Annotated in this window: 46 protein-coding genes and 2 pseudogenes (1 of these 48 running past the window's edge); 40 read left to right on the top strand and 8 right to left on the bottom strand. The window is 40.2% G+C overall.

Annotation, left to right across the window (positions count from 1 at the left end):
* From FC90_RS09155 to FC90_RS00690, 3 genes and pseudogenes are all read left to right on the top strand, one after another.
* Positions 1-227, top strand: a pseudogene (locus FC90_RS09155) (hypothetical protein); the annotation flags it as partial.
* Positions 228-1,201: 974 nt separating this feature from the next.
* Positions 1,202-2,137, top strand: coding sequence for a uridine-preferring nucleoside hydrolase UriH (gene uriH, locus FC90_RS00685; protein ID WP_057907386.1), 936 nt, complete (start codon positions 1,202-1,204; stop codon positions 2,135-2,137).
* A gap of 32 nt (positions 2,138-2,169) precedes the next feature.
* The gene (locus tag FC90_RS00690) at positions 2,170-3,156 is read left to right on the top strand and encodes an aldo/keto reductase (protein ID WP_057907387.1); all 987 of its coding nucleotides are present in this window, start codon (positions 2,170-2,172) and stop codon (positions 3,154-3,156) included.
* Between the two features lie 70 nt (positions 3,157-3,226).
* On the opposite strand, the gene FC90_RS00695 is transcribed toward FC90_RS00690, so the two are convergent.
* Positions 3,227-4,765, bottom strand: coding sequence for a BCCT family transporter (locus FC90_RS00695; protein WP_264289591.1), 1,539 nt, complete (start codon positions 4,763-4,765; stop codon positions 3,227-3,229).
* 215 nt (positions 4,766-4,980) lie between these two features.
* Complete coding sequence (locus FC90_RS00700; protein WP_057907389.1) at positions 4,981-5,514, bottom strand: PadR family transcriptional regulator; 534 nt, start codon at positions 5,512-5,514, stop codon at positions 4,981-4,983.
* 199 nt (positions 5,515-5,713) lie between these two features.
* Between FC90_RS00700 and rpsN the strand changes: the two genes are divergently transcribed.
* Together rpsN and FC90_RS00710 are read left to right on the top strand one after the other, a co-directional pair.
* Positions 5,714-5,983, top strand: coding sequence for a 30S ribosomal protein S14 (gene rpsN / locus FC90_RS00705; RefSeq protein ID WP_057907390.1), 270 nt, complete (start codon positions 5,714-5,716; stop codon positions 5,981-5,983).
* Positions 5,984-6,285: 302 nt separating this feature from the next.
* Complete coding sequence (locus FC90_RS00710; protein ID WP_057907391.1) at positions 6,286-7,458, top strand: multidrug effflux MFS transporter; 1,173 nt, start codon at positions 6,286-6,288, stop codon at positions 7,456-7,458.
* Between the two features lie 109 nt (positions 7,459-7,567).
* Here FC90_RS00710 and FC90_RS00715 read toward each other — a convergent pair whose 3' ends face one another.
* Positions 7,568-8,449 carry a nucleoside hydrolase gene (locus tag FC90_RS00715; protein WP_057907392.1) on the bottom strand — a complete coding sequence of 294 codons (882 nt, stop codon included), beginning with the start codon at positions 8,447-8,449 and terminating at the stop codon, positions 7,568-7,570.
* Here FC90_RS00715 and FC90_RS00720 point away from each other — a divergent pair.
* Positions 8,403-8,690: pseudogene (locus FC90_RS00720) on the top strand (ABC transporter permease); the annotation flags it as partial. The gene FC90_RS00715 and the pseudogene FC90_RS00720 overlap by 47 nt on opposite strands.
* A gap of 178 nt (positions 8,691-8,868) precedes the next feature.
* Here FC90_RS00720 and FC90_RS00725 read toward each other — a convergent pair.
* Positions 8,869-9,666, bottom strand: coding sequence for a tyrosine-protein phosphatase (locus FC90_RS00725; protein WP_057907394.1), 798 nt, complete (start codon positions 9,664-9,666; stop codon positions 8,869-8,871).
* Between the two features lie 248 nt (positions 9,667-9,914).
* Between FC90_RS00725 and guaB the strand changes: the two genes are divergently transcribed.
* The 9 genes from guaB (at position 9,915) to FC90_RS00770 (ending at position 19,665) form a co-directional block, all read left to right on the top strand.
* Positions 9,915-11,396 carry an IMP dehydrogenase gene (guaB, locus tag FC90_RS00730; RefSeq protein ID WP_057907395.1) on the top strand — a complete coding sequence of 494 codons (1,482 nt, stop codon included), beginning with the start codon at positions 9,915-9,917 and terminating at the stop codon, positions 11,394-11,396.
* A 176-nt stretch (positions 11,397-11,572) separates the two neighbouring features.
* Complete coding sequence (gene croR, locus FC90_RS00735; RefSeq protein WP_057907396.1) at positions 11,573-12,259, top strand: response regulator transcription factor CroR; 687 nt, start codon at positions 11,573-11,575, stop codon at positions 12,257-12,259.
* Positions 12,259-13,464: a sensor histidine kinase gene (locus tag FC90_RS00740; protein WP_057907397.1), complete on the top strand. Its 1,206-nt coding sequence runs from the start codon at positions 12,259-12,261 to the stop codon at positions 13,462-13,464. Before croR ends, FC90_RS00740 begins: the two co-directional genes overlap by 1 nt.
* A 4-nt stretch (positions 13,465-13,468) precedes the next feature.
* Entirely contained in the window at positions 13,469-14,785 is a 1,317-nt protein-coding gene (locus tag FC90_RS00745) for a serine hydrolase (protein WP_083481977.1), read from the top strand.
* A gap of 128 nt (positions 14,786-14,913) precedes the next feature.
* Positions 14,914-16,458 (top strand): UDP-N-acetylmuramoyl-L-alanyl-D-glutamate--2,6-diaminopimelate ligase, encoded by a 1,545-nt coding sequence (locus FC90_RS00750; RefSeq protein ID WP_057907398.1) that lies wholly within the window; start codon positions 14,914-14,916, stop codon positions 16,456-16,458.
* 90 nt (positions 16,459-16,548) lie between these two features.
* Complete coding sequence (locus tag FC90_RS00755) at positions 16,549-17,130, top strand: hypothetical protein (RefSeq protein WP_057907399.1); 582 nt, start codon at positions 16,549-16,551, stop codon at positions 17,128-17,130.
* A gap of 159 nt (positions 17,131-17,289) precedes the next feature.
* On the top strand, positions 17,290-18,177 hold the full coding sequence (locus tag FC90_RS00760; protein WP_057907400.1) for a metal ABC transporter solute-binding protein, Zn/Mn family: 888 nt from the start codon (positions 17,290-17,292) through the stop codon (positions 18,175-18,177).
* Positions 18,174-18,854: a metal ABC transporter ATP-binding protein gene (locus FC90_RS00765; RefSeq protein ID WP_057907401.1), complete on the top strand. Its 681-nt coding sequence runs from the start codon at positions 18,174-18,176 to the stop codon at positions 18,852-18,854. Before FC90_RS00760 ends, FC90_RS00765 begins: the two co-directional genes overlap by 4 nt.
* A gap of 34 nt (positions 18,855-18,888) precedes the next feature.
* Entirely contained in the window at positions 18,889-19,665 is a 777-nt protein-coding gene (locus FC90_RS00770; RefSeq protein ID WP_057907508.1) for a metal ABC transporter permease, read from the top strand.
* A 408-nt stretch (positions 19,666-20,073) separates the two neighbouring features.
* Here FC90_RS00770 and pepF read toward each other — a convergent pair whose 3' ends face one another.
* Positions 20,074-21,882 (bottom strand): oligoendopeptidase F, encoded by a 1,809-nt coding sequence (gene pepF / locus FC90_RS00775; RefSeq protein ID WP_057907402.1) that lies wholly within the window; start codon positions 21,880-21,882, stop codon positions 20,074-20,076.
* Between the two features lie 197 nt (positions 21,883-22,079).
* Between pepF and FC90_RS00780 the strand changes: the two genes are divergently transcribed.
* From FC90_RS00780 to gltX, 10 genes are all read left to right on the top strand, one after another.
* A complete protein-coding gene (locus tag FC90_RS00780) occupies positions 22,080-23,282 on the top strand; it encodes an LCP family glycopolymer transferase (protein ID WP_057907403.1) in 1,203 nt (400 codons plus the stop codon).
* A 222-nt stretch (positions 23,283-23,504) separates the two neighbouring features.
* On the top strand, positions 23,505-24,743 hold the full coding sequence (locus FC90_RS00785) for a NupC/NupG family nucleoside CNT transporter (RefSeq protein WP_192937875.1): 1,239 nt from the start codon (positions 23,505-23,507) through the stop codon (positions 24,741-24,743).
* 386 nt (positions 24,744-25,129) lie between these two features.
* A complete protein-coding gene (gene aspS, locus FC90_RS00790) occupies positions 25,130-26,902 on the top strand; it encodes an aspartate--tRNA ligase (protein WP_057907405.1) in 1,773 nt (590 codons plus the stop codon).
* Positions 26,903-26,947: 45 nt separating this feature from the next.
* Positions 26,948-27,646, top strand: a complete 699-nt coding sequence (locus tag FC90_RS00795) for an aspartate/glutamate racemase family protein (RefSeq protein WP_057907406.1) — start codon at positions 26,948-26,950, stop codon at positions 27,644-27,646.
* Between the two features lie 143 nt (positions 27,647-27,789).
* Entirely contained in the window at positions 27,790-29,043 is a 1,254-nt protein-coding gene (locus FC90_RS00800; RefSeq protein ID WP_057907407.1) for a carboxylate--amine ligase, read from the top strand.
* Positions 29,044-29,293: 250 nt separating this feature from the next.
* Positions 29,294-30,892, top strand: coding sequence for a bifunctional aspartate transaminase/aspartate 4-decarboxylase (locus tag FC90_RS00805; protein WP_057907408.1), 1,599 nt, complete (start codon positions 29,294-29,296; stop codon positions 30,890-30,892).
* Between the two features lie 32 nt (positions 30,893-30,924).
* On the top strand, positions 30,925-32,559 hold the full coding sequence (gene aspT, locus FC90_RS00810) for an aspartate-alanine antiporter (RefSeq protein WP_057907409.1): 1,635 nt from the start codon (positions 30,925-30,927) through the stop codon (positions 32,557-32,559).
* A 155-nt stretch (positions 32,560-32,714) separates the two neighbouring features.
* Positions 32,715-33,446, top strand: a complete 732-nt coding sequence (locus tag FC90_RS00815; protein ID WP_057907410.1) for a GntR family transcriptional regulator — start codon at positions 32,715-32,717, stop codon at positions 33,444-33,446.
* Positions 33,447-33,623: 177 nt separating this feature from the next.
* A complete protein-coding gene (locus tag FC90_RS00820) occupies positions 33,624-35,987 on the top strand; it encodes a phosphoketolase family protein (protein WP_057907411.1) in 2,364 nt (787 codons plus the stop codon).
* Between the two features lie 131 nt (positions 35,988-36,118).
* A complete protein-coding gene (gene gltX / locus FC90_RS00825; RefSeq protein WP_057907412.1) occupies positions 36,119-37,606 on the top strand; it encodes a glutamate--tRNA ligase in 1,488 nt (495 codons plus the stop codon).
* Between the two features lie 609 nt (positions 37,607-38,215).
* Here the strand turns inward: gltX and FC90_RS00830 are convergent.
* Positions 38,216-39,076 (bottom strand): MurR/RpiR family transcriptional regulator, encoded by an 861-nt coding sequence (locus tag FC90_RS00830; protein ID WP_057907413.1) that lies wholly within the window; start codon positions 39,074-39,076, stop codon positions 38,216-38,218.
* Positions 39,077-39,226: 150 nt separating this feature from the next.
* On the opposite strand from FC90_RS00830, the gene gnd reads away from it, so the two are divergent.
* The 5 genes from gnd to FC90_RS00855 all read left to right on the top strand — a co-directional run bounded on the left by gnd (position 39,227) and on the right by FC90_RS00855 (position 45,613).
* Complete coding sequence (gene gnd, locus FC90_RS00835) at positions 39,227-40,126, top strand: phosphogluconate dehydrogenase (NAD(+)-dependent, decarboxylating) (RefSeq protein WP_057907414.1); 900 nt, start codon at positions 39,227-39,229, stop codon at positions 40,124-40,126.
* A 52-nt stretch (positions 40,127-40,178) separates the two neighbouring features.
* Complete coding sequence (gntK, locus tag FC90_RS00840) at positions 40,179-41,720, top strand: gluconokinase (protein ID WP_057907415.1); 1,542 nt, start codon at positions 40,179-40,181, stop codon at positions 41,718-41,720.
* Between the two features lie 85 nt (positions 41,721-41,805).
* Positions 41,806-43,158 carry a gluconate:H+ symporter gene (locus tag FC90_RS00845; RefSeq protein WP_057907416.1) on the top strand — a complete coding sequence of 451 codons (1,353 nt, stop codon included), beginning with the start codon at positions 41,806-41,808 and terminating at the stop codon, positions 43,156-43,158.
* 258 nt (positions 43,159-43,416) lie between these two features.
* Entirely contained in the window at positions 43,417-44,814 is a 1,398-nt protein-coding gene (locus FC90_RS00850) for an Nramp family divalent metal transporter (protein ID WP_057907417.1), read from the top strand.
* A gap of 97 nt (positions 44,815-44,911) precedes the next feature.
* The gene (locus FC90_RS00855) at positions 44,912-45,613 is read left to right on the top strand and encodes an MgtC/SapB family protein (protein ID WP_057907418.1); all 702 of its coding nucleotides are present in this window, start codon (positions 44,912-44,914) and stop codon (positions 45,611-45,613) included.
* A gap of 42 nt (positions 45,614-45,655) precedes the next feature.
* Here FC90_RS00855 and FC90_RS00860 read toward each other — a convergent pair whose 3' ends face one another.
* Positions 45,656-46,990, bottom strand: a complete 1,335-nt coding sequence (locus FC90_RS00860) for a uracil-xanthine permease family protein (RefSeq protein WP_057907419.1) — start codon at positions 46,988-46,990, stop codon at positions 45,656-45,658.
* Entirely contained in the window at positions 46,983-48,323 is a 1,341-nt protein-coding gene (guaD, locus tag FC90_RS00865; RefSeq protein ID WP_057907509.1) for a guanine deaminase, read from the bottom strand. Before guaD ends, FC90_RS00860 begins: the two co-directional genes overlap by 8 nt.
* Before the next feature lie 199 nt (positions 48,324-48,522).
* Here guaD and FC90_RS00870 point away from each other — a divergent pair, with 199 nt between their 5' ends.
* The 10 genes from FC90_RS00870 to FC90_RS00915 all read left to right on the top strand — a co-directional run.
* The gene (locus FC90_RS00870) at positions 48,523-48,777 is read left to right on the top strand and encodes a hypothetical protein (RefSeq protein ID WP_057907420.1); all 255 of its coding nucleotides are present in this window, start codon (positions 48,523-48,525) and stop codon (positions 48,775-48,777) included.
* 172 nt (positions 48,778-48,949) lie between these two features.
* Positions 48,950-50,440 carry a glutamate/gamma-aminobutyrate family transporter YjeM gene (gene yjeM, locus FC90_RS00875; RefSeq protein WP_057907421.1) on the top strand — a complete coding sequence of 497 codons (1,491 nt, stop codon included), beginning with the start codon at positions 48,950-48,952 and terminating at the stop codon, positions 50,438-50,440.
* A gap of 321 nt (positions 50,441-50,761) precedes the next feature.
* On the top strand, positions 50,762-51,961 hold the full coding sequence (locus FC90_RS00880; protein WP_057907422.1) for a quaternary amine ABC transporter ATP-binding protein: 1,200 nt from the start codon (positions 50,762-50,764) through the stop codon (positions 51,959-51,961).
* A gap of 4 nt (positions 51,962-51,965) precedes the next feature.
* The gene (locus FC90_RS00885) at positions 51,966-52,808 is read left to right on the top strand and encodes an ABC transporter permease (protein ID WP_057907510.1); all 843 of its coding nucleotides are present in this window, start codon (positions 51,966-51,968) and stop codon (positions 52,806-52,808) included.
* Between the two features lie 50 nt (positions 52,809-52,858).
* On the top strand, positions 52,859-53,725 hold the full coding sequence (locus tag FC90_RS00890) for a glycine betaine ABC transporter substrate-binding protein (protein ID WP_192937885.1): 867 nt from the start codon (positions 52,859-52,861) through the stop codon (positions 53,723-53,725).
* 100 nt (positions 53,726-53,825) lie between these two features.
* The gene (locus FC90_RS00895; protein WP_057907424.1) at positions 53,826-54,764 is read left to right on the top strand and encodes a UbiA family prenyltransferase; all 939 of its coding nucleotides are present in this window, start codon (positions 53,826-53,828) and stop codon (positions 54,762-54,764) included.
* A 107-nt stretch (positions 54,765-54,871) separates the two neighbouring features.
* Positions 54,872-55,825, top strand: coding sequence for a glycosylasparaginase (locus tag FC90_RS00900; protein WP_057907425.1), 954 nt, complete (start codon positions 54,872-54,874; stop codon positions 55,823-55,825).
* A gap of 13 nt (positions 55,826-55,838) precedes the next feature.
* Positions 55,839-56,555 carry a GntR family transcriptional regulator, LSA1692 subfamily gene (locus FC90_RS00905; RefSeq protein ID WP_057907426.1) on the top strand — a complete coding sequence of 239 codons (717 nt, stop codon included), beginning with the start codon at positions 55,839-55,841 and terminating at the stop codon, positions 56,553-56,555.
* 14 nt (positions 56,556-56,569) lie between these two features.
* On the top strand, positions 56,570-57,094 hold the full coding sequence (locus FC90_RS00910) for a GrdB-related putative oxidoreductase (protein ID WP_057907427.1): 525 nt from the start codon (positions 56,570-56,572) through the stop codon (positions 57,092-57,094).
* Positions 57,095-57,109: 15 nt separating this feature from the next.
* Positions 57,110-57,671, top strand: partial view of a PTS sugar transporter subunit IIC gene (locus FC90_RS00915; protein WP_057907428.1) — the start only. Its footprint extends 755 nt past the window's final position; the window shows 562 of its 1,317 coding nt (coding positions 1-562); the start codon lies at positions 57,110-57,112; its stop codon lies off the right edge, out of view.

The following is a 57,671-nucleotide window of genomic DNA, read 5'->3' on the forward strand; positions in this document are numbered from 1 at the left end:
CGTGGGTTCTTAAAGCACAACAAGGTGGTTATGAAACACTCGTTGATAATCGCGGTTCAGCATATACATCAAAAATGTTTAGCCGCTATCTTGATCAATGTGAGGTGACTAGAAGTATGTCCCGACCAGGGACACCGTATGACAACGCCCGATGGAGCGTTGGTGAAATGAATTTAAGCATCGATGGATGGCACGACATCCAATGCCAAAGACCTATCAAGAACTAATGAAATTGGTTGAAGCAGGAATCGAATATTTTAATCACTATAATCGTTCAACACAAAGAAACGGCCTTACTCCAGATGAATACTGGAATAAAGCCGTTTAGAAACATATTAAATTTTATATTATTTCATCCGTCAACTTGACAGGGCCTAGTACAATATGACAACTTGCATTAAAATTTTTTTATTTTTATTCTTCTTCTTTGGTGTAAAATTTACATCTAGCTATATTAACTATACCCCCCTACATGACTTCTTTTTACCTCCAGAGATGCCGATATATTCACCATTAAGTATGATAAGCAGTGGATTTCAATTTCTAGTGATATTAGTATATTTAACGTTTGATTCTGTTTTTACAAAGCCTTAGAATTAAAAGGGTTATTCTTAAAAAATGGTTTAAGGTAAACTGTTTTTTTAGCTAATACAGCCGCTGCAATATAAGGGAGAAGAGCAGCTAATATTGCAAAAAAAGCTCCAATCTCGACCCAAAAGTCAACCAATATAAACCAATTAATACACCCAGTCGAATCTTTTCTGCATCAGTTTCTAAGACTTTTAGAGCATCATTACCGGAAAAGTGGCCATTATAAATTAAAATTTTATAGGTTACTGTACAATCAAACGGTAAATTATCATACTCTTTATGCTTTCCTCCATTGTAATCAAAAGACCACTCGTCGTCATTGTAGCACTATTCTTAACGCCGCCGTTAGCGATTTTGGTGCCAATTAAATATTCTTTACCAAGCTCGAAATCAATGACATCATGATTTGTCCACCTATGTTTGACGGTCTATTTTTAGGATTTAGCTGATGTTCAGTCGGCATACTTACTTCACCGACTAATGTAAATTCGATAAGTGAGTAAAAGGCGATTCTTAAAGGTGAATCGCGCTAAGTTAATGGTTGACTTGAAATCGCTTAAATTCTATAGTGATAGTACGCACGAAGTGAAAGAGAGTGGAGGTTTTACCAATGGCAAAGAAAATGATTCTTGATTGTGATCCAGGCCATGACGATGCCATTGCCATGATGTTAGCGTATGGCAATCCCGAAATCGATTTAATGGCAGTGACAACAGTGGCTGCCAATCAAACGTTAACGAAAGTGACACGTAATGCCCTCGCAGTCGCGACAATGATTGGCATGCACGATGTACCGATTGCTGCCGGTTGTTCGCGACCATTAATTGAAGAAATTAAAGTGGCAGCTGATATTCACGGTGAATCTGGCCTTGATGGGGTTGTTTTACCCAAACCAACTGTCGAACTTGAAAAAATACATGCAGTTGATTTAATCATTGATTTAATTATGAATCATCCAGCTAAAACAATCACATTGGTGCCAACAGGTGCGTTGACCAACATTGCAATGGCGGTGCGCAAGGAACCGAAGATTGTGGAGCGGGTTAAAGAAGTTGTTCTCATGGGTGGCGGTTATCACGAGGCTAATGCGAGTGCTGTGGCCGAATTTAACATTAAATTTGATCCAGAGGCGGCTAAGATTGTCTTCAATGCAGGCTGGGACGTCACGATGGTCGGCTTGGATTTAACGCATCAAGCGTTGGCAACGCCAGATATTGTTGCAGCAATTGAAGGGATTCATACTGAAACGGCTAAGTTTGTGGTTGATTTGTTAACCTTTTTCCGCGATATGTACAAGAAGGGGCAAAATTTTGATGCGCCGCCCGTTCATGATCCATGTGCGGTGGCCTATGTGATTGATCCGACGGTAATGACGACTAAGAAGGTTCCAGTTGACATTGAACTCAACGGGACACTAACTAGAGGGATGACGGTTGTAGATTTCCGGTATCCAATTCCTGAGAATTGTCACACATCAGTAGCGGTTAAACTGAATCACGATAAGTTCTGGAGACTGGTGGAAGACGCCATTCAAGCGCTCGGTTAAGACACTAAATATCAGTAAAGAAGGCGGTATAAATGTATCAAGCATTAGAAAATCGGTATCAAGAGATGCAATATAATCGGGTAGGCCATTCCGGCTTGAAATTGCCAGCCATCTCATTGGGATTATGGCATAATTTTGGTGAAACAGATAAAATGGCGACCCAAAAGGAAACTATTTTTGGCGCTTTTGATATGGGAATTACCCATTTTGACTTAGCTAATAACTACGGGCCACCAGCAGGCAGTGCCGAAGAAAATTTCGGCCGTATCTTGCATGATGATCTGTGGCGCTATCGTGACGAGATGATTATTTCATCGAAGGCTGGCTACTATATGTGGCCCGGTCCTTATGGTGAATGGGGTTCTAAGAAAAATATTATCGCTAGCTGTAATCAGTCGTTAAAACGACTTCAGTTAGATTACGTCGATATTTTCTATCATCATCGTCCAGATCCAGAGACACCAATTGAAGAAACGGCGCAAGCCTTAGATTTATTGGTCCACCAAGGTAAGGCGTTATATATTGGCATTTCGAATTATTCGGCGGCACAAACCAAGGCAATTACTAAGGTTTTTAGAGCACTCGGGACACCATTTATTATTCATCAACCACGGTACAATATGCTTGATCGATGGATTGAAGATGGCCTAACGGATGTATTGGCAGATGAAGGATTAGGTGCGATTACGTTTAGTCCGTTGGCACAAGGCTTGTTGACCAATCGGTATCTTAATGGCATTCCGGTTGATTCACGAGCAGCACGTCCGGACAGTCCATTCTTATCGCCAGACCGGGTTGACCAAACAATTGACACTGTTCAAAAATTGAATCAGATTGCAAAACAACGAGGTCAATCACTGGCTGAAATGGCCCTTGCGTGGAACTTACAACAACCAACCGTTGCAAGTGTGCTAGTGGGTGCATCACGTTTGAGTCAACTTGAAGATAGTGTACACGCGCTCGATAATTTAACGTTTTCAGCTGAAGAACTAGCTGCGATTCAAAAAATAGTATCATAATCAAAAAGGGACTAAGACAAATTACTTTGTCGTAGTCCCTTTTTGATAGATTTGGGAAACTATCGGTGAATTACAAGAAAAACTTAGGAATCAGCTTACTTTTTAAGGCTTTATCAGGTGCTGTTTTTTTAATTGTGACGGGGAGTATTCCACTGTGGACGTTATGGAAAATTGAAATCAGTAATAAGGCGCAGACGAAAATTAATGGGAAGCCAGCAATCACACAAACCGCTTGAATTGTTTTAAAACTACCAACGAGAACAATGCCCAGTGAGAATAGAATAAAAATGACAACCCAAGCCATCCGGTTCCAGCGGTTTGGTTGCTCACCGAGTTTGAGTTCCAAGCTAGTGAAAGATGATACGATGAAAGCAGACGAGGAAATTGTGGTAGCAAGGAAAATGAAACACGAAAGACAAAAGATGGCTAACATAATAATTTTAAAAGGCAAGGTGGTGATGACTGCAGCAATCACAGTCGCCTGACCTTGGGTGTTTAATAGATGGACAAGATCAATTTGCCCAGAACGCTGTAAGAAAAGTGCGTAGCCACCAAGAATGGCATAAAAACTCATACAACTAATGGCACCATAAGTTGCCATGCCAAGTAGTACCTGACGAATGGTTCGGCCGCGCGAAATTCGCGCGATGAACAAGCCCATAACAGGCATATAAGCCAACCACCAACCCCAATAAAAAAGCGTTTGATGTTGTGCGAACGCGCTGTGTGTTCCAGTTTGGTTTAAACTTAAACGACCAAAATTACTAAATAAATGAAAGATATCGTGCCCTTCAGCACCAATTAACTTTAGCGTTGGGCCGATAAATAAAACGAGTAGTAAAAAGCCGATTGCGGTGTAAATATGCCAAGCGCTTAATTTTTTAATTCCTTTGTTTAAACCGGCATAAACCGTGAAGGTAAATAAAATCAGTAAAATACCAAAAAGGGCTAATTTCAGCCAGATAGTATCATCGAGGCCGGTCATGGTACTAAGGACTTTAGAAATCACCGGGATTTCCATACCGATGGATGAACCAATGCCGCCCATAATCCCAAAAACGACGGTGAAATCGATTAATTCACGGAGAATTTTTTTATAAGGTTGTGGACCCTCTAATAAGTCAATGGCAGCACTTAAACGTTGGACCCGGATTTTTTTAACATAGATGGCATACCCGATTGCAATTGTTGCTGTTGCAAAAATCATCCAAGCCATCGGGCCCCAATTAAACTGACCACAAACGTTGGCATAGCGATATGCTGCAGCAGAAAAGGGCTTTGCACCAAATGGGGGATTTTGTAAGTATTGCAAGGGATCAGTCGTACTAAGCATTAGGATGCTGGCATCAATCCCAGTTGCAAAAACCATACTTCCCCATTGAAAATCATTATATTCTGGGCGTTCGTTTACTCGGCCAAGTCGAATTCGGCCATAGCGACTAAATCCTAACCAAATTAGGAAAATAAAATTAATGATATAAATGCCAATATAAAGCCATTTAGAATGAGTCGTCATCACATCGAGTAATTGTGAAATCGACTGTTGAAGCGTGTCACCCCCCAACATTAGTAATGCGGAGACAATCCCGAACAGTAACATCGTGGGGATGAAGACGACTTTATCAACATTCTTGTGCTTTAAAATAATAATCCTCCTGAATTTGTTAAAGTCTGGGCTGCATCAAACAAAAAACGCCTATCCAATTGGTCAACTGACCACCTGTACAAGCGCGTAATTATAACGTATACAAATGAAGAAACAGCCTAACTTAATTTACTTCTTACTAACAGGATAGCACTTATCGCGAATTTGTTAAGGGGGGATTACGGCTGGGCCAAAGTTAACCAGTTGAGATAGTCCTGTTCGCGGTTGATTGCGTGCTCTAAAATGAGATAGTGACCATAGTGATTGTCGATTTCTGTTGATTGGCTGAAAAGTGTTTGCCGTCGAGCAAGTAAGTGGTTTAGCTTGGCTTGATGTAAACTTGTTTGTTCAGCGAACATGGCATCGAGATGGTTGTCTTTTTTTGATTCGATGAAATATAATTTCAAAATGAATTCGTCTTTACTAGCGAGGATTTCACTGGTTGGGGAGTAACGCCATTCGTCAAAAAAATCAATGCCACTTGCGGTGATTGAATACTGCTTCTTTTTTAATTTTTTTCCGGCAATCAATTCAACGTGAGTGATTCGATCAGCCTGTTCGAGCCGTTTGAGTTCAGGATAGATTTGGCTGTGTTGGGCTTGCCAGAATTCACCGATGTCGTCTTCGAAGACGCGTTTTAAATCATAACCGGTTTTGGGCGACTGGTTTAACAGCCCGAGAATTAAGTATTGGAGAATATTTTTTTGGGCCATAATAAAGTGCCCCTTTCTGTGAAATCAACTTATATTCAGTATAGCATAGGCCGGTCTCGAAAAATGGTTACTTTTTATAAGTCTTTTTAATTGCATTTCATAGATAGTTGGCGTAGGCTATTTCAATCGGGTATCTAATCAGATAGAAGTGCGTTAAGAAAAACAGTGCATTCAAGCACATGAAGAAGGGGTTTTAACAATGGCAAAAAAATCAAAAATTGCAAAATTAGCAAAACAACGCGCACTTGTCGCAAAATACGCTGACTTGCGGGCAGAATTAAAGGCAAAGGGCGATTACATGGCCCTTTCTCAATTGCCTAAGGACTCTAGCCCAGTGCGTTTACGTAATCGGGATGCGATTGACGGTCGTCCAAGAAGTTTCATGCGGCAATTCGGCATGAGTCGTATCAATTTCCGCGAATTGGCCCATAAAGGCCAAATTCCCGGCGTTAAAAAAGCGAGCTGGTAAGCCGACCGACTGCTAAGAAAAGGCGGCTATTTTCCGCGGATTAGCTAAACTGTCTATGTGGCTAACGAAATAAAGCGCAGAACGTTGCGAATTAAAACGGACGTTAAAGAGGTCGACTTGCGGCCTCTTTTTGTCTGTCTTGAAGCAAGTCTGATTATTTGATATATTGTTAGGAATTGTTTAACAAGTTGACGATGAAATCAATGGAGGTGATTAGATGAATTATTCACAGTTTATCCAAAGCGCAACTGTAAGTGGCTAAAGACGTTTTTCAGCAGATTAAATTAAGTAGGAGTTTTAAAATGAAAAACGTCTCAAAAAAAAGCCCATCGATGCTATTGATGGTTGTATTGGTGGGATTTCCCCAAATTAGTGAATCAATTTTTACCCCTGTATTACCGCAATTAAGCCGAGCATTACAGGTCAGTGCCCAAACTGCACAATTAACGATGAGTATTTATTTCATCGCCTTTGCGGCCGGTGTTTTATTCTGGGGCTGGTTATCCGACCAAATTGGGCGGCGCCAGGCGATGTTACTGGGAATTGGGGTCTATTTAATTGGTAATTGTGGGCTATTGCTTGCGCCACAATTTTGCTGGTTAATCCTTGCACGCCTCGTTCAAGCCTTTGGTGCGAGCGTTGGTTCAGTCGTGACGCAAACGATTATGCGTGAATCCTTTAGTGGTGTTCGTGGGGCGCAAGTCTTTGCTAAAGTGGGGGCAGCAATGGCCTTGGCACCAGCTTTAGGACCGCTAATTGGCGGATTGGTGCAAACATATTTTGGTTATCGGAATGTCTTTTCAGTATTAATCATGATGGCAGTAGCTGCACTTTTATATGCAGGTGCTAGTTTACCGGAAACACGCGTTGTGACAACGGGACAAGTCAATGGGTGGCACGTGATAAAGCGTTTATTGACTGATCGAACGGTTTGGATCTACGGTTTAGTAATTAGTGGCATCAATGGGATTTTGTTCAGTTATTATGCTGAGGCGCCGTTTATTTTTATCAGTCACTTCCAAATGAGCACGGTGCAGTATGGTTGGCTCGGGATGGTGTTGGCGGCCGCTAGCATCATTGGGGCAATGACGACAAATTACGGCGCGCCCAAGTTTGGGGCAATCACAACCGCTAAAGCCGGTTTGGTTGGCGCGTTAATCGGTGGGATTGGCCTAGTGGTTGCGAGTGCTGCGAACCAATTGTGGTGGATGGTTGGTTTAATCTTCATTGTCTTTTGGGGGTTGAACACGACTTTGCCAGTCGTCTTGAATTTAGCGTTAGTTGGTTATGAAGATGTGATTGGCACGGCAAGCGGTTTGTTTAGTTTCGGCTACTACCTAGCAATCAGCGCTTTGACGTATGGCATGAGTCTATTGCACACGGGATCGATTAGTCGATTACCGCTGTATATAGTCATGATTGGCGGCGTGATGGCCCTGATTTATGGTTTAGGAATTCGTTCAAAAACAGTTTAAAAATAAAAGAGCTAGGCCAAAAGTAATCTTTGGCCTAGCTCTTTTTTTAGTTGTACATTTAACTTTAGTTAAAATTAATCGGCATATAATCAGTCGCTACTTTTTTATGTTAAACAACTTTAGCAATTGTTTCAATCAAATCGAAGAAGCTATCGGCATCAATATCGTAAACAAGTTTAGCAAGACGTCCGTTTTCAGTTAAGAAAGTGCGCCCACCGGCAATTCCGTTTGGAATGACATCACAACGAATGGTTTTTGTTTTGCCGATGGTCAGATTGAGTAGGTAGCAAGTGGTTAAGACGTCCCATAGGTAATAAGTCGAGTTCGTTTTAAAGTGGACGAGTTGTGGCACAAAGGTGTAACACGTTCCAAGGAAATCAATTAGGGGATTAGCGCGCTTGCTAGCCCAACGTTGGCGAATTGCTGGAGTGAGAGGTACGTTATTGGTACTTTCAAGACTGACTAATTCAATTGGAATTTGCGTGTCAAAAACCACTTTAACTGCTTCGGGATCCCAGAAGGCGTTCCATTCAGCAGTGCCATCAGAATCGGGTTCTGCGACGTTGCCGTGTTCAAGGAAAGAGCCACCCATCCAGAGTAGTTTTTCGATTTTATGCTCAATACTTGAGTCAATCGCCAATGCCCGTGCTAAATCGGTTAGTGGGCCGGTAAAAACTAGCGTAACTGGTTTGGTAGCCTGAGTGAGTTTGGTGATTAAATCACAATGCGCCACTTCTTTACTGAGAGAGGTCTTAATCTGACCGGATTCATTCAAAATTGGTAATGCATCGACTGAATAGGCATCGCTTCGCCATTCCTTAGGAAATGGATGAACAGCCCGTGAATTTGAAGCAGCCACTGTTAACCGGTCTGATTGTTCTGAAAAGGTATCAATAATTTTGCGACTGGCGCTAACGGCTGGTTTAATATACGAATCGGCACCGATTACGTTAAACTTCAGTGCAGCGACAATTTCAGGCCAAGGTTTCATGGCGTTAGCCGCAATGATTTTTGGTAAGTGGCATCCAATTGGTACTACTGGCGCGGCAATTTTCTTTGGCTTAGCGCAAAGCTTACCAATAATCGGAGGCTATATTCCGGTTTTAGCCAATGTGGATAGTGTTTGGTTCCAGATTGCGCCATACGCAATTACGATTATTATTCTAGTGATTTTTCTCGGTAAAGCGGTGGCTCCAACAGCAGATGGGGGAAATTATATTAAGAGTCATTAAAAAGCAATTTAAAAAGGCCAACACGAATTCAGTTGTGTTAGCCTTTTAGATGCGACAATGAACTTAATTTTAAATACAATTTATTTGAGTGCCCTTGATTTGAAATTGTTGCTTATGATTAATCAAATTTCTTAAATTGATGGTGCTAACATCAAGCACAGTTAATACTAAACATAAGCTATTCTAAATAATCTGTTTTTAATTGCTTGATTTCTGTAGGCCTGAGAGCCATTACTTGGGTCAGGTAGTTATCAATATTACCGTATGCTTGATTAATGGTATCGCGGACGATTGCTAAATTGGCCGGTGTAATACGCTTAGCATTCATAGCAGCGACTTGGCTATCGTTACTTGAAATCCGGGTTGGCGTGGTTGAGTCGAGACCTAAGACCGCATTTGAGAGGGTATAGTCAGCTAAGATTGTATCCCAACCGACGCCAAGTGCGCTTAGAATTAAGTATGTTGCGACGCCGGTTCGATCTTTACCGGCTGAGCAGTGATAAAGCACGGCACCATTGGTATCATGGTTATTTAAAAGGACGGTGAATAAATCGCGATACGCGGCCTGGGCATGCGAGTCAGTGACTAATTGCTGGTACATCCGCTCCATACTTGATTGTTCGGGAGTAGCAGGCCTTTTTTTACTAAAAAGGTGGATTAATCCTTTTTTGGATGGCTTTTTAGGGGTATCATCGTGGTCGGTGAATGGAAATACCGAAAGACGATGATAAATTAGTTGACTGTCATCAAATGGATCGGGTGCGACCTTAATTTCGTGGCGTGAACGGAAATCGACATCGTAAGCAACACCATAGTTCAAGAGATTTTCAATATCAGTTGCAGTTAGTGCGTTTAGACTACCAGAACGTAATAATTTATGCCATTTAACAGTCTGGCCGTCGACAGTCCGGTAACCACCTAATTCACGCAGGTTATAACTTCGCGTTAAATCTAAAACCCGTTGTTGTTCTCGCATGACAATCCATCCTTTGTAATAAGTTATTTCTATTGTATAACGAAGTCACGCGACATGCATCTTTATTTTAATGTTCGGAATTAAATTAAATGTAATAATGAATAAAATAATTTTTTAATAAGAGCTTATTGACGTTTATGGAAAAATCTGCTAGTATTTTAACAAATTTTAAACTGGTTATCGATTGGATATAATGCGAACAATTGGTAGGCTGGCGGTTGATTTAGTTCATAAATTGGAGGAAGATTATGTCTGCATGGGAATCAAAGTTTACAAAAAAAGGGTTTACGTTTGATGACGTCTTATTAATACCTGCGGAGAGTCATGTACTCCCCAACGAGGTCGATTTAGGTGTGCAGCTTGCTAAGAACATTAAGTTAAACACACCGATTATGAGTGCTAGCATGGATACCGTTACAGAAGCACCCATGGCAATCGCTATGGCGCGTCAAGGTGGGTTAGGCGTGATTCATAAGAACATGAGTATTGAACGCCAAGCAGATGAAGTTTTGAAAGTTAAACGTTCAGAAAATGGAGTCATCATTGATCCGTTTTATTTAACGGCAGATAAACCAGTTAGTGCAGCTGAAGAATTGATGGGAACCTACCGGATTAGTGGGGTTCCAATTGTTTCTAACCTGGAAGATTTAAAACTAGTCGGAATTATTACCAATCGTGATTTACGCTTTATTGCTGATTTTTCAGTTGAAATCGGTACGGTTATGACGCGTGAAAATTTAATCACAGCACCAGTCGGGACGTCATTAGTCGAAGCTGAACAAATCCTCCAACAGCATCGCATCGAAAAATTACCATTAGTTGGTGAAGATGGACGCTTAGCAGGCTTAATCACGATTAAAGACATTGAAAGAGTGCAAGAATTTCCACATGCTGCTAAAGATCAATATGGGCGTTTATTAGTGGCGGCAGCCGTTGGTGTTACCAGTGATACTTTTGAACGGGCTGCTGCGTTGCTAAAGGCGGGTGCAGATGCGATTATTATCGATACAGCACACGGTCATTCAGCTGGTGTTCTACGCAAAATTAGTGAAATTCGGGAACGCTTCCCAGCGGCAACCTTGATTGCTGGGAACGTTGCTACCGCTGAGGGAACCAAGGCTTTGTATGAGGCTGGCGTCGATGTGGTTAAAGTTGGAATTGGTCCGGGTTCAATTTGCACGACGCGAATTGTAGCTGGCGTTGGTGTGCCACAATTAACCGCTATTTATGACGCTGCAGGTGTAGCGCGCGAATATGGTAAGACAATTATTGCCGACGGTGGCATTAAGTATTCTGGCGATATCGTGAAAGCTTTAGCAGCTGGGGGGAACGCCGTGATGCTTGGGAGTATGCTAGCTGGTACTGATGAAGCACCAGGTGAATTTGAAATTTATCAAGGTCGGCGTTTCAAAACTTACCGTGGTATGGGGAGTTTAGCGGCTATGGCCCATGGTTCATCAGACCGTTATTTCCAAAGTGGTGTTAACGAAGCCAATAAATTGGTACCAGAAGGCATTGAAGGCCGTGTCGCAGCTAAGGGCGCTTTAAGTGATGTCATCTACCAATTACTAGGTGGTTTACGTTCAGGTATGGGTTACGTTGGGGCAGCTAACTTACGTGATTTACAAGATAACGCACAATTTGTGCAAATTTCAAATGCGGGGTTAACTGAGTCACATCCGCATGATGTTCAAATTACTAAAGAAGCACCGAACTATTCAGCACGCTAAAACGGATCGTTCAATCTAGATTTAAGGCAAGCATGATATCCGCCTTAAATCTTTTTTTATGGTTAAATAGTCAGAATGGATTTAAAGAATTCTTTAACCCTAAGTAGGAAATTGTTTGTTACAATGAAAGCGAATCAGACAAAATGATGTTAGTTAAATTAAATGAGGTAACGATTATGAAAATTTTAATTGTCGACGACGATAAAGAAATTGTTGAATTATTAAGTATTTATGTTAAAAACGAAGGATATGAACCCATTCAAGCATTTACGGGTAAAGAAGCGCTGACTAAAATTGCCACAAATCCGGATATTGATTTGATGATATTAGACATTATGATGCCTAATATGAGTGGGATTGAAGTTATCAAGGCGGTTCGTAAGGATTCGCAAGTCCCGATAATTGTGGTTTCGGCGAAGACCACCGATATGGATAAAATCCAAGGCCTGTTAACTGGTGCAGATGATTATGTGTCAAAACCTTTTAACCCACTTGAAGTGATGGCCCGAGTGAAGTCATTGCTCCGGCGAAGTCAACAACAAGTTGCAAATGAAGTCCCTGATGTATTGGAAGTTGGACCTTTAGTGATTAAACGAGATTCACATGAAGTAACGACCATCAATCATAAGCAAATTCAATTGACAGCCCTTGAATTTGGCATTTTATACCTACTCGCTAGCCATCCGAACCGTGTTTTTTCAGCAGATGATATTTTTGAACGGGTTTGGAAACAAGAAAGTATTGTGTCAGCTAAAACAGTCATGGTACATGTGAGTCATTTGCGCGATAAAATTGAAGAAGCAACCGATGGGGAAAAAGTGATTGAAACCGTCTGGGGTGTAGGGTATAAGGTAGAAGTTTAATGGCTGACTATCAAGAAGAAAAGAATCTGCAAAAAATTGAATTGACCGCCAAAGAAAAGAGTGAACTTTTTGCTGAGGGGATTATTACAGTTATCTTATTGTTGCTATTGAACCTGTCTATCATGGTGTTACTACAACAAGCAATTGTGAATAATCCGCAACTAAGGGGCGGCGTGTGGATGATTAAAAATGCCATTACAATCGGCCCTAACGAATGGCATATTTGGAGTTGGCAAAATTGGTTTGTGATCTTAATGGGAGTCGCCGACTTATTGGTTGTCTATTGGCGGCTTATTCGGCGTTATCATCAAATGCAGATGTGGCATGTTATTGACGAGTTACATTACATCGCAGATGGTCATTTAGAACATCGAATTAATTTGCGGGTGAATCGGGATTTACAACGGGTGATTGACAGTGTTAATACGCTCGTTGATAGTACGGTCCGATCGATGGAAGAAGAACGTAAAATTGAAAAAAGTAAAGATGAGCTGATTACCAATGTTAGCCATGATTTGCGGACGCCATTGACGTCAATTATTGGTTATCTGGGTTTGATTGAAGATAATCAATATCAAACGAAAATAGAATTAACAAAATATGCCCATACTGCTTTTGTGAAGGCACAACAAATGAAGGTACTGGTTGAGGATTTATTTGAATATACAAAAGTTCGGCAGACATCAACGCCGCTTACTAAGACCACGTTTGATATGGAGCAGATGTTAGAACAATTGGCCGCCAGTTTTGAACTGGAAGCCAATAAAAAGGGCATGCAAATTAGCGTTGTTTGTGATCCTGTACCGCTAATGATGGAGGCAGATACTGAAAAATTAGGTCGTGTGTTCAATAATTTAATTGCCAATGCCTTGAAATACGGCAAAGGTGGTAAACAGATTACATTAGCTGCTGAAAAAATTGGTCAAGAAGCAATTATCAAAGTTTCAAACGATGGTCAGCCGATTCCAAGTGATTCATTGAATCAACTCTTCGATCGGTTTTATCGAGTTGAAGCTTCACGCTCGCAAGAAACGGGTGGGACTGGGTTAGGTTTAGCGATTACTCAAAGTATTGTGGCATTACACGGTGGCTATATTTATGCCGATTCAACGCCAGAATTAACCAGTTTTGTGATACACTTACCATTAAAGCTAGGTCGGCGGATTGATTCTCAAACTGCTGCCGTAAAATCACTTAAGGAGTAATATTGTGTTTAAAAAGTTAGTACAATATGTAATGGTTAGCCTGTTAGCCCTTGCCCCAGCTAGTGGCCTATTAAACGTTCGGTCGACCAAAGTAGTAGCCGCGACTACCACCATGGCTGCGCCGCAAATCAATGCCAGTGCAGCAATTGCACTAGACCCAGCAACGGGCCAAGTATTATATGAACAAAATGCAGAACAAGTTTTGCCGATTGCTTCGATGACGAAGATGATTACTGCCTACATTATTTTAGAGCAAATTAAGCAAGGAAAACTAACTTGGACACAGACTGTTAAACCAGATGGGCTGATTTATCAGCTTAGTCAAAATCGGGATTTAACAAATGTGCCCTTACAGGCGGATGGGCAGTATACTGTCAAGGCGCTCTTTCAAGCGATGATGGTAGCATCGGCGAATGATGCTGCGATGATGTTGGCTAATCAAGTGGCCGGTTCGCAGCAGAATTTTGTCAATTTGATGCGCCAAAAAGTCGCCGATTGGGGGATTAAAGACGCGCAACTGTATTCAGTCTCGGGATTGAATAACCAATTTCTCGGTAACGAGGTCTATCCGGGTAGCCCTGCTGATGCTGAAAATGAAATGAGCGCTATTGATGTGGCAATTGTTGCTCAGAAGTTATTAGCTGATTATCCTGAAGTACTGGTGACAACTAAGCAAGCTCACTTTACCTTTGGCGCTCAAACGAGTGATGAAACGGCGATGTCAACGTGGAATTTGATGTTACCGGGTGAAAAAAATGCGCCCCAAGGCTATGTAGTTGATGGTTTAAAGACCGGGACAACTGATAAAGCGGGTGACTGTTTTACTGGAACGGCTACCAAAGATGGTCAACGGATTTTAACTGTTGTGATGCATGCTAATGGTGACGACACAGGGCGACGCTTCATTGAAACTAACAAATTGATGCAATTTGTTTTTGATGGCTGGCAAGCAAAACAATTGGTGCAAGCTAACCAAAAGGTTAAGGCTTATCAAACTGCAACAGTTAAATACGGTCGTCAAAAGACGGTTTCACTGATTACTGATAAGCCGATTTTCATGTGGGTTCCCAAAACGACCACGGTGGCCAATGTTAAGTGGCAATATCAAGTGGTAAAAGGTGGTATTCAACGACAATTAGTTGCACCAATTAAAAAGAATTTGCAAGTTGGACGCATAACGCCTCAGTTACAAGGGGTCACTAATCGTTACATTGGAAAGACGCCGCAATATACGTTGCGGACCAAAGTAAATGTGCCAAAAGCCAATTTATTTGTATTAATTGGTGACGGAATTCAAGAATTTTTAACTGACTTATTTTAATAAGCAAACGACCGCGGCAATTAATTTTGACGCGGTTTTTAATTCCTGGAATTTAAGCGTTTTGAGCGCAGAATGTTGGAAGCGTGCTATAATTAGAATCATTCATAAGGATTTTGAGGAGGACGAAAATGGCTTTAACATTAGATGCATGTACGTTAATTTTAAAAGAACATCACTTGTTAAAAAGTGTTGCACTGAATGGTGATCCAACGTTAAATATGACTGGAATCGCATATGATTCACGGCAAGTGACTGCAGACACACTTTTTTTCTGTAAAGGAAATTTTCGTCCCGTCTATTTAACAGATGCAAAAGAATTAGGAGCTGTGACTTACGTTGCTGAAAAAGCGTTAGTTGAAGGTAACGGAATGAATGCTTTAATTGTTACGAACGTTCAAAAAGCGATGGCGGTTTTATCAGCCGCTTTTTATGATTACCCACAAGATAGTCTATTCATTGTGGCTTATACGGGTACTAAGGGCAAGACTACGGCGGCTTATTTTACCCAATCCATTTTACAAGCTGCTACTCGCCAGAAAACGGCACTTTTTTCAACCATCGATCGCGTCCTAGGGCCCAAGCCAGTCGATCGTTTTAAATCGGATTTAACTACGCCAGAGAGTTTAGATTTATTTCGGGACATGCGCAAAGCTGTTGAAAATGGTATGACACATTTAGTGATGGAGGTTTCGTCACAAGCCTACAAGAAAAATCGGGTATACGGGCTAACCTTTGATGTCGGATTTTTCTTGAATATTTCACCGGATCATGTGGGCCCCAACGAACATCCCAGCTTCGAAGACTATTTGCATTGTAAATTACAATTATTGGTCAACTCACGGCATTGCGTGATTAATGCACAAACGCAATATTTTACAGATGTATATGCGGCTGCAACGGCTACAACTGACGCTAAATCGATATACTTATTCGCCGAAGCGGACTATCAGTCAGACCAACCAGTTACGATCGATTTTCGTTTTGAAAATCTGGAAACGGGCTTAGCAGAAAGTCGATTTAAAATTACAGCGGCTTCTACAAAAGCAATTCAGCTTGGTTTATCAGGGAGTTACCAATTACGCTTAATTGGCGATTTTAATGAAAGCAACGCAACGGCAGCAGTAATTGGTGCCGGATTAGCGGGTGCCGATTTAACCAGGGCGCAACAAGGTATTCGCGATTTGCAGATTCCAGGTCGGATGGAGACCTTAGCTGTACCAGGTCACGGACAGGTATATGTGGATTACGCGCATAATTACGCCAGCATGAAGGCTTTGTTGAGTTTCTTACAAAAAGAGTACAAGCAACCACGCTTGTTAGTAGTGGTCGGCAGTCCTGGCGATAAAGGTGTTTCGCGACGCGCTGGGTTTTCGCAAGTATTAAATGAATATGCGGATCGAGCGATTTTGACGACCGATGATCCGGGATTTGAAGATCCTGCGGCTATTGCAAGCGAAATTTTAGCTGGGATTGATCAGCAAAAAGTTGTCACGACAGTTGAAATTGATCGGGCCGCAGCGATTGAACAGGCCATTGTGGAAAGTAAACCGGGTGAAATTGTTGTTTTAGCAGCTAAAGGTGCTGATGCTTATCAAAAAGTACGTGGTGTTGATACACCGTATCCAACTGATATGGTTATTGCTAAACAAGTTGCAGCGCGCTTAGCCAATTAAAGAATTCAGTAAGGATATTTTAATCTAATTGCTATTTTGATGTGGGTCTCGTAGAATGAGCATGAAACAATCGGAATTGGAGGGATGATTATGAAAAAGAGAGTTGCAATCAGTACAATTTTAGTATCAGGGTTATTGCTGTTGGGTGCTTGCAGCCAGAATGGGACAGCTAATCAAGATGCAAATGCTAAGCAAAGTTCAACGACGGCCAGTATTAAGGCACATGCTAGCAGTGTTGCAAAACATGAAAGTGAACGCGCGGATAGTACGAGTCAATTAACAGCTAGTTCTAAAGCGACTACGACATCCGCGGCAGCAGTTGAATCCGCACAACAAAGCGCATCAACAAGTAGTGCTGCTCCATCATCAACTACCACACCGGCGACCAACAGTGATAGTCAAACGACTGATCAATCAAGTAGTAGTACAGTAACCGCGGATACTACCTCACCACAACAGACGGTAGCAATCGATGGCAATCAAGCCATTCAATTAGTGGCTCAGCAAGTTGGAAGTCAGTTTGGCTCAACGGCATCATTTTTGAACAATGGCTTAATTACCCGCGGAGGCCGCCAAGGCTATTTAATTAACATTTATGTACCAAATGAAGATCAACCCCGCGCAGGCTATTTTGTTGTGCAAGCAACCGGCGCCGTGGAACAAATTTGGTAATAATGGAGTACAGGTTTAAAATGAAGCGTGTCCGCAAAAATTATTTTGCGGACACGCTTTTTTAAGTGGCTTCATGAAAAAGATTGACAATCATGAAGACGCATGTGAAAATATTTTAAATAAAACGTAATAATTACGATTTGGAAAAGAGGAGAAAAGATGCATAAAAAAAGTTTGGGAATCATGGCAGGCATTTTAATGTTAACGTTACTAGTCACTGGCTGTGGTCAAAATAAGGAAAAGAAAACTGGAATCCAAGTGGTTTCGTCACTTGATTTTTATGGCGAAGCGGCACAAGCTGTTTTAGGCAAGCAGGGCCATGTAACGGCGATTATTAATAGTCCTAGTTTAGATCCGCATTCATATGAAGCAACTACCAACGACGCCAAATTAGTGGCTAAGGCAGATGTTATTATTGAAAATGGTCTCGGATATGATCGGTGGTTAAATAAACTGGTTAATAGTGCCCAGTCTGATACCCAAACTGTGTTGACCGTTAGTCAATTAATGAAGCGAGCAGATGGCGCAAATGAACATTTATGGTATGATTTAAAGACAATGCCAGCGTTGACTAAACAACTTGTGCATCAATTTAGTAAACGAGATCCAAAGCATAAAGCAATTTATGCCAAAAATGGGGCCATCTATCTAAAAAAATTAGCGGCACTAGATGCCCAACGACAACAATTACAGGCTAAAGCCAAAGGCCAACAGGTGGCCGCCAGTGAACCTGTTTTTGACTATGCTTTAGAAGAAATGGGCTATCAAATTGCCAACCGCCACTTTGCAAAGGCCATCGAAGACGGTACCGATCCATCACCAAGCGATATTACCAAGTTGCGCCATTTGATTAGGGAACAGCGCATTGCTTTTTTAGTGGTTAATAAACAAGAAGAAAGTCCAATTGTTAAACAGCTGCACGAATTAGCAGACAAAGAAGGGGTCCCAGTTGTTCAAGTGACCGAAACTTTACCTGCTAAACAGACTTATTTGACATGGATGCAACAGCAATTTAATGCAGTTAGAAAGGCTCAGGATTTAAAATGACAGAATTAGTAAATGCCCAACATTTAGGGTTAGCTTTTAGCAATCACCAAGTGCTAAAAGATCTCAGTTTTACAATTGAACGTGGTAGTATGACCAGTTTAATTGGCCCCAATGGTGTTGGGAAAACGACCTTGGTTCGTTTATTGATTGGGAACTTACAACCGACAGAAGGCCAGTTAGTTATCAATCCTGATCGACAGCATCTGAACATTGGCTATGTACCACAGTTTAGAAACTTAGAGGCAGAGTATCCGTTGTCCATTCGTAGTTTTGTGAGTTTGAATCAATTAGATCGCCGTTTACCTTGGAAGACGCGTAAGGAGCGCCAAGCGCTTGATCAAATTTTGGCGCAAACCCATTTAACGTCGTTACAAAAGACAACCGTAGGTAACGCTTCTGGTGGGGAAAAACAAAAAGCTTATTTAGCACAAGCTTTAATTAGTAAACCTGATTTATTAATTTTAGATGAATCAACAGCTAGTTTGGATATTGAAACCAAAGAAGAGGTCATGGCGCTGGTCGCTGAATTGAATCGCGAATATGATTTGACGGTTATCTTTGTGACGCATGATTTAGAATTGGCACGTAAATATACTGATCACTATCTATTCTTAAAACACGACCAATATGAAGCGGGGCCAATGACTCAGTTGGATCCCAATCTGGAATTAGACTAGAGCGGAGGGGAAACGATTGTTAACTTTTGATTTTATGCGGCATGCTTTTGTCGCTAGTACTTTTATTGCCATTACGTGCGGCTTAATCGGAGTATTTGTCGTTGCACGGAACATGTCATTTTTGGCGCATACGTTGTCTGAAATCGGCTTTGCTGGGGCTTCGTTTGGTGTTTTTATGGGCATTGCGCCGTTAAATGGGATGCTATTATTTACGTTACTGAGCTCGATTACGATTGGCCAGATGAGCGCTAAAGAATCACGCCGTGAAGCTTCTATTAGCGCGATTTCAAGCTTGTTTGTTGGTTTAGGGATTCTTTTTTTATCGCTTTCAAATCGTAATGCAAGTTATGCTACCAATATTTTATTTGGTTCAATTATTGGCATTAGCTTAGCGGATGTCTATCAATTAATCATTTTATCTGGGGTCATTATGCTGGGATTGTTATTATTCTATCGATACCTAGTCTTTGATTCATATGATCCCATAGGCGCGCAAGCGCAAGGCTTGAAGACGAATTTACTATCAATCTATTTCTTGATTTTGTTAGCCGTCAGTGTCAGTATTGCTGCTCAGATTGTGGGCTCGTTACTGGTGTTTATCTTAGTTACAATTCCAGCTTTTATCGCGAAGTATTTCGCTAAAAGTGTACCTGGCATGCTAGTAATTGCAGTTGGGGCTGCCTTATTAGGGGTTTGGCTCGGTTTATGGTTTGGTTATTTAACCAACTGGCCAGTAACATTTTTTATTGCAATTATTGAATTTGGCTTTTATTTCGTTGCTTTGGTATATCATCGTAGCCTTAGTCGTTAAAAAATGAACCATTCTCGTCAAGTAGACAGATGATTTATAAAAAAATAAAATATAAAAAAGTCGTATATTTTATACGGCTTTTTTATATGACAATTTCTAAAATTAATTCGGACAGAAAATTCAAAGCAATCTCTTATCATGCTGAAAGCACAGCTTAATGTCGATACACAACGAAAAGCTTGTGGTTGCCATTCAATTTTAACCCCTGCTAAACAATGCCCGCTTGAAAATCATTTACGCTTAACATGGTCACCTGAAATGATTGCTGATAGGGTTAATTTTGAACCTGCTGCGAATTTTTTTAAATATGAAATTCTTTTGTTCATAAAATACGCCTCTCTGGGTAGACACTTTTATAATTCAAGTGTCTACTTTGAGGGAGTATATCATAATTGATGAGTGGCCATTTTAATTTAGTTTTGTTAGTAGTGTTTCGAGCTGATTAAGGCGTTCTTCGAAAACGGTAAAGGCCCGTTTGAGGTAGGCGGCACTAGTCATATCAACGCCAGCTTGTTGCATGATGTCGATGGGATACGCAGAGCTACCAGCTTTTAAATAGTCCAAGTAATGGGTAAGAGCGCCCGGTTGTTTCATTGTGATACCTTTAGCCAATGTGGTTGCGGCTGCAAAGCCCGTTGCATATTGGTAAACATAATAGTTCATGTAAAAATGTGGAATACGGGCCCATTCAAGCGCAATCTGTGAATCGTTAACAACGGCCGGACCATAATAACGAGCGTTAATGGCCGCGTATTGTTTGGACATGAAGGCGGCCGTTAGTGGCTGACCATCGGCGGCTGCTTCGTGCATTGCGTGTTCGAATTCAGCAAATTGGGTTTGGCGGAAAACAGTTCCTTTAAAACCGTCCAAGTAGTAGTTCAGTAAATAGGCTTGAACTTTAGGGTCGGTTTGCGTTTGCAATAAATACTCGGTTAATAAATTTTCGTTGGTCGTTGAGGCAATTTCAGCTACGAAAATGGGGTAGTCACCGTAGACGTATTTTTGATTTTGACGCGTTAAAGCACTGTGGACACTGTGGCCAGTCTCGTGAACCAATGTGTACAAGTTATTTAAATCATCTTGCCAATTTAATAAAATAAATGGATTTGTATCATAAGCACCGCCAGAATAAGCGCCACTACGCTTGCCTTGATTTTCGCAGACGTCGATTAAGCGATTGTTGAAAATGTGTGTGACTTGTTGGGCGTAGTCCGGTCCTAAAATGGCGAGCGCTTTTTTAGCGGTTGCTTGTGCTTGTTCATAGGTGTAGGTGAGCGCCGGTTTTCCTAAAAGAGGTGTGTAAAGGTCAAACATGTGTAGTTCCGATAATTTAAGTTGTTTTTTGCGGAGTTCAGTATAGCGATGTAAGAGCGGTAAATGTTGATTTACTTGATCGACCAAGGTTGTATAGACGGATTCTGGAATTGCTTTAGGTGCTAGTGCTGCTTGGCGGGCACTATTGTAATGATGAACTTGGGCCAAGTAATTGTGTCCTTTAATTTCAGTGGCGAGGGTTGTGGCAAATGTATTTTTGAATTGGTCATAGGTGGTGTATAACGCCGTGAAAGCTTGTTGACGGACTGTTCGATCTGTTGATTGTAGGAGCTGACTGTAAACGCCGTCTGATAATTGTAATGTTTGACCCGTTTCATCAGTTACATCTGGGAATTGTAAGTCAGAGTTATCCAAGACGCTGAAGGTTTGACTTGCCGCCCCGAAAATATCGCCAGCAGCGGCCAGTAGTGCTTCTTCATGGCCAGATAGCACGTGGGCCCGGCTATCTGTAATAGTTCGAATGAAATGGCTGTAATCAGCTAGATCAGGTGTTTTAGTAAGCCAGTCAGTTAATTGTGCAACAGGGATGGCAAGGATGGCGGGTTCTAAAAAAGCAGCAGCGGCTGAAACTTCTGCCGCCAGTGCATCTACTTTTGCCTGGTATCCTTGATAGGTTGCGTTGGTAGTATCTTGGTCATTTTTCATACTGGCATAAACGTAGACCGTTTCAAGCTGGCGAAAAATGGCTAAGGTTTGTTTAATGGTCATGAGCAGCTGGCTAGCTGTTGTAAATGGCTGATCAGGTTTCTCTAACATGGGTAATTGGGCCTGCACACTCTGGTAGGCAGCTTCAAAAGCAGCATCGTTTTTGAAAATTGTCGTTAAGTCCCAAGTTAGGCTTTCTGAAAGTTTATCACGTGAGGGTAATTGTTGAATTGACATTGGGAACCTCCAATAAATAAGACTAATTACCTACATTTTAGCATAAAAGCATCTAGAAAAATGGTGTAAGCGACCTGATGAAATTATTAAAATTATGTAACTTTTCCCAAAAGACGTTGTTTAGCATGATAATTCCGCTATAATAGCAACATAATATTATTACTACCGGTGCTATACATATGAGAAGGGAAATACTTATGCAGAATTCTAAATTTTTCGGATCACGAGAGGCAAATTATAAAAAAAATAAAAGACATCGCATAATGAAAGTTTTGATTTTAATGCTAACGTTAATTCTTTTTGGTGGCGGGGCCTATGCCTTAAGGATTAGTAATCAAGTGAAATCGGCAGCCAATAAAATTTACACACCAACAAACAGTAAAAAGACTGCTAAAACAATTAAAAATAAAAAACCATTCGCCATTCTACTACTAGGGGTTGATACTGGTGCTGAAGGACGACTTGATAAGGGCAATTCTGATACGATGATTGTGGCGACAGTTAATCCGGAGAAAAAAGAGGTTAAATTAGTCAGTATTCCACGCGATACTTTAGCACAATTACAAGGAGCAGATCAGTTTAACATGCAGAAGATTAATGCGGCCTATAACGTTGGTGGTTCTGATATGGCAATGAACACGGTTGAAAAAATGTTCGATGTGCCAATTAATTATTACGTTACCGTTAATATGGGTGGCTTATCAAAAATTGTTGATGCTGTTGGTGGCGTTGATGTTGAAGTGCCATTTACTTTTGAATGGAACGGAAGTGAATTTACTAAAGGTCAGATGCATCTCAAGGGGAAGGCAGCGCTTGATTATTCACGGATGCGCTATGATGATCCAGAAGGTGATTATGGTCGTCAAAAACGACAAAAGCAAGTCATCACCTCGATGATAAATTCTGCGGTTTCCTTTAAATCACTGACAAATTTTGAATCAATCTTAGATTCTTTATCGGATAGTGTCGCAACTAACTTGAGTTTTGACGATATGGTGGCCGTTCAGGCCAACTATCGGAGTGCCGCGCAGTCAATCAAATCAGATGTTCTGACTGGACGGAGTGCGGATATTGAAGGTAGTTCATACCAGATTCCAACCAATGAAGAAATTCAACGGGTTTCAGATGTTTTACGAACATCATTAGGTCTGGAAAAGACAACAATTAATAATGCTGAAATTAAGCAAAATAATTTAAACACCTATTTTACGGGGGAAGACAATCAACAAGAATTTACGATTTATCCCAAAAATGTGTTGGATGGTGAAAAGAGTTCTACGAACACGATTCAAGGGACAACTGGTAATGGTACTGATACCACAGTTGGGGGTAATACGGCAAACACCACGAGCACTTGGCAAAACCAACAATCAACCAATCAGTGGAATGTGGGCTATTAAAATGCGTTTAAAATGCGTTGGATCTTACTTTGATTCAACGCATTTTTTGTAAAAAAATGGTTAACTTAGACAGATCCAAGGAAACAAACGGTCAATATGTTAGGCGATAAATTAGTTGTGTTAAACAAGTAATTATTAATGAAATTAGGGCGTTTACATTTATCAGACAGCACTGTATTATTTAAAGCGATACAAAAAGACGAATGAAGGATGTGGCGTGTCGTGTATTTGCTTGTAAATGTTTTGGGGTTACTGATCTTTATTGGAGTCGGCTTCCTTTTTTCAAAGAAAAAGAAAGAAATCGATTGGCGTGCTATCCTAATCATGTTGGTGATTAATTTAGTGCTTGCGTGGTTTTTAACGAGTTTTTCAATTGGTCGGGAAATCGTGTTAGGGGCTGCCAACGGATTTAATTGGTTGGTGCAAGTCGCTTATACCGGAATTGCATTTGCATTGCCAAGTTGGGTCAATGTGAAACAAATGGATTTCGTAGCCAGTGTGTTGTTACCAATCCTGATGATTATTCCATTGTTCGATATCCTAACGTATATTGGTATCTTGCCGTGGATCATTAAATGGTTAGGTCGGGGTCTAGCTAAAATTACGGGGCAACCCAAATTTGAATCATTTTTTGCTGTTGAAATGATGTTCTTAGGCAATACCGAAGCATTAGCGGTTTCCAGCTTACAACTAAAACAAATGAAAGCAGAACGAACATTAACCCTTGCGATGATGTCCATGAGTTGTGTCACAGCTTCAATCATCGGGGCTTATACACAAATGATGCCGGGCCAATTTATTTTAACGGCAATTCCGGTCAACATTATTAACGCCATTATTGTTACTAATATTCTAAACCCAGTGAAAGTCACACCCGAAGAAGATACGATTGCTAAAATGGGTGGTAGTGGTTCGGCGGCGGTTGAAGCAACTGAAATGGTTGAAGGCAAAGTGGAACGCGAACCCTTCTTCTCATTTTTAGGTGATTCAATCTTAAATGCCGGAAAATTAGTTTTAATCATTACGGCCAACGTCATCGCCTTTGTTGCATTGGCTGCTTTGATTGATAAGGTTTTGCAATTAGTCAATCCATGGATTACGCTTGAACATTTATTGGGGATTGTTATGTTTCCATTTGCATGGCTAATGGGACTCGATGTTAACCATGCTTTCGAATTTGCACAATTTATGGGCACCAAGTTGGTTACTAATGAATTCGTGGTGATGGGGAAAGTACAACATTCAATCGGGAGTTTTGCGCCACATTATCAAGCTGTTTTAACGGTTTTTGTAACTTCATTTGCTAATTTCTCAACGGTTGGAATGATTATCGGGGCGTTCAAAGGACTAGTCGACCGTGAAAAGAACGATATGATTGCCAAAAATGTTGGTTATATGCTGTTATCAGGGATCCTAGTTTCACTTATGTCTGCAGCAATCGTTGGGTTATTTGTTTGGTGATTAAAACGGAGTAATAATGAATAGATATACGTGGCTTAAACAGTTGTGACGCAGCGATTCAGCATCTAAATTAATTGAATTAAGTTAATTTAAAATAAATCCTTGACAGGAAAAATGGCTTGTGATATATTGTGGTCATTATAATAAAAGTAGCCATCGATAAAGTATTTAATTTTACGATCAATTACAGAGAGAGTAGCCTAGCTGAAAGCTACTTATTGATTACCAGTTGTGACAGCTTTTGAGGCTTGGATGAAGATCCCGCTAGCAGATAGCGTTAACAACAGCTGAAATTAAAGGTGGTACCGTGCGTAAAGCACCCTTGTCGGAAGACGAGGGTGCTTTTTTTATTTATAATAAATTGTATTTAGAGGGGAATGTTGGGTATGAGAACGAGAACAACGTATTGTGGATTAGTAGGAGAAGCATTAATCAATAAAGAAGTTGTTTTACATGGTTGGGTTCAAAATCAACGTAACTTTGGGAACTTAATCTTTGTTGATTTAAGAGACCGAGAAGGAATTGTTCAATTGGTGTTTAATCAGGACACTGATGCGGCAATTTTCCAATTAGCAAGCGAGTTAAAAAGCGAATATGTTGTTGAAATCCAAGGAACAGTAATGGCTCGTGATGCAGCAACCGTTAACCCAGACATGAAGACTGGGAAGGTTGAAGTCATCGTGAACGACTTAGTAGTCTTAAATAAGTCAGAAACGCTCCCCTTTGAAATTTCAGATAACAACACTGCATCTGAAGAGGTTAAATTAAAATATCGTTATTTAGATCTTAGAAGACCAGAAATGCAAAAAGCAATCAGAACTCGCTCGGCAATCACGCGGGCAGTGCATAACTATTATGATAATCATGGTTATTTGGATATTGAAACTCCTAATCTAACAAGTTCGACGCCGGAAGGGGCTCGTGATTACTTAGTACCTTCACGAGTTTACCCAGGTAGTTTTTACGCATTACCTCAATCACCACAGTTATTTAAACAATTATTAATGGCTGCTGGATTTGATAAATATTATCAAATTGCACGTTGTTTTAGAGACGAAGATTTACGGGGTGATCGTCAACCAGAATTTACGCAAATCGATATTGAAACGACATTCTTATCAGACGTTGAAATTCAAACTGAAACCGAAGGTCTATTCAAGCAAGTTATGAAGGACGTAAAAGGGATTGATGTACAAACACCATTCCCAAGGCTGAAATGGCAAGATGCAATGGATAAGTATGGTTCAGATAAGCCTGACTTACGGTTTGATATGCAAATCCAAGATATTTCAGATGTTGTTAAGGGTTCTGAATTCAAACCATTTGCTGAAGCGGCTGGCGAAGGCCAATTTGTCCGGGCAATTGTTGTGAATCATGCAGCTGCTAAATATTCACGTAAAGATTTAGATGCGCAACAAAAATATATCGAACGGTATGGCGCTAAATCGTTGTTATGGGCCAAATACAATGATGGTGAATTGACTGGTGCAGCCGCAAAAGGTTTAGCAGACGTTAAAGCAACATTAGTTGAACGTTTAAATTTAACCAATGATGACTTAATTTTAATTGTTGCTGGTAAATTCCAAGTTGTTTGTGATAGTTTAGGTTACTTACGGAAACAATTTGCTAAAGAAATGGACATGATTGACAAGCATCAATATGCTTATGCCTGGATTGTCGATTGGCCATTATTTGAATACGATGAAGGCTTTGGCAAATGGATTGCAGCACACCATCCATTCACACGTCCAAGAGATGAAGATATTCCATTGTTAGATACCGATCCTCATAAAGCACACGCAATTTCATATGATATCATCTTGAACGGTTATGAATTGGGTGGGGGATCACTCCGGATCTTTGATCCAGATGTTCAACGGAAAATGTTATCCGTACTAGGCGTATCACCAGAAAAAGCACAAGAACGTTTTGGACACTTATTAAACGCTATGAAGTTCGGGTTCCCACCATCAGGCGGTATTGCAATTGGGTTGGATCGTTTTGCGATGTTACTTGCTGGCCGTGATAATATCCGTGACGTAATTGCTTTTCCTAAGAATTCACGGGCGACAGAACCAATGACTAATGCTCCGAGTGAAGTTACAAAAGAACAATTAGATGAATTAGGCATCGAAGTTATTCCGCAAAACAAAGACTAAATAATGCATATCAAGAGCATTATGCAACAGTAAAGGAGAATTTGAATGGAAGACATGTTTACAATTTTAGGTGGTATGGGAACAGCGGCAACAGAAACCTTTGTTCATATGATTGATGAATTAACGCCGGCCAAAAAAGACCAAGACTATCTAAACTATATTGTGTTTAATCACGCAACAATTCCGGACAGAACAGCCTATATACTTGGCAATAGCACCGAAAATCCATTGCCAATTATGCTAAAAGACGTTCAGCAAATGAATTTATTATCACCAAAGTTTATGATAATGACGTGTAATACGGCGCATTATTTTTACGATGAATTACAAGCAGCCGCTGATTTTGATATTATCCACATGCCAAGAGAGACAGTCAAACATATGCAAAAAAATATTCCAGGGCTAAAAAAAATTGGGGTTTTAAGTACAACCGGTACTCGTCAAGCTGGGATTTATCAAAAAGCTATCGAGGGTTTTGGTCTTGAAAGTGTTGTTCCAAATCAAGAAATTCAAGATATGACAATGAGCTTAATTTATGATGACATCAAAGCAACTGGCAAGTTCAGTCATGAAAAGTACAAGAATATCGTGGATACGATGCTGAATGATTATGACTGTGATGCTGTCATCTTAGGCTGTACTGAATTGAGTGTCGCCCAGGAAGAATATCCCTTGTATACCGAAAAAGTAATTGATCCAATGAAGGTCATGAGTCAAAATATCGTCGATGGATTGTACAATTGAGATAAACACGCGACTGTGCTGAATATTAATTTGGTTAACAGCGCACGTTAAATTTTGGTAAACATTAATGGACCATCAGCTACGCCATCTAGCTAAAATGTTATACTAAATAACGTTAAAAACTGATATAGAAGGTGAATAGCATGCAAGCAAATGGCAAAAATTTTACGCCCATTTTATTAGGAAGTGATTTTAACGTCTATGGAATGGCGCGATCATTTTATGAGATGTATCATGAACCAGTAAAGGCTTACGCAAGTAAGGAATTAGCACCCACTCGTTTTACAAAAATTGTCGATTTAGAAATTTTACCAGGGTTTAGCGAAGATCCGGGTTTCATTACTGAAATGCGGCGTTTGAAAGAAGTTTACCGTGATAGTGATGGCCCTGTGATTTTGATTGGCTGTGGTGACGGGTATGCTAGTTTAATTTCAGAACATAAGGCTGAATTAGAAGATGTTTTCGTTTGTCCATACATTGATCACAAATTACTAGAAGATTTAACTTATAAAGAAACTTTCTATGAAATCTGTGAGAAATACGGATTACCTTATCCAAAAACGAAAATCATCACAAAGAAAATGGTTGAAGAAAATAAAGTTGAACAACCATTTGAATATCCAGTTGCTTTAAAACCAGCTGATTCTGTTGAATGGCTTGACGTTCAATTTGAAGGCCGTAAAAAAGCTTTTACCATTAAATCTGAAGCTGAGTTCCAAGATATCATGAAAAAAGTTTACGATAATGGATACCAATCGGATATGATTTTGCAAGACTTCATTCCAGGTGATGATAGTCGGATGCATGTGATTAACATCTACGTTGATCAATATCACAAAGTTAAGATGATGTGTTTAGGCCATCCATTATTGGAAGATCCAGCACCAGCAGCGATCGGGAATTATGTGGCGATCCTACCTGAATATAACGAACAAATTTATCAGCAAATCCAAAAATTCCTCGAGGATATTAAGTATACTGGTTATGCTAACTTGGATATGAAATATGATGAACGGGATCACACTTATAAATTGTTCGATATTAATTTACGGATGGGTAGAAGTAGTTTCTTTGTTACCTTGAATGGCTATAATTTAGCACAATGGGTTGTTAAAGATTATGTGACCAAAGATCTTAAAGACGAACCGGTTGTCTGGGCGAACAAGGATGATGAAAATCCAGCACTCTGGATGGGTGTTTCCGCTGATGTTTTTGAAAAATATGCGCGCAATAACGAAGAAAAAACAAAAGCTATGGCGCTCATTAAGCAAAAACGTTATGGGACAACCTTTGAATACAGCAAGGATATGAATTTTAGACGTTGGTTATTAATTAAATGGATGTTGCATAATTACCGTAAGAATTTCAATAAATTCTTCAAAGAAAATAAAGAATAAGCAAAAACGGCGAACGGTTATTACCAGTTCGCCGTTTTTTTGTTTTTAAAAGATACGAAAAAAATGTTACATTTGCAATAATTAGAGCACTGTTATTAAAAAAATCTCATATTAAAGCGGATTAAATGAGAAAAAATTATCTTTAGATAAGAAATTTGCACAATTTATTTATTTCGGTCGCTAGTCTATGTTAAAGTATATTTCGCATGCGATTGCTATTGTACTAAATAAATAAAAAGGTGGAAGAATAATGGAATCATTAGATATTGAACAATTAAAAGGTATGTCAAACTTCGAAGTTGCTGCCCTTTTCTTGGAAAATTCAGAAAAAAACACAATGCACAACACACCGATTAACGTTGGTCGGGGGAACCCAAACTGGATCAACACACGTGCACGTTTAGCATTTAACAAAATTGTTGAATTCGGTATTGACGAATCAGCAAAAACAATTGACGAAGCAGACGGTGATATGGCTGGCTACGTTGAAAAAGAAGGCATTGCACAACGTCTTCATGATTATTTAGATGCAAGCGACAAAACTGATAAATTTATCTTAGATTTCTTAGCATATACTGAAACCAAGATGCACTTAAATCAAGATGATTTAGTTCATGAATTTGTTGATGGCGCTATTGGTAACCATTATCCAGTTCCTTCAAGAAGTCTTGTTAATGTTGAAAAAATCTTGAACAAGTATCTTGAAGTATCGCTTTATAATGGTGAAAAATTAGCTGACCATACCAATGTTTTCCCTACTGAAGGTGGGACAGCAGCTATGGTTTACTTGTTCAACGAATTAAAAATCAGTCACATCTTAGAAGCAGGTGACACGATTGCAATCAATACACCAATCTTCACACCTTACTTACAAATTCCTGAATTAAGTGAATTCAAATTAAAACAATTTGATGTTAGTTCAGTTGAAGACGATAACTGGCAAATGCTAGATGCTAAATTTGAAGAATTGAAAGATCCTTCAGTAAAAGCATTCTTCGTTGTTAACCCAACTAACCCAACATCACGTGCCTTTAGTCAACATGCTTTAGATAAAATTAAAGAAGTTGTTGCGGCTAACCCAGAAATTATCATTATTACTGATGATGTTTATGGGACATTTGTTAATAATTTCCAAACAATTTATTCAGTTGCACCAAAGAATACTTTATTAGTTTACTCATATTCAAAACTTTATGGTGCAACAGGCCACCGTTTAGGCTTAATCGCAACTCACGAAGATAACGTCTTTGACGAAATCATCGCAAAACGGACTGCTGAAAACGCAGCTATCAAAGAAGAGTTTGAAAAACGTTACTCATTAGTAGTTGCTAACCCATTAGACATGAAATTCATTGACAGAACTGTTGCTGATAGTCGTGAAATTGGTTTGTATCATACTGCTGGTCTTTCAACACCACAACAAGTCTTGATGGCATTGTTTAGTTTAACGAACTTAATCCATGAAGGCGAAAAAGATCCATACATTGAAGCTTCTAAGAAAGTTGTTGACGATCGTTACAATACATTCTGGAAATCAATGGGAATGGAAGGCGACCATTCAGCTGAAAATGCAGAATATTATACAGTATTTAACATTTATGAACTTGCTGAAAAGAAATATGGCAAAGACTTCCGGGATTACTTTGAAAGCAACTTTAGCTACCTTGAATTTGAAGGCGAATTAGCCGGCAAATACGGTGTTGTCGTTATGGACGGTGCTGGTATGGGAACTGAAGAAGGATACTTACGGGTATCATTGGCTAACCAACCAGCTGAAAATTATGCTATCACAGGTAAACGTATCGCTGAATTATTAGCTGAATACTATGATAAATTTCAACAAAAATAAAAATTAATATAATATTAAGGTGGTTTTAAACGATGAATGCAATTGGTCATTTCCTTGTGGGAACTCCTGTGTTTGCTATTTTCATTTGTTTGGCATTAGGTTATTTATTAGGTAAGTTAAAAATCGGTTCATTTACACTTGGCGCAACAGTCGGTGTTTTAGTAGTTGCATTATTAATTGGACAATTAGGGGTCTTCACTCGTGATACGCTTTTGGGTGATATCTTCTTCGACTTCTTTATGTTTGCAATTGGTTATCGTGTTGGTCCGAACTTCATTTCAAGTATGAAGAAGTTTGGTGCCAAGATTGTTTATGCAACATTAATTTTCTTAGTATCAGCATTTATTGTTGCTTATGCATGTTTCAAAATGTTCCATGTCGGCCCCGGAATCGCAGCTGGGATTATTGCCGGTGGCTTAACACAATCGGCTGTAATTGGTAGTTCTTTAGAAACAATTTCTAAATTACAAATTTCAGATCACTTGAAGACTTTGTACTCTAACCAAATTCCAATCGTATATGCTTTGACATACGTATTTGGAACAATTGGGGTTTTAATCTTCTTACGTGATATCATGCCAAAATTAATGCATATTGATTTAAAGAAACAAGCTGTTAAAACAGCTAAGGAACTCGATATGATTCCTGTTCCGGTAGTTGTTGCTAATACGCATTTCTATACAATTAATGATGGCTCATCATTAATTGGACAAACTTTAAGTGCCATTAACGCTAAATTTGCTAAAGGTTTAGTTGCTGCTGGTTTGAATGATTCTGCTGATATGGCAGCAGTTATCAAGGCTGGTGATGTACTCGCAATTAGCGGTGGAATCAATGAAATTGGGCGTGCTGTACAAGAATTTAACTTGCTTGAAGTAACGGGTAAGACAAGGGCCTATGTTTCAAAACAAGTTGTTTTGAAGAAAAACTTTGCGACTGATGTTCTAAAAAACGCGCAAGACAAGGGTGTTTTAGTTGCAACATTGGCTGGTGACGTAATGGATCCAGCACAATTCAGTACTTTAAAACCTGCTGAAAGTGTTACATTAGTTGGTCAAAAAGATGCCGTTAGTGGGGTCCAAAGCCAATTAGGGCGTCTACGTGCGACTGAAAGTGTGATTAACTATTCATGGTTTGCCCTTGGGATTGCTTTAAGTGCTGCTCTTGGGATGGTCGGGACTAAAGTTAGTGGTGTGCCAATCGCCTTAGGTGGCGGGACTGCTAGTTTGATTGTCGGATTAGTCCAAAGTATTTATCGCGATAAACATGCTCATATGGATACTATTCCTGATGGTTTATTGGAATTCTTCCAAAGTATTGGTTTGAACTTATTTATCGCTACAGTTGGTCTATCAGCTGCAAAGACGTTTATTAGTGCAATCCAATCCATGGGTGTTTCAGTGCTATTAATCGGTGCGGTGGTTGCCATCTTGCCACATATTATTACTTTTGTAATTTGTTATTATTTGATGAAGATGGAACCAATCTCATTGATTGGTGCACAAACTGGTGCTGATACATTGTCAGCTGCTTTGAATGACATCTCAGAACGTGTCGGTTCTGACGCTGGTCCATTCTTTGCTGCTGCTGTTGCACCGGCGTATGCTATTGGTAATATTTTCTTAACTTTAATGGGACCAATCTTTATCGTGTTACTTAGCAAATAAGTAATATGATCGGACACCGTGGAAATGTATATTTCCACGGTGTTTTTTTGATGATAAACAATCAATCTTTTATTATTATCCCGATGGTTGGTAGACGACTTTGCGGAATCATGTATAATAAGCTTGAGATAAAATGTTTTATAAAGGAGTTTAGCATGGCCGATTTAGTTTATCAGAACATTATCGCTGACCTAAAAAAAGCGATTAATGCGGAATCCTTTCCCAGTATGAAGCTGCCCGATGAACGAACATTAACCGAGCATTATCAAGTTAGTCGTAGCTCGGTCAAACGGGCCTTGAATGTGATGGCTAATCAGGGCATTATTTTTAAAAAGCGTGGTTCAGGGACCTTCATTAATCCGCTTTATTTGAAAGGTGGTTCATTTTTTAATTACAATGGCTCTAACTTAGGGGTCACTGATAGTTTTAAAGCGGAGAATCGAACACCAGGAATTAAATTATTAGATTTCCAAGTGATTAAACCAAGTGCAGAATTACAGCGTGATTTGTTTTTGCAGCCAGATGATTTCGTTTATGAAATTAAGCGCCTACGTTTATTTGATGAAGATCCTTTCATGATTGAAACTGGTTTCATTCCAATTAAAGTCATGCCTGAACTAACAGAAAAAATTGTGTCGAGTTCTATTTTTAATTACTTAGAAATGACCAAAAATCAAGAGGTAACACGTGCATTTCTTTCGATTTTTGCCGAGCCTTCAACCCGTGATGATCAGATGCAACTGAAGTTGAAATCAACTGAACCAGTCGGTATTATGGAAGGGATTTTCTTTCTAGACGATGGGACCCCTTTTGAATTTTCAACGATGCGATTACATTATCAATATATGAAATACAACACATTTGTTACAGTTAGCGGTCGCGAATAGACCGCTATTTTTAATTTTTAAAAATTGGTACGACCCAATTATTAAAATGGTTGACTTTTTAAAAAAGTTTAGTATGATAGAGGGGTAGTCAGAAACAATAAAGTTGCAAAAAAAGTAATGAACTCATAGAGTGAAGTTATCAAGAGCTTTTTAGAATTTAAAAGGGGTGCTATTAAGATGACAGATTATTCAAGCAAAGAATACCTTGCTAAAGTTGATGCATTTTGGCGGGCAGCAAATTATATCTCGGTTGGACAATTATATTTAAAAGATAACCCATTATTACAACGTCCTTTGGAAGCAAAAGATGTTAAAGCGAAACCAATTGGTCACTGGGGTACGATTGCAGGCCAAAACTTCCTATACGCACATTTGAATCGCGCAATTAATAAATATAGTTTAAACATGTTCTACATTGAGGGCCCAGGTCATGGTGGCCAAGTAATGGTTTCAAATTCTTATTTGGATGGTAGTTATACCGAAATCTATCCAGAAATTTCGCAAGATCTTGAAGGAATGCAGAAATTATTTAAGCAATTCTCATTCCCAGGCGGGGTTGCTTCGCATGCGGCACCTGAAACACCAGGCTCCATTCACGAAGGCGGCGAACTTGGTTACTCACTTTCTCATGGGGTCGGGGCGATCTTAGATAACCCAGACGTAATTGCAGCTGTTGTCGTTGGTGATGGCGAAGCCGAAACTGGTCCGTTAGCGGCATCGTGGCTATCAAGTACATTTATCAATCCGAAAAATGATGGAGCGGTTTTACCAATCTTGAATTTAAATGGTTTCAAGATTTCGAACCCCACGATTCTCTCGCGAAAGAGTGACGAAGAATTAACGCAATACTTCGAAGGTAATGGTTGGGAACCAATTTTTGTTGAAGGTGATGACCCTGAAAAGATGCACCCAGCAACTGCAGCTGCAATGGATGAAGCAATCGAAAAAATCCAAGCAATTCAAAAGAATGCACGCGAAAACGGTGATTCATCTCGACCAGTATGGCCAATGATTGTTTTCCGCGCACCTAAGGGTTGGACGGGTCCTAAGACCTGGGATGGCGTACCAATCGAGAATTCATTTCGGGCACACCAAATTCCAATTCCAATCGACAGTGCGGATATGCAACATGCCGATGCTTTAGTTGAATGGATGAAATCATATCGCCCAGAAGAATTATTTACAGAGGCAGGTCAATTAAAACCTGAAATCGCAGAAATTGCACCTAAGGGCAAGATGCGAATGGCTGCTAACCCAATCACTAATGGTGGGATTAATCCAAAACCATTACGCTTACCAGATTATCGTGATTATGCTGTAGATAATTCAGAACACGGTAAAATTGTCGCCCAAGATATGATTGTTTTAGGTGAATATGTGCGTGATATTATTAAAGATAATGATCAAAATAAAAACTTCAGAATCTTCGGTCCTGATGAAACAATGTCAAACCGGTTAAACCACATTTTTGAAGCGACAAACCGTCAATGGATGGAACCAATCAAAGAACCAAGCGATCAATACTTGGCAACAGAAGGCCGGGTCCTTGATTCACAATTATCAGAACATCAAGCTGAAGGCTGGTTAGAAGGGTATGTGTTAACTGGTCGTCATGGTTTCTTTGCAAGTTATGAATCATTCTTGCGCGTTGTGGATTCAATGTTAACTCAACACTTCAAGTGGTTGCGTAAAGCGGATGAACAAACATGGCGCAATAAGTATCCTTCGTTGAATGTTATTGCAACTTCAACCGTTTTCCAACAAGATCATAATGGGTATACGCATCAAGATCCCGGGATTTTAACTCACTTAGCTGAGAAGAAACCCGAATTTATCCGGGAATATTTACCAGCTGATGCTAATACACTGTTGGCTACGATGGATACCGTTTTCCAAAGTCAAGAGAAGATTAACTTAATTGTTTCTTCAAAACACCCACGGCAACAATGGTTCTCAATTGATGAAGCAACAGTTTTAGTTAAGAATGGGTTGAAGATTATTGACTGGGCAAGTACTGATCAAGATGCTGAACCAGATGTTGTGATTGCTGCCGCTGGGACAGAACCAACGCTTGAGAGTTTAGCGGCTATCTCAATCTTACACAAACAATATCCTGATATGAAGATTCGTTTCATTAACGTTGTTGATTTATTGAAACTTCGTTCGCCTAAAGTGGATCCTCGTGGTTTAACAGATGAAGAATTCGACATGTACTTTACCAAAGACAAACCAGTAGTCTTTGCATTTCATGGTTTCGAAGGCCTAATCCGTGATATCTTCTTTGATCGTCACAATCATAACCTTCATGTTCATGGCTACCGGGAAAATGGTGATATCACAACCCCATTTGACATGCGGGTCTTAAACCAAATGGATCGTTTCAGTTTATCCAAAGAAGTTGCAGTTGACGTGCTTGGCGATCAAGCTGGCCAATTCGCACAATCAATGGATGATATGGTTGCAAAACACAACCAATACATTCGCGATGAAGGAATCGATTTACCAGAAGTTGAAGAATGGCAATGGGAACCGCTCCGTTAAAATGGTGGTTAGAACAGATTGGCGTAAGCCAATCTGTTTTTTTATGGATTAGTGGTCTCTGAGCCTTTATTTTTAGGCATAATAACGGTAAACTAGTAGACAAGTATAATTTTAGAAAGAGGCGTTTTTTTATGGCAAAAAATAAAATCCGAGTGCGGTATGCGCCAAGCCCAACAGGTCATTTGCACATCGGAAATGCGCGAACTGCATTATTTAACTATTTATTTGCACGTCACAATAAAGGGACTTTCGTGATTCGGATTGAAGATACTGACACGAAAAGAAACATTGCTGACGGTGAAAATAGTCAGTTAGATAACTTGAAGTGGCTAGGCATGGATTGGGATGAAGGCCCAGACAAGCCGGGTGATTTTGGCCCTTATCGTCAATCAGAACGTCGCGAAATTTACACGCCTTTAATTGAAGAATTAGTGGCTAAGGGATTAGCTTACGAATCATACAAAACAGAAGATGAATTAACTGCAGAACGGGAAGCGCAAAAAGCAGCCGGCGAGGCACCACGTTACATTTATGAATATGAAGGTATGAGTGATGACGAAATTAAAGCTAGTCAAGCGGCTGCTAAGGCAAAAGGCTTGCAACCAGTTGTTCGGTTAAGGTTACCTAAGAATCACGTTTATAAGTTTGATGACATCGTAAAGGGTGAAATCAGTTTTGAATCAGATCGTTTAGGTGGCGATTTTGTCATCATGAAACGGGATGGCATGCCAACTTATAACTTTGCCGTGGTAGTGGATGATCACTTGATGGAAATCACACACGTCTTGCGTGGGGATGATCATATCGCTAATACGCCAAAACAATTGGCTGTTTATGAAGCTTTTGGCTGGGAACCACCAGTCTTTGGGCACATGACATTGATCATCAATACTGAAACAGGTAAGAAGTTAAGTAAACGGGATGAATCAGTACTGCAATTTATCGAACAATACCGCGAATTGGGTTACTTACCAGAAGCGATGTTTAACTTCATCGCCTTATTAGGTTGGTCACCAGTTGGTGAAAGTGAATTGTTTAACCGGCAAGAATTTATCAAGCAATTTGATCCTAAACGTTTGAGCAAATCACCAGCTAGTTTCGATCAAAAGAAACTTGAATGGGTGAATAACCAATATGTTAAAAAAACGGATGCCAATAAGATTATGGATCTTTCGTTAGCTAGCTTGATTAAAGCGGGTAAAATCGCTGAAAATCCTGATAGCAAAACGATCGAATGGGCCCGTCATTTGATTGCGTTATACCAAGATCAAATGAGCTACACAGCTCAAATCGTTGAAATGGCAGATGTTTTCTTCGAAGAACCGGAACAATTAGACGCTCAAGCGCTTGAAGAATTAAATAACGAAACAGCCCCCGTTGTTTTGAAAGAATTCAGCGAACGCTTGAAAGATTTGACATTATTCACAGCACCACGGATTATGCAAATTATTAAAGGTATTCAAAAGGATACCAAGATTAAAGGTCGTCAATTGTACATGCCAATTCGAATTGCGACAACACGCGAAATGCATGGACCATCATTACCAGATTCAATTGAATTATTAGGTAAAGACCGAGTTTTAGCACATCTTGAAAAAACGTTAGCTGAAATTAAATAGTTGATTAAAAGGCACCGTAAATTTAATATGTGACCATCCCCTGATTGTTAAAGTAAAAGCTTTAACAATCAGGGGATTTTTTATGCCCAAGAATTCGAAAAAAACTAAAATTAAGGCGCGCTTGAATATAATTTAGGTGGATTGAGCAAACGATAAGTGAGAAGGTAATCGCATTAAGAATCGATTAAATAGACGTTTGTTACTGAATTCGACTCTCTAAAATCAATAAAAAGTATCTGTTGAACCTATCATGGATTTATATAACAATGAAATATTAACTTGCAGTATTATAAGCGATAGTCCAAATCTTGAATTTTTTTTAAAGCTATTAGAAACATTGTTGGAAATACTGCCTAAAACAACCTGCAAACAATTGCTACACACTGATCAAAGTTCATGGCAATTTAAACTTAAGAAAGCTTGCATAACAACAAATATGTCTTGTCGAGCGACTTGTCTAGAGCATGCTTGTATTGAAAGCTATTTCAATCAATTAAAGGCTAAGGCAAACAATTTACAACAATCCAAATGAAAATAGGCGGCACGTTACCGATAAAATATCGACAACGTGCCGCCTAGAAAAGACAACTAAATATTTACTTTAACACCTCATTGCTGATGGCCTTTTTGGCGGGTACGATCAATTTCAGTACGAATTGCTTGAAAACTTTGTTCAGTTTGAGCCCCATTAGTAACAGCGACCATCATGAAGAGGCTGTCGACGATACTGATTTGGGCAATCAACGCATGGAGTGCTTCAGCTCGGTAATTGGTTTCTTCTGAAATTGATAGAAGTGTGACATCACCTAAATTGGCGAGGGTTGAATTGCCAAAACTAGTAATTACAATTAGTGGGACACGTCGCTCTTTTAGAATACGAGCGATCTCTAAGGCATCTTTATTTTGACCACTATGTGAAATAATAAGTGCACAGTCTTGTACTGTCAACTGAGTCGCTTGCATTAATTGGAGATGGTAATCCTGATTATAGACAGTTGGAATGGTCGTTCGTAAAAACTTGTGATAACCGTCTTGGGCAACAATGCCGGAAGCACCTAAGCCAAAGAAGTTTAGCCGTTTAGCGTGATTGATATAGTTGACTGCTTGTTGTAATTGGGCATCGGTCAATAAAGAGCGGGTTGCTTTTAGTGCATTGGTATTGGAGGTAAAAATTTTATCGGCCATTGTAAGATAATTATCGGTACTGCTGATTTCATGAAAGAGTGGATTGTCGGTTGGCCGCTGCTTAGCCAGCAAAGCCATTTTTAATGCTTGAAAATTGGCAAAAGTGAGAGCTTTAGCAAAACGTGAAATTGTGGCGGTCGAGACTGCACAATCTAGTGCTAACTCTTGAATAGTTAAGCTTTGATCAAAATGATCGGTTTTTAGAATATAATCTGCAATTTGTTTGTACTTTTCACTTAAATTTGTATAGTATGCACGGAGCAAAGAATCGATATTTTGTGGCATTGAAAAGCCCTCCTAATAACAATAGTATACCATAGAACCATTATAAGAAAAATATTTTCTTGTAAAGGGTTGATAAAAGAAAATAATTTACATATAATGAAGTTATTGATTACCGGTTATGTGAGCTGGTGGATAAGGGGATTAGTAAAAATGAAATTAGCAATGATTGGTTTAGGGAAAATGGGGATAAATTTAGTCGCTAATTTACGGCGCAATGGGCATGAAGTGGTGGCGTTTGATCTGAACGAGATAGCAGTCCAAGAAGCAACACGTTTAGGGGCCTTGCCAGCTAGTAATATTGATGATGTGTTGTCTCAGTTGCCACATCCTAGTATTGTTTGGAGTATGTTGCCAGCTGGTAAACCGACTCAAGCAACAATTGAAACATTGGCAACTAAACTGGCAGCTGACGATATCGTCATTGATGGCGGTAACTCATTCTACGAAGATTCTAAACAACACAGCAGCTTATTGGCTACTAAGGGAATCCATTTTTTTGATGTTGGAACCTCTGGTGGTATGCGTGGCGCGAATGCTAATGGGAATTTCATGATTGGTGGTGATAGTAGAGAAGTCTTCAAGCAAATTGAACCGATTTTTAAGGATATCGCGCAAGAAGATGGTTACCTGTATACGGGTAAAGCTGGTAGTGGGCACTATCTTAAAATGGTTCATAATGGGATTGAGTATGGGATGATGCAATCAATTGCTGAAGGATTTGATGTATTATCGCATGGTGAATTCGAATATGATAACGAAGCAGTGGCTAAAGTTTGGCGTAATGGTTCTGTGATTCGGAGTTGGTTGATGGAACTGGCTGAGGCAGCCTTTGCGAAAGATCCAAAATTAGAAAGTTTGAAGGGGGTTATGCATTCGTCAGGAGAAGGCAAGTGGACGCTGGAGGAGGCTTTGAAGCTACAAGTTCCAACGCCGGTCATTGGTTTGTCATTGATGATGCGCTATCGTTCACTTGAAGATGACACTTTTACCGGTAAAGTTGTCGCAGCCTTGCGCAATGAATTTGGCGGCCATATGGTCGATAAGCAATAAGATTTTAACCTGTTAGGTAGTCAATAAATATCACATAAACGAGGTAATTATGATGAAACATATGATTGGTGTGGATATTGGAACAACCAGTACAAAGGCAGTTGTATATGATTTGAAAGGAAACGTAAAGGCTTATGCCAACGTTAGTTATCCTTTATATCAAACTGTTCCGGAGATGGCAGAAGAAGATCCTGATGAAATTTTCAACGCGGTCCTCGAAGTTTTGCGGCAAGTTATGCGTAAAGGAGACCTTCAAACTGGTGAGTTACAAGGCGTCAGCTTCTCAGCGGCAATGCATAGTCTAATCTTAATGGATGCTAATGATCAACCGCTAACACGGGCAATTACTTGGGCGGACAATAGAGCCGCTAAAGCGACTCAAGAATTGAAGACCAGTGGTTTAGGACAAGAAATTTATCAGCATACTGGGACCCCAATTCATCCGATGGCGCCCCTTTCGAAGTTAATTTGGTTAAAAGAAACACAGCCTGAATTATTTAAGCAAACACGGCAATTTATTGATATTAAAACATATATTTTCCAAAGATTATTTCATGTTTATCAAATGGATTATTCAATGGCTTCAGCAACTGGCCTATTCAATATCTTTAACTTAGATTGGGATCAACAAGCACTTGAAGTAGCGGGGGTTATGCGAAATCAACTGCCAACGTTAGTGGCAACCACTGACTATGTGACAGGAATCGATCCGATTTATGGGGAATTAACTGGGATTGCTGCAGAGGTTCCGTTTGTGTTTGGCGCTAGTGACGGTGTCCTTTCAAATTTGGGAGTTAACGCGATTGATCCCGGTGTCGTTGCGGTAACCATTGGTACAAGTGGTGCGGTTCGGGTAGTTGTTGATCATCCGGTGGTTGATCCCAACGGTAAGCTATTCTGTTATGCCTTAACCAAGGATAAATGGGTAGTTGGCGGACCAGTCAATAACGGGGGGATTGTTTTCCGGTGGGTACGCGATCAACTTTTTGCGCCTGAAAAAATCACCGCAGAGCAAATGCATGTTTCAACGTATGAGATTTTGACACAGATTGCTGCCGAAATTCCAGCTGGTGCAGATGGGCTCTTATTTCATCCTTACTTAGGTGGTGAGCGTGCACCAATTTGGGATGCCGATGCGCGGGGCTCTTATTTTGGTTTAACTCGGCAACATACGCGTGCGCATATGGCACGCGCAGCTCTTGAAGGGATTGTGTATAACTTATATATGGTGATGCTGATGATTGAAGGTGTCGCGGGAAAGCCTAAGAGCATTCAGGCAACTGGTGGGTTCTCCCGTTCTGAATTATGGCGCCAAATGCTGGCTGATATTTTTGAACAAGACGTGACGATTCCTGAAAGCTTTGAAAGTTCTTGCTTAGGTGCTGCGGTTTTAGGCATGTATGGATTAGGCTTAGTGGATGATCTATCAGTGGTCAAAGAGATGGTGGGCGTCACTAATGTCCATCATCCAAAAGAAGCTAACTTTGCAGTTTATCGCGAGTTATTACCGATTTGGATTCGGTTAACTCGGGCGTTAAATGCTGAATATGGGGCAATTGCTGATTTTCAGCGTAAACACATTCAACTTAAATAAAGTGAGTTTGAGATCTGGGTAGGTCGGTCGGCCCAGTGTTTTAGCATTAAATGAAAGCGCAAACAAAACGAAAGAGGGTAAAATTATGGCATTAGTAGTTCTTTTATTGGGGATTATCTTATTACTTGTTTTGATTATTCGGTTTAAAATCAATACATTTATCGCTTTAGTAGTAACGGCAATGGTAGTTGGTATGGGTTTGAAAATGCCGCTGACCGACATTGCCAACAGTGTTCAAAATGGGATTGGTAGTCAACTTGGCGAATTATCAATTGTTTTTGGTTTTGGAGCCATGTTAGGCCGATTGGTTGCCGATGCGGGGGGCGCCTTTAGAATTGCGCACACTTTAATTAAGCTATTCGGTAAAAAACGCCTGCAAATTGCGATTGTATTGGCTTCATTTATCATCGGTATTGCGTTGTTCTTTGAAGTTGGGATGGTTTTGTTAATTCCAATTGTTTTTGCAATTGCAGTAGAAGCCAGTGTCCCAATTTTGTATCTTGGCATTCCAATGGCTGCTGCGTTATCAGTAACGCACGGGTTTTTACCACCACATCCTGCACCAACGGCAATTACTGCAGCCTTGGGAGCTAATGCGGGGCATGTTTTATTATATGGCATTTTAATTGCAGTCCCAGCAGTCATTATCGCCGGTCCATTATTCACTAAGATTGCGCGCCGCCTAGTCCCAGATGCATTTGCACGGCAAGGTAATCTAACCGCACTTGGCCCTCAGAAAACCTTTAAACTAGATGAAACTCCTGGTTTTGGGATTAGTGTATTGACCTCATTATTCCCAGTTATATTGATGGCAGTGACGACAATTTACCAAATGGCCTTGAATGATGGTCGGTTACCGAAAAATCCAACAATTTTAGATTCGATTGTGGGTTTTATTGGAACCCCGGCGATAGCGATGACGATTTCATTAATTGTTGCGATGTATACGATGGGGTGGGCACGTCGGATTAAAACCCCAGATATTATGAAAACAATTGAAGAAGCGGTTAAATCAATTGCTATGTTGCTCTTAGTCATCGGTGGTGGCGGGGCATTTAAACAAATTTTGATTGACGGTGGCGTTGGCGATAGCGTTACGCAATTGTTTGCACATGCCAACTTGTCACCATTATTATTAGGTTGGTTAATTGCAGTTGTCTTACGAATTGCTTTGGGATCAGCCACGGTTGCCTCATTAACAGCAGCCGGCCTTGTATTACCACTAATGCAGTCAGCAGGAGTCAACCCAGCGTTAATGGTGCTTTCAATTGGGGCCGGTAGCTTAGCAGCATCACACGTGAATGATGCTGGATTCTGGATGTTCAAGGAATATTTTGATCTAAGTGTCAAAGAAACACTTGCAACATGGACCGTCTTAGAAACTTTGATTGCTATTGTTGGCTTAGTCGGCGTGTTGCTATTAAGTTTAGTCGTCTAAGTTACATTAAGAAACGTTGGCTGTTCATAGCAGCCAACGTTTTTTGTTATTTAAGTCGTACTAGGGTTTTACAAGTAGGTTTAAGAAAGTTAGATTAACAATTTTTTAATCATGTACGAGGACAACGCTAAATAGATATGATAGAATAGTAAAGGATTAATTTGAACACTGGAGACGATCAAAGTTAGGTCATCCTAAAATCAAAGTCATTGAATCCTAATAGTTGAACGACTCAATCGAAGAGAAAGAGGTACTTATATGGATAAGAAGCAGCGAGAAGATTCACAAAAGGGTGAACTTAAACAACCGAAGCATGAGAAATTTATACACTATGCTGATGGTACGAGTCTTGAAGAAATTAACAATACGGTAGCAATTCCCAAGAACGCTGGTTTTTGGCGGACATTGATGGCCTTTATGGGACCTGGTGCATTGGTGGCCGTTGGCTATATGGATCCGGGTAACTGGATTACGTCAATTGCCGGTGGGGCACAGTATGCATACACTTTAATCAGTGTTATTTTGGTATCAAATTTAATTGCCATGTTGTTACAAGCAATGGCGGCACGTTTAGGAATTGTCACCGGGATGGATTTAGCGCAGATGACACGGTCTAAAACGGGTAAGAAAATGGGGATTTTTCTCTGGATTGTTACCGAATTAGCAATTATGGCGACCGATATTGCCGAAATTATTGGTTCGGCAATTGCTTTGGAATTAATCTTCAATATCCCGCTACTTTGGGGTGTCTTGATTACCGCATTTGATGTCTTACTTTTATTGCTCTTGATGAAGCTTGGCTTCCGGAAAATTGAAGCGATTGTGGCGACTTTGGTCGCGGTCATTTTATTCGTCTTTTTGTATGAAGTGATTTTGGCCCAACCAAATATGGGAGACGTTATGCGGGGCTTTGTTCCAAGTACGCGCATTGTGACGAATCAAAAAATGCTGTTCTTAGCATTAGGAATCGTTGGCGCAACCGTTATGCCACATAATCTTTATTTGCATTCCTCAATCGCACAAGCACGTCAATACGATCGTAACGATTACGCAGAAAAGAAAAAAGCAATCAAGTTTACCGTGATTGATTCAAATATCCAATTAACAGTCGCATTCATTGTTAACTGTTTACTTTTAGTTTTGGGGGCGGCAATGTTCTTTGGCACGAATAGTGACCTGGGACGCTTTGTTGACTTATTCAATGCCTTACAAAATAAAGCTATTGTTGGTAGCATTGCAAGCCCGATGTTGAGTTTGCTCTTTGCGGTAGCTTTATTGGCCTCTGGACAAAATTCAACCATCACTGGAACGCTTTCGGGACAAATTGTTATGGAAGGTTTTGTCCGCATGAAGATTCCATTATGGGCTCGCCGGGTGATTACCCGTGGTTTATCAATTTTACCGGTTATTATTTTTACGGTTTATTACCATGGAAATGAAGCGCAAGTTGAAAACCTCTTGATTTACTCACAAGTCTTCTTAAGTGTAGCATTACCCGTTTCGATGATTCCTTTGACACTTTTTACAAGTGATGAAAAAATCATGGGGCCATTTGTCAATCGGCCGTGGGTAAAATATACGGCTTGGTTTGTGACCATTGTTTTAACTGTTTTAAATATTTATTTAATTCTACAAACGATTGGCCTGGTCGGCTAATTAAAATTACGCGTTAATCCGTCAATCGATGCGGATTAACGCGCTTTTTTGTGAGGTATGCTAGACTAGAGGTATGGTATTATTTGGAGGGATTTGATTGTTTGAAGTGACGAGTTTTCATATTATTATTCGGTTATTGCTAGCTACTTTGATTTCGGGAATCATTGGTTCTGATCGCGAATATAAGAACCGACCCGCAGGTATGCGGACGCATATTCTCGTTTGTATTGGTGCTTGTGTGATTGCGATGATTCAACAAGAGATTGCTGCTCAGAATGTTCAGTTTGCTTTAGCGCACACTGCAATCAGTACCACGATTCGTTCCGATCAAGCTCGATTAATTGCCCAGGTAGTTAGTGGGATTGGTTTTTTAGGCGCTGGGACGATCATTGTTACCCGGCACAAAATTCAAGGTTTAACCACGGCTGCATCATTGTGGTCGACTGCCGGATTGGGATTAGCAATCGGAATGGGTTACTATCAAATTGCAATTATCAGTGCTGTTTTTGTAATTTTCGTAATTGTTTTCTTGAAAAAGATTATTCACATTAATACTTTGAAAAAAATTGAAATTAAGTATAAGCATAAATTGGAAACTAAAGAATTCATTCAGAATTATTTTGAGCAACATCAGATTCAGATTCGAGATGTTAATTTTTCAGTAACGCAAAATGAACGTGATACGATTTATACCAATATCTACCGAATTGAAATTCCCCGAGAAATGCAATATGCAGAAATCGTGGAAGATATTTCAATGAACAAGAATATTATGACAATCAGAATGGTGAGTGTCTAAAAAGAGTGCGCGATTAAAATTAATTTAATCGCGCACTCTTTTTTATTTAAAGGCAATCTGACGATCGCGGGGCAAAATTAAATTAAGAATGATGGCTGCTAAGGCACAAATTGAGATTGGCGATTCAAGTAAGTATTGAATCATGACTGGAGTAACTTTAATTAGCGATTGAGGCATAATGATGATTGCGATACAGAGGATAATCGGGATTCCGATTATGTACATATCGCGTTCTTGGGTCTTTAATGTCCGGATAACATTTAAGCCGTTGAGCATGATTGTTGAACAGATAATGGCAAATATTCCGCCGATAACTGGTGCTGGAATTGCTGATAAGAAGGCAGCTAATTTATTGAAGAATCCAAAAATGATGAACCAAATGCCTGCTGAAACAAAAACTTTTTTACTGGCAACGCCGGTGATTGAAATAATGCCGGCATTTGTTGCGTAACCCGTAACCGGTGAGCCACCAAGCAGAGCAGCAATTAAGCAGCTAATCCCTTCACCGATGATACCATGGTTCCATTGCTTTTTGCTGATAGGTGAATCGGTTACGGCACTCATTGCAAACCAGGTTCCAGTTGTTTCAGTCATTAACACAGCGTAGATAATCACGAATGTCATGATGGCGGTCATGGAGAAGTGGATGCCGTAATGAAGTGCTGTAAAACTTGGGAGACTAAACCAACTGGCTTCATTCACACTTTGCCAGTCGAAATTACCAAGTACGGTGGCCAAAAGTGTGCCGCCTAATAAAGCGATAATGATTGAACTAACTTTGAAAAGTTTCTGTAACCGTGGGAAATAGATGCCTAAAGAGACACAAAAAATTAAGATGGCAATGGTGATAATGGCCAGAAGCAAGTTCTCATTGATGTTACCTTGCGCTTTAAAAATATTATCTCCTAAGGCAGAAGGCATTAATGATAGGCCAACAACCGTAATAATTGTTCCACCCACAACTTGTGGGACTAAGCTGTTGATAATTTTTTGAAAAAGGCCGGTAATTCCAAGTAAGATTAAAAGAAGTGATCCCACTAATGAAGCACCAATGACGGTCGCCATGCCGCCCGCTGTGGCACCACTGGCAAAGTAAATGCCGGCGATAGCACCAATTGGAACGAAGGAAGGACCCTGTGAGACGGGCATCTTCATAAAAAACTTTGTCTGGAGAATAGTACCAATGCCAGCCGCTAAGAAAGTGGCTTGGATTAAACCGGCCTTAGCGTCGAGACCCATCGCCAAAAGGCCAGCTATAATTACTGGAGGTACGTAAACGTCCATCGCTAAAACGTGCTGCAAACCCAAAAAACCGGCCTCTTGAGTGGAAAGCTGGTCGTCGGGTCCAACCATTAATTTTGAGGATTGTTCATTCATACCAGTTATGCTCCTTCTCGTGGACCAGTTTACCTTGAACGTAGACGGCCTTAATTTGTTGTTTTGTATGCCGGAATAGAAGTTGTTCGAGCTGTTCATCTGGGGTAAGACTCATCAAATGAGGAGGCGCTTTTACGACTTGGAAATCAGCAAGCAGACCAGGTTCGATAGCCCCAGCTTGGATATCGAGTCCGGCAGCCCCACCGACAGTTGCCAGATAGAAAGCACGCTTAACACTAATTCGACTATTGGGAACACCACGCTCAATTGCCGGCAGCCTGTCATCGATTCCATCCTGGCGGATTTGAGAAACTGTTACGGCTTGTTGTAGGTTCGCGTACAAACTTGGGGTGTAGCCCCCGGCAATATCACTACCGAGACCGACCTGAATACCTTGGTCCATTAGTGATCGCGTTGGTAAAACGCTATTGCCAAAATAAGCGTTTGAGAGCGGACAATGGGCAATCGTTGATTGTTCGGTTTTAATGATAGTTTGATCTTCAGTTGTGAGCTGTGTTGCATGGGCTAATACCGCATGTTGATTTAATAAGCCAAATGATTGCAACATTTCTGCATCAGTATGACCGAAACGTTCGCGGACATAATCATGTTCCCAATCACTTTCGCTACAGTGAGTTTGGACGGTGATTTGTAACTCTTTAGCAAGTTGTCCCAGGCGTTGTAAAGTTGCGGTTGTGCAACTAGGAATGAAGCGTGGGGTAATCACAGGTTGAATTAAGCCGCTAGGATAATTATCCTGAATCGTCTGAATAAAGATTTGCGTCTTGGTGACGGCAATTTCGGCTGAAGCATCACGGTAATAATCTGGTGTTTGCTGGGGGTTGTCCATGGCAACACTCCCAATAAAAGCGCGCTGTCCGGCTTGAGCACAAATTTCGGCTAAACGTAAATTGGCAGCATTATGAATCGTCCCAAAATACAAGGCAGTAGTTGTTCCATTAGCGAGCATTTCAGTAATTAAGTCGTGATAAACTAACGTTGCAAAATCCAGGTTTTTGTAACGGGCTTCAAGAGGAAAAGTATAATGATTGAGCCAATCCGCTAAAGGCCGATCAAGGGCAATCCCCGCTTGGGGCCATTGTGGCGCATGGTTATGCAAATCGATAAATCCAGGTAGTAGAAAGTGACCAGGAGCGAGTATGATGAGTTGGTCGTGTTGCTGGGCGGCCGTTAGGTGTGCATTGTATTCCGGGGTGGCCTGATGAACAATCTTAGTGATGTAACCACAATCATTAACTTCAATGAGCGAATTTTCGTGAAATGAACTCGTTTCTGGTGTATAAGCAGAAAAATAAGATGCTTTTAGTGTGATTGACAAACCTTTTGGCCTCGCTTTCCATTAAATGTTCCATAATTATATCGCATGCTATAATGATTTTGAATATAAAATTGTTCGCTTTTAGAAAAAAGAATGATTGCCAATCAAGGCGGAAGTGATGAGCAAAAAACTATCCTAAAAAAAATTAGACTGTTAAAATGAGGAGAATAAGTGATTTGAAAGGATGAGTGTCATGAGTTTAGCAGATGAATTTGTAGAACGGCGATTTATTATTTTTCAATGTCATAAGTGTCAACATCCAGCAATGGAGATTACAACCAAGTCCGCATTAGAGGATAATCCAGACGGTTCGAAAAGATATCAAATTGAAACAACCTGCCCGCGTTGCCAGGCAACTGATCAATTTGTAATCAACGATGGGCAAGAAGGAGAAATCAGCGCGAGTGCAAATAGCGGTAAAATCGCCAAAGTTGCTAATATTAAATAATTCAAAAAGACGCCCACGTTGAAGTGGGCATTTTTTTTGATAAAGTGTATATAAATATGAATATATGAATAAAATTAGCAATAATAGCCGTTTTATTCAAAAAACATTGACATTAAACCTTTAAAATTGTATATTTATGCCAATCAAAACAATTACAAAGGATCTAATTTAAATGGCAAAAACAAAAAAAATTAACGTTCAGGGCCTGGTATTAATGATTTTTGGATCAATTTTTGGCTTTGCAAATACCACCATTGCATTTTATTTGATGGGTTATGCGAGCATAATTTGGTACATCCTAGCGGCTGTCTTCTTTTTTCTACCAACTTCACTAATGTTTGCTGAATTTGGGTCATCATTGAAAGAATCACGAGGTGGGATTTATTCTTGGTTAGAAGCTTCAATCGGAGAAAAAGCGGCTTTCATTGGGACGTTTATGTGGTTAGCTTCATGGATTGTTTGGATGGTTTCAACAGCGGCCAAGGTTTGGGTGCCATTTTCAACATTTTTACAAGGTTCGGACCAAACGGCTACATGGCATCTATTAGGCATGAATGGGACGCAAGTTGTGGGTGTCTTAGGAATTGCTTGGATGTTGGCATTAACCTTTCTTTCAAGCCGTGGGGTTGATAAAATTCAAAAGTTTGCTTCATTTAGTGGGATGGCGGTTGCCTTTTTATTTGCGGCTTTTCTAGTGATTAGTGTTGCAATTTGGGTTAAAACGGGTTTTCACTTAGCCGAACCACTCCGCAGTGCAACAACGTTTGTTAAGAGCCCAATGAGTAGTTATCAAACACCAATTGGTATGTTATCATTTGTGGTTTTTTCAATCTTTGCGTATGCCGGAATGGAGGCAATGGGTGGTGTGACTGATAGTATGGATCGGCCTGAAAAAACTTTCCCCAAAGGGCTTATGATTGCGACCATTTTTATTACCTTGATTTATGCGATTTCAATTTTTATGTGGGGGATTTCAACTAATTGGCAACAGATTTTAAGTGGTGATAGAGCTAATATGGGGAATATCACCTATGTTTTAATGCAAAACTTAGGCTATCAATTCGGTCACGCTTTTGGAACGACAACATCAGTTGCGACACTAATTGGCACAACATTTGCTCGAATTACTGGTTTAATCATGTTCATTAGTTATCTAGGTGCATTTGCAGTCTTGATATACTCGCCTTTGAAGTCATTTGTTTTGGGAACTCCCAAGGCGCTTTGGCCTAAAGGAGTAGCTGCAGTGAATAAGCATGGGATGCCTGAAAAGGCAATGTGGTCACAAGCGCTATTAGTCTGTCTCTTAATTGCCGTTATTTCGTTTGGCGGTAAAGCTGCCGGGGATTTCTATAATGTTTTGACCCTGATGGCCAATGTTTCAACATCGTTACCATATTTATTTCTAGTGACGGCCTTTCCGTATTTTAAGGCACGCAAAGATTTGCAACGACCATATGAATTCTTTAAATCACCGATTGCGATTAAGGCTGTGACCATCGTCGTTGACTTAGTTTTAGTCTTTGGCATTGCTTTTACTATTATTCAGCCAATGCTAGAAGGCCAATATTTGGATGCCTTTTGGATGGTCATTGGGCCCATTATTTTTACGATTATGGCCTTGGCCCTTTATCACCGGTACCAACATAAAATTACTAAAGGATAAATTTCTAGTAGCGTAGTGACTAATTTGGTCGCTACTTTTTTATTTAAATTTTGTGGATTTAAAAATGATTAAGCCTCATTTTAATTTAATATTAAATTAAAAAAATTTGCATTTTTGCAAAGTCTTAAACAAGGATTAATTTGAATTTTAAAGACGACAGTAACGCTCTATCAAATGTTTTTTTACCGATAGGCAGAACAAATAGTCTTGCATTAATATTAAAATGAAATGAGAAAAAATCGAGTTACGTGTAATTTTCACAATAAAACGGTATACTTTTAAAGGTATCTTTTTCGGAAAATGAACTCAAAGGGGGATTCTATGACTGTCAAATTACAAGTCAAAAATCTAACAAAAATCTTTGGTAAACGTGTTGTACGAGCCAAAGAATTATTGAAACAAGGAAAATCAAAAGCTGAGATTCTAAAAGAAACAGGTGCGACGATTGGTGTCGATCGAGCAAATTTCGAAGTTGAATCTGGTGAAATATTCGTCATTATGGGACTATCTGGCAGTGGTAAATCAACGTTGGTCCGTATGATTAATCGGTTGATTGAGCCGACTGATGGTAGTGTATTAATTGATGGCGAGGACTTAATGCAGATTGACAAGAAGGCATTACGAGATGTTCGACGAAAAAAAATGAGCATGGTATTCCAAAATTTTGGGCTCTTTCCTAATCGTACAATTTTGGATAATACGGCATACGGCCTTGAAATTCAGGGAATTGATAAAGTGACTCGAAATCAAAAGGCTAATGAAGCACTCGATTTAGTTGGCTTAAATGGTTACGGGGACCAGTATCCAACGCAATTATCTGGTGGGATGCAACAACGTGTTGGTTTAGCACGGGCACTTGCTAATGACGCAGAAATCTTATTGATGGATGAAGCTTTCTCAGCGCTTGATCCTTTGAACCGCTCTGATATGCAAGACCAATTGCTCGACTTACAAGAAACAATGCACAAAACTATTATCTTCATTAGTCATGATTTAAACGAGGCACTTAAAATTGGTGACCATATCATGATTATGAAAGACGGTGAAATCGTGCAGACAGGTACGCCAGAAGATATTTTGACGCATCCTGCAGACGAGTATGTTGAAAAATTCATTGAAAATGTTGATCGTAGTAAAGTCTATACGGCTGGTAACGTCATGATTCGGCCCACAACTGTGAATATCGAAAAAGATGGGCCACGTTTAGCCTTGAAACGGATGCGTGAAAATGAAGTTTCAACTGTCTATGTTGTGAATAACAAACGAGAGTTAGTGGGGATTATCGATGCACGCGATGTCCTTGAGTTAGTGCGGCAAGAAAGTCGGGATTTACAATCTGTGGTTAATGAAGATGTTCCAACAACAACGGAAGAAACACCAATTGCTGATATCTTAGATGACATCTCACAAACTGGAATCCCGTTTGCCGTATTAAATGACAAACAACAATTACGTGGCATTATTATCCGTGGGGCCGTCCTAGGGGCACTTGCAGGGAATGAGGTGAACCATTTTGCTTAATTTAATGACGATTGCTAAAATCCCAATTGCGGATTGGATGGATCATTTTGTTGATTGGTTGACACAATTTACCGGTTTTTTTAATGGTTTAACGAGTTTTATCGGTGGGATTATTAATGGTTTTCAATGGGTATTTGATTTAATTCCAATCTGGTTGTTTATCATAATTGTTGCAGGGATTACTTACCTTGCTAACCGTGATACAAAAAAATGGGGCCTAATCATTTTTGAAGTGCTAGGCCTGTTATTAATTTGGAACTTAGATTTTTGGCGTGATATGACCCAAACCTTAACGTTAGTGTTAACGTCGAGTCTGATTTCACTGATTATCGGAGTACCCTTAGGTATTTGGATGGCTAAAAGCGATATTGCCCAGGCAATATTTAAACCGATCTTAGATTTTATGCAGACAATGCCCGCTTTTGTATATTTAATTCCAGCGGTTGCTTTCTTTGGTATCGGGATGGTCCCTGGTGTTTTTGCATCAGTGATTTTTGCGATGCCACCAACTGTTCGGATGACAAATTTAGGAATTCGTCAAGTGCCAACTGAATTAATCGAAGCCGCTGATTCATACGGTTCGACCGAATGGCAGAAATTGATTAAGGTTCAATTACCTTTGGCAAAATCAACCTTAATGGCGGGAATTAATCAAAGTATGATGCTAGCATTATCAATGGTTGTAATTGCCTCTATGATTGGGGCTATGGGCTTAGGAACGCGGGTTTACTTTGCTGTTGGCCGAAATGATGCGGGAGGCGGTTTTGCAGCCGGCCTAGCAATCGTCATTTTAGCGATTATTATTGACCGGTTGACGCAAGCTTTGAATCGCCAACGTAAACATTAAGGAGGGATTTAGTGATAAAGAAGAATAAATTAATAGCTTTTTTCACCTTAATGGGGCTTGTGATGCTGTTGACTGCTTGCGGTTCACAGACTAAACCGTATGATGCGCATGAAAAGTTAGGTAGTCAAATTAATTACACGATTACCGGCATTGATGCGGGGGCTGGAATTATGGCCTCGACGCAAACGGCACTGACTAAATATCATTTGGACGATCAGAATTGGCAATTGCAAACCAGTTCAACGGCTGCAATGACCAGTACGTTAGACAAGGCGATTGCCGATAAACGCCCAATCGTGATTACTGGTTGGCAACCGCATTGGATGTTTACCAAATATCCAATTAAGTTTCTAAAAGACCCGCAGAATGTCTTTGGTCAAGCTGAACACATCAATACAGTTGTCCGTAAGGGATTGAAGCAGGATATGCCAGAAGCCTATACCATCTTGGATCGCTTTCATTGGACACCAAAGGAAATGTCGACAGTGATGCTTAAAGTCAATGATGGGGTCGAACCTGAAAAAGCAGCACGTGACTGGATTAAAGCAAATCCCAAACAAGTTGCTAAGTGGACGAAGGACGTTAAAAAGGTCCATGGGACGAAAATCAAGTTAACCTATGTGGCTTGGGATTCAGAAATTGCGTCGACTAATGTGGTGGCGGAAGTTTTACGCCAACAAGGTTATCAACCAACCATTCAAGCAATGGAAATTCAACCCATGTGGGCTTCTGTTGCAACTAAGGCAGCCGATGCACAAGTTTCTGCTTGGTTACCCAAGACGTCTGGTTTATACTACAAGGATTATAAGGGGCAGTTTGAGGATTTAGGTCCCAATCTTGAAGGCGCTAAAGTTGGTTTAGCGGTACCCAAGTATATGACGAAAATTAATTCAATTGAAGATTTAAAAACGAACTAATTCGAAAGACTAATATCGCAGCTAGGCGATGTTAGTCTTTTTTATTTGTCGTCAATTCTCTGGTAGAATGAAGAGATTAAATGTGATGGAGGCGGAGTAGATGTCATTTAAAGCATTTTTAGATTTTATTGAATTACGCACTAAAGTTGGTAGTGTGATTCCCTTTATGGCTGGTTTTTTCTTTACGTTGTATTATTTTCATCAAATTGATCCCATCAATACAGTGTTGTACTTCTGTGCACTGGTGTTGATTGATATTTTCACAACGGGATGGAATAATTACAACGACTTTCATCTCGCAAAAAATGAAACGCTCCAGCAGTCAACCAGTGCGTTGGGCCGGCAAAATATTGCGCCTAAAGTTGCTTTGCGTTGGTTAATCAGCTTTATTGTGACGGCAACCGTTTTAGGCCTGATTCTAGTCTGGCGAACAAATTTAATTGTGTTAGCCATCAGTGTTCTGTTTATCTTAATTGGGATTTTATATACTTACGGACCATTTCCAATTTCACGATTACCGTTGGGTGAGTTGTTATCGAGTCTGGTATTAGGGTTCGGTAATTTCTTTTTGACGGTGTATGTCAACGTTCCGGCGGATCAGTTGGTCGATTTGCGCTTTGATGGACCGTTAATGTTATTTCAACTGAATTGGTTGAATGTACTTTTGGTGTTTGTTGCGAGTTTACCAACGGTCTTTTTAATTGCTAATTTAATGTTGATGAACAATATTTGTGATGCCACAGTCGATTTAGAAAATGGCCGGCACACATTAATCAGTTATATTGGTCAAAAACGCGGCATTCAACTCTATCAACTTAGCATGTACAGTTGTTACGTGGTGATGATTGTCGGGATTGGTTTGAAGTTATACCCATGGCCAGCAGCGCTAGCGTTTGTTAGTCTGCCGACTTTGTTGCGCAATGGGCATGCACTACAAAAGAGTCAGGAAAAACGGGTTGTATTTGGTACAGCGGTCCAGAATCTGATTGTCTTCAACGGTTTTTGGCTCGTGGGAATGTTGATTGGCCTCTATCTTTAAACGAAAAGTCACAGCGGTGGCTTTTTTATTTCAAAAAAGTATTGATTGTATATACAATTTTGATTATACTGTGGTTATTAAAGCGCTTACATATGGAGATGAGAGTTATGACTTATGCAATGATTGGTACTTGGCGAATGGCCTTTGAAGGCATCCAAAAAGCGATGGCCGATTTAAAAAGTGGTGGGCCAAGTACGGATGCAATTGAAACCGCTATCAAAAAAGTGGAAGATTATCCCTTCTTTAAATCCGTCGGTTATGGTGGTTTGCCAAACGCGCAAGGATTAGTAGAGATGGATGCGGCGTTTATGGATGGCAATACTTTTGCAATTGGCGCTGTTGCAGGAATTAGTGATGTAAAAAATCCAATTGCAGTAGCGCGTAAATTAAGCGACGATCACTTTAATAGTTTCTTGGTTGGCGCTGGGGCTTCACAATATGCGATGTTTAACGGTTTTGAAAGCCGCAATATGTTGACTGAACGTGCGCACAAGATCTGGGTGAAACGGATTAAAGAAATTAATGAAAAAAGGCTCAGCCCTTATGACGGTCACGATACAGTCGGCATGGTTAGTTTGGATCAAAAGACGGGAATGGCTGCCGGCACTTCGACTTCCGGATTATTTATGAAAAAACCGGGACGGACTGGTGATTCTGCACTATCTGGCAGTGGTTTTTACGTTGATAGCGAAATTGGTGGTGCAACTGCTACGGGGTTAGGCGAAGATTTAATGAAGGGGTGTCTCTCATATGAAATTGTGCGCTTGATGGGAACTGGTTTATCACCACAAGTCGCTTGCAATCAAGCGGTTTATCCATTTATTGAAAAGTTGAAAAGTCGCTATGGTAAAGCAGGTGAATTCTCATTGGTTGCTTTAAATAAGCAAGGGGAATGGGGCGTTGCCACAAATGTCGAGTTTACGTTTGTGGCAGGTAATCAAGATGCCGCACCCCAGATTTTTATGGCTAATCCGGGCCCAAAACAAACCACGGTGATCGAACCCATTTCAGCAGAATGGCTTAAAGCCTACGCGAAACGGATTAAAGCACCAGTTGAATAGAGGAAGTGGTTGAATGGTTAAGTATCTATACGTTGAAATTGCAGGGGCCTTACGAGATGACATTCAAAAAGGAGTCTATGAGATCCATCAAAAATTACCATCTGAAACGGATTTAGCCAATCATTTTTCAACGACGCGTCTAACAATTCGCAAAGCAATTGATCTACTGGTTAAACAACAAGTCGTGGTACGCGATCGGAATCGTGGCACCTATGTGCTCGCAACACAAAGTAAAATTTCGAGTGGTTCATCTGGTTTAGTTGGATTTACCGAAGCAGCTAAGCAATTTCAATTGGATGTCAGCACGCGGGTGTTAGATTTACGCCGGACAATCGTTTATCCGGACTATGTGGCCTCCAAGTTAGATTTAGCGCCACAAGAGCCAGTCTGGCAGATTGAACGTTTGCGAATGACGGACGGCGAAGCGATGACCCATGAACAAATTTATCTCAAACAAAAAATTCTACCAGAATTAACGGCCCACGAAGCACAAGGGTCACTCTACCGCTTGATTGAGCAAACAGTTCCAATCGGCTATGCCAATCAAGAACTCGAAGCAGTCGTATTGGAAAAAGGCTTAAGTGACTTACTTGAGACCGCTCCGGGGCAGCCTGCTTTTCTAGCCCACACGGTTGCGTATTCAATGGACGGTTATCCAATTCTTTATGATAACTCGCATTATCGTGCGGATAAATACACGTTCCACAACATCTTGCAACGTGAACATTAAAAGGAGGTTTTTAAATGAAAGTGATTGTCTTATTGGACCAAATCCAAGCTGGTTTAGGTGGTAAGGAAAAAGGGGATACCCCTTTAGGTGGAAAAAAATTAGCGATGGGCGCTGCGGATACCCTTGATAAGGTTTTAAAGAAAATGGACTCTGAAATTATTGGAACCTTTTATTGCGGTACTGATTATTATCAGGCGAACAAAGCCGAAGTGAATCGGAAAGTTGCTAAGATGAGTCAGAAAATGGGCGCAGACGTTGTGATTGCGGGACCGACCTATGATTATCCGGACTTTTCGACGATGGCATGTGAATTAGCAGCCACCATTCAAAAAGAAACAACGATTCCGGTAGTTGGACTGACAGCAATCGAAAAGAATGCTGATTTAATTCAACAGTATCAAGATCAAATAACGATTGTGAAGATGCCTAAAAAGGGTGGTACCGGTCTTTCAGATTCAATCGACCACGCATTGCGGTTATGTAAAATGAAGGTTGAAGGCGCTGATTTTACTGATTTTATTAACCAATATTGTTATTAAAAGGAGGCAAAACCGATGCAAAAGAAACTCGAACAGATTTTAATGCCGGTTGCGATTAAACTGGGGAATAATGTTGTACTCCGATCATTGCGGGATGGTTTCTTAATCATTACGCCATTGATTATCGTAACATCGATTTTCTTACTGATTGGGAATTTTCCAATTCCTGGTTGGACTGAATTTTGGAGTGGTATTTTAGGGCCGCACTGGACAGAATGGTTTAGTGCTGTTTCTAATTCAGTGTTTAGTTTTACAGGGTTGCTCGCTTGTTTTGGGATATCCTATGCCTATGGTAAAAACCGAGGGTTACAAGGGATTCATACCAGTGCAATTGCTATTATTTCATTTTTAATTTTGACACCGACTGTTGTCACCGTTGGTAAAAAATCAATCGGTGCAATTCAAACAATGTATTTGGGACCTAACGGGATTTTCCTAGGGATTTTTATCGCATTGGTTAGTGTTGAAATTTATCGTTTTGCGATTAAACGCAACTGGCGAATTAAGATGCCCGATGGTGTGCCGCCTGCAGTTAGCGAATCATTCGATGCCTTACTACCGAGTGGTTTAGTGGTAT

Source organism: Latilactobacillus graminis DSM 20719, from assembly GCF_001436415.1.
In the GTDB taxonomy this organism is placed as follows: Bacteria; Bacillota; Bacilli; order Lactobacillales; family Lactobacillaceae; genus Latilactobacillus; species Latilactobacillus graminis.

Coding starts and splice junctions, on each gene's coding strand:
- uriH (WP_057907386.1), top strand. CDS start 1,202: ATGGCAAAGAAAATGATTCTTGATTGTGATCCAGGCCATGACGATGCC.
- FC90_RS00690 (WP_057907387.1), top strand. CDS start 2,170: ATGTATCAAGCATTAGAAAATCGGTATCAAGAGATGCAATATAATCGG.
- FC90_RS00700 (WP_057907389.1), bottom strand. CDS start 5,514: ATGGCCCAAAAAAATATTCTCCAATACTTAATTCTCGGGCTGTTAAAC.
- rpsN (WP_057907390.1), top strand. CDS start 5,714: ATGGCAAAAAAATCAAAAATTGCAAAATTAGCAAAACAACGCGCACTT.
- FC90_RS00710 (WP_057907391.1), top strand. CDS start 6,286: ATGAAAAACGTCTCAAAAAAAAGCCCATCGATGCTATTGATGGTTGTA.
- FC90_RS00715 (WP_057907392.1), bottom strand. CDS start 8,449: ATGAAACCTTGGCCTGAAATTGTCGCTGCACTGAAGTTTAACGTAATC.
- FC90_RS00725 (WP_057907394.1), bottom strand. CDS start 9,666: ATGCGAGAACAACAACGGGTTTTAGATTTAACGCGAAGTTATAACCTG.
- guaB (WP_057907395.1), top strand. CDS start 9,915: ATGTCTGCATGGGAATCAAAGTTTACAAAAAAAGGGTTTACGTTTGAT.
- croR (WP_057907396.1), top strand. CDS start 11,573: ATGAAAATTTTAATTGTCGACGACGATAAAGAAATTGTTGAATTATTA.
- FC90_RS00740 (WP_057907397.1), top strand. CDS start 12,259: ATGGCTGACTATCAAGAAGAAAAGAATCTGCAAAAAATTGAATTGACC.
- FC90_RS00750 (WP_057907398.1), top strand. CDS start 14,914: ATGGCTTTAACATTAGATGCATGTACGTTAATTTTAAAAGAACATCAC.
- FC90_RS00755 (WP_057907399.1), top strand. CDS start 16,549: ATGAAAAAGAGAGTTGCAATCAGTACAATTTTAGTATCAGGGTTATTG.
- FC90_RS00760 (WP_057907400.1), top strand. CDS start 17,290: ATGCATAAAAAAAGTTTGGGAATCATGGCAGGCATTTTAATGTTAACG.
- FC90_RS00765 (WP_057907401.1), top strand. CDS start 18,174: ATGACAGAATTAGTAAATGCCCAACATTTAGGGTTAGCTTTTAGCAAT.
- FC90_RS00770 (WP_057907508.1), top strand. CDS start 18,889: ATGCGGCATGCTTTTGTCGCTAGTACTTTTATTGCCATTACGTGCGGC.
- pepF (WP_057907402.1), bottom strand. CDS start 21,882: ATGTCAATTCAACAATTACCCTCACGTGATAAACTTTCAGAAAGCCTA.
- FC90_RS00780 (WP_057907403.1), top strand. CDS start 22,080: ATGCAGAATTCTAAATTTTTCGGATCACGAGAGGCAAATTATAAAAAA.
- aspS (WP_057907405.1), top strand. CDS start 25,130: ATGAGAACGAGAACAACGTATTGTGGATTAGTAGGAGAAGCATTAATC.
- FC90_RS00795 (WP_057907406.1), top strand. CDS start 26,948: ATGGAAGACATGTTTACAATTTTAGGTGGTATGGGAACAGCGGCAACA.
- FC90_RS00800 (WP_057907407.1), top strand. CDS start 27,790: ATGCAAGCAAATGGCAAAAATTTTACGCCCATTTTATTAGGAAGTGAT.
- FC90_RS00805 (WP_057907408.1), top strand. CDS start 29,294: ATGGAATCATTAGATATTGAACAATTAAAAGGTATGTCAAACTTCGAA.
- aspT (WP_057907409.1), top strand. CDS start 30,925: ATGAATGCAATTGGTCATTTCCTTGTGGGAACTCCTGTGTTTGCTATT.
- FC90_RS00815 (WP_057907410.1), top strand. CDS start 32,715: ATGGCCGATTTAGTTTATCAGAACATTATCGCTGACCTAAAAAAAGCG.
- FC90_RS00820 (WP_057907411.1), top strand. CDS start 33,624: ATGACAGATTATTCAAGCAAAGAATACCTTGCTAAAGTTGATGCATTT.
- gltX (WP_057907412.1), top strand. CDS start 36,119: ATGGCAAAAAATAAAATCCGAGTGCGGTATGCGCCAAGCCCAACAGGT.
- FC90_RS00830 (WP_057907413.1), bottom strand. CDS start 39,076: ATGCCACAAAATATCGATTCTTTGCTCCGTGCATACTATACAAATTTA.
- gnd (WP_057907414.1), top strand. CDS start 39,227: ATGAAATTAGCAATGATTGGTTTAGGGAAAATGGGGATAAATTTAGTC.
- gntK (WP_057907415.1), top strand. CDS start 40,179: ATGAAACATATGATTGGTGTGGATATTGGAACAACCAGTACAAAGGCA.
- FC90_RS00845 (WP_057907416.1), top strand. CDS start 41,806: ATGGCATTAGTAGTTCTTTTATTGGGGATTATCTTATTACTTGTTTTG.
- FC90_RS00850 (WP_057907417.1), top strand. CDS start 43,417: ATGGATAAGAAGCAGCGAGAAGATTCACAAAAGGGTGAACTTAAACAA.
- FC90_RS00860 (WP_057907419.1), bottom strand. CDS start 46,990: ATGAATGAACAATCCTCAAAATTAATGGTTGGACCCGACGACCAGCTT.
- FC90_RS00870 (WP_057907420.1), top strand. CDS start 48,523: ATGAGTTTAGCAGATGAATTTGTAGAACGGCGATTTATTATTTTTCAA.
- yjeM (WP_057907421.1), top strand. CDS start 48,950: ATGGCAAAAACAAAAAAAATTAACGTTCAGGGCCTGGTATTAATGATT.
- FC90_RS00880 (WP_057907422.1), top strand. CDS start 50,762: ATGACTGTCAAATTACAAGTCAAAAATCTAACAAAAATCTTTGGTAAA.
- FC90_RS00885 (WP_057907510.1), top strand. CDS start 51,966: ATGACGATTGCTAAAATCCCAATTGCGGATTGGATGGATCATTTTGTT.
- FC90_RS00890 (WP_192937885.1), top strand. CDS start 52,859: ATGGGGCTTGTGATGCTGTTGACTGCTTGCGGTTCACAGACTAAACCG.
- FC90_RS00895 (WP_057907424.1), top strand. CDS start 53,826: ATGTCATTTAAAGCATTTTTAGATTTTATTGAATTACGCACTAAAGTT.
- FC90_RS00900 (WP_057907425.1), top strand. CDS start 54,872: ATGACTTATGCAATGATTGGTACTTGGCGAATGGCCTTTGAAGGCATC.
- FC90_RS00905 (WP_057907426.1), top strand. CDS start 55,839: ATGGTTAAGTATCTATACGTTGAAATTGCAGGGGCCTTACGAGATGAC.
- FC90_RS00910 (WP_057907427.1), top strand. CDS start 56,570: ATGAAAGTGATTGTCTTATTGGACCAAATCCAAGCTGGTTTAGGTGGT.